The following is a 57671-nucleotide window of genomic DNA, read 5'->3' as shown; positions in this document are numbered from 1 at the left end:
GAGGTAAATAGGGTCTTATTAAAATTTATTAAAACTTTATCTTTTAATGTGAATGATTATATTTTTGTATTTGATTCAAATGGTAAACAATTAATTCATTTTGAAGATAGATATGAAGGTGTAAATAGAATAAACTTACAAGACTCCAATGGAACTTTTATAATTAGAGATCTAATAAAAATTGGAAAATCCTTGGATGGAGGCTTTCTAGAATACACTGCTTCTACAGGAGATAAAGACTTATCTAAAGATAAAATATCTTATGTAAATTATTTTGCAGCTAATGATTGGATAATTGGTTCTGGTGTTTACTTAGATTATTTGACTCAGTCTGTACAAATAGAACAAAATAAGTTAAAAAAAGAGTTAAACAATCAATTATTCATTTATATGAAATATTCAATCCTATTTATACTTTTCTTTTTAATTATAGGTTATTATTTATATAAACATATAGAAGGATTATTGGATTATTACAAAGAAGTAATTGAATCAAAGAATCAGAAATTAAGAGACCTAAACAAACTGATTAAAACAAAAGTTATTGAAGTTAAAGAAGATAATAAAAAGAAAGATCAGCTGCTATTTCAAAGAGAGAAATTAGCCTTTATGGGAGAATTATTAAATAATATTGCTCATCAGTGGAGGCAACCCTTAAATGAAATAATTTCATATGCAAGTATTTCAAACTTTAGTTTGAAAAATAAAAAGATATCTAAACAAGAATTACATAAAAACTTAGATGGTATTGTTTCTACAACAACTTATCTTTCTCAAACAATTGAAGACTTTAGAAGCTTTTTCTCTAATAGTAGTAACAAAGAGTTTAAAAGTACAGAAAAGATAATTGAACAAGCTTTAAATTTATTTCAACCAATTAGTAAAAAAGAAAATATTAAGGTCTTAATTGAAAATAAAATTAAAGATAAATTTATTTTAAATTCTTTTTTACAAGTTTTATTAAATTTATTAAATAATTCTAAAGATGCATTTACTGCCAATCATATAAAAAATAGACTTGTAAAAATTAAGTTGAATTTTGTTGATAATAAGATTTTAATTTCATACATGGATAATGCAGGTGGAATTCCTGAAAAACTCCATGATAGAATATTTGAACCATACTTTACAACAAAAGGTGATTCTCAAGGTATTGGGCTGCATATGACATATCAAATTTTAACATTGCATATGAAAGCCACAATTGAAATATCTAATAAAAGAATTGAAGTAGATGGAATGCAACAAGTTGGAGCTTGTTTTGATATAAAGGTTAAAGAATATTATGAGTAATCAAAATTATGAACTTTCTGAGTTTTCAATTGAGAAAATAAAGACTTTAAATGTTTTATATGCAGAAGATGATTTAAATAATCAAACAATCATTGCAAAAGCACTTGATTTATATTGTAATGATGTACTTGTAGCTAGTAATGGAGAAGAGGCACTTTATTTTTATGAATCCAATAAAGAGATTTTAGATATATTAGTTATTGATATTTCTATGCCTAAAGTCAATGGACTAGAGGTTATAAAAAAGATTAGAACAATAAATAAAAAAATACCGATTATTATTACAACTGCGCATACTGATAATGAGTATTTACTTGAAGCCTTAAAATACAAACTTGAGTCTTATATTGTAAAACCCTTTTCATTTGAAAAATTGATGTCTGTTTTTGAAGAATATATTCAAAGAGAATTTAATATTTCAAGCTATATTCAAATAACTGATAGTATAAAATTAAATTTAACAATGAATGAACTTGAAGTTAGAAGTGTATCTATAAAGCTAGAACCTAAAGAATTTAAATTTCTTTCATTACTAACTAAAAATATAAATAAAATAGTTGCCTATGATGTAATAGAATATTATGTTTATGGTGAGCAAACTATGTCAAAATCAGCAATTAGAACAATTGTCTCTAACTTAAATAAAAAATTAGGTAGTAAGTTTATACTAAACTACTCAAATGAAGGTTATATGTTTTTTAGAAACAATGACTAAAGTTTTAGAATGAGATTGTTGAATATTTTGTGTCAAAGTTTGATAGTCCTAGAATTTTAGCATGCTGAACCTACTTAGTCAAATTGTGCCAAAAAGAACAGATTATTGAACTTATTTTATAACTTATCTTTGTAGCAATTTTTCATCTATAATGTATTTCCTAATATATGTAACATTTTAAATATTGTCATTATTTAAATAAATAATATTTTTACATATGTTTTTATTTATTTTTAGGCTAAATTATATATAATATATATTCAAAAAATAGTTAAGCAAAGGAGAAAAAATGACATACAATGAATTAGACGAAGTTATAAAAGACTCTACAAAAGCAGATTGGCTTTTTAACGATGAACGAGGCATTTATACATTTAAAAATGATTTAAACTTAAGAATCCAAAGAAAAGAGATTGATTTCGACTTCGATAAATTTGGAGGAGAAGATTGGGCAACCCGTCATCCTGATCCAACAGCATATCGTGAAACATATGAAATTTATTATGGTTCATCATTTGTTAAAGAAAAACTTTTGGTATCTGTTGACGGTCATCGTGCAACACTTCCATTACCAAAAATAAATACAAATATTGTCAGTTATGAAGATTATCACTTTGCTGAAATTGTTGATCAGTTAAACACCTTGTCAGAATATATGGAAAGAGCGGGCTTAAAGCTTGATGATGAGTAAAACAGATTACAAAAAGAAAGTTGTCGAATTTGTAAAATCTGCAAAACCAAGAAGTACTGGACATAAATTAAATAGTCAAGATGATTTTCTTGATGGAATTGTTGCACAAGTAGAATATATGGATGGAACATCAAATGTAGTACAGTGGATTATTGTAACTAACAAACATACTAGTTATGCAGATACAGAAAGCCAACTTATTCAACAAATGAATGTTGCATCGAAAAGCTTTTCAAGTAAATTTGATTGGTTCAACCAAATATTTAATATTGGAGGAATAATAGCTTTAGTTCTTGTCGGTACAGCTTCTTATATTTCACTAAATAATCCTAGTTCCGAAATACCAGAATATTTAAAAACTGCCTTGTTAACTGTTGTAGGTTTTTATTTTGGTGGCTATGTAAGCCAGGGGCTAAGAAAGAAAAATAAGGAAAATGACTAACAAATCAATGGAAACTGAATATAAAAAAAAGAAAAAACAAAATGGCAAAAATGATAGAAGTTACTAAAAAAGTTTATCAAGCTGATACTTTAGTTGATGAAAGTTTTTATGTAAATAGTGACAATATTATTAAAATTACGTAAATAAGGTATTATGAAACAATGGCATATATAGAATGTAAAAAATGTGGTTTTAGAGAAAAAGCAAATAAATCATTTTTCTTAAAAGTGTTAGGTGGTGGTTTTGTTGGTAGTGGTTTTTGGGCTTGGGTTACTTACTTTTTTGCGGGTACAGGATTTGCTTTTACAATTTGTGTTGCGATTGTAACAGGTGGTGTTGCATTACTTGCCTTTTCTGATGAAATTACTCAATGGCTTTCAGAAAGATATAGTTGTCCAGATTGTAATGATAGAGACTGGAGACTTGTTAAAGAATAAAAGTAAATAAAGGCAAGAAAAAACTTGTAAGATACTTTGTTTTTTCTACTTTAGTCATTCCTAAATCTCTTACTTTTTGAATAGTTGTTACTACTAGAAAGCTTATTCAAAATAGAGTTGAGATTTGGAGCATATTCAATAAGGTACATTTTTTATAACCTATCTTTGTAACAATTTGTCCATGATTTTATGTCTTATTCCCTGTTGTTTATCAGACTACTAATTCTACTTTTATAGTTCTATTTATCTTAAAATATCTTTTTTACTTAAATGAGATATCTATTAGTTTACCAATAGTATTATTTACAATATATTAGGCATATTGCAAAAAAGATCAAACCATAAAAAGATGAACTTAATAATTTGTTTATGAAAGAAATACTAGAAAATGTAACTATTATGAAAGAAAATAAAAGAGATTATTGGAAAACAGCATCTATGATATTAGAAGAAAAAGATAAATTTTAGGAGAAATAAGATTAATGGCATTTAAAAGGTATCAAATTTATAAATATAACTCCAGTGGTAAGTTTGTAGCAATAGAACGGATAAGCGATAAGAAATTAGTAATTCTTGATTTGAATGATGAATTAACCAAGATAACTAAGATGAGATTTCAAAATCATATTAAGTCCAATAGTAGATATAAAACAGATTACTTACTTGAAGTAGAAGAAGAAACAAAAATAAATGATAATATAATTGAATATAATGCAAAATATCTTAGAGTAATTAAACAAAACGATATTTTATTATATAAATGGAGCAAGACAAAGACCTTAGTAGAACTTCCTATCGGTGCATATTTACATTTTACTAATGAAGAGAAATATTGGGCAGGAGAAGAAAAAGGTAACTTCACAAAGAATATTATAGCATCAATTATTTTAGTTATATTTATTGCTTTATCAATTAATTATGGCTGGGGAATGATATTATTTTGTTTACCTGCTTTATTAATGATTGATTGGAATTATAAGACTTGGAGAAAGGATAAAAAAGCAGATATTAATAAATTAAAAGAATTATTAGAATATAAACAGTCTCTGATTCAAAATAAAACTGATAATTTAAATAAAGTAAAATCATCTTTTGAAAAACAGTTAGAAAACTATAATACTTGGAAAAGTCTAAATCCTAAAAAGTTTGAATATGCAGTAGCCACTTGGTTAAATAAACAAGGGTATGATTTAAAAGTAACACAATACTCTGCTGATGGAGGTATTGATCTAGTAGGCAATGATAAAAATAAGAATCTAACAATTGTACAAGTAAAAAAATATACTAAAAATGTTGGTGTAGCAGTTATTAGAGAAATGATTGGTATTAGACAGAATCACCCAGATCATCCAAACACAATCATTGTATCTTTAATAGGATTCACTCGTGGAGCTAAAAAACTAGCTAATATGGAAGATATTGTATTAATAAATATAAAAGATGAAATTTATGAAAGTTGAGATGGTCATTAGTATTATTTAATAGGCTCATTTTAATCGTTACCCAACCTCTATGTTTTGGAACAGAGAACACTTAAGTAAGTTTTCATGTTCCTCAAAGTGTTCAAAAAATTAAACTACAAAGTTCTATAATCCTTTAGGAAATATGGAACAAAGAATATAAGCATTTATTCATAGAATATTTTAAAAACTTTAATGTTCTGTCTTAACTACAAAATAAGTTCTTCATTTAAATGCTATAACATAATAAAATACAGATTCTTATAATATTTTACTCTAAGAGTTTTATAATTAAGATATTAGCTATATCAATTTCAGAAAGATTTTTTTCCTTAATTCTTTGTTTTCAATTCTGAGTCGTTCGTTTTCTATTATCAAACTACTATTATTTAATCTTTTATTTTCTTCTTCAAGATTATTTAATGCTTTAAATAATATTTCTTGGTCTACAAGATTAGAAAGTGCTTTATTAAGCTTATCCTTTAGAGATTTAATTTCTGAATTCTTTTTCTCTGAAATTTCTTTGTAATATGCTAAAGTTCCTTTTTTGGTTTCATTATATGAAGACTTTTTTTTGTATTTACCTACAATATCTTTAAATTCATCTTTATAAAGATATTGCCTTGAGCAACCTGCCTCCTTAGCAATCATCGTAATAAAAATATCTTTGTCTCCATCAATACCTTTTCTCCTTTTTATCTTTGCAATAGCTTTTTTTACAATATCTCTAGTTATCTTCTTAGGTCTTTGCATGGTTTCCCTTTAAATTATTCAGTATAAGTATAGTTTTATTTAGTCGTTTTTTATTTCTATTATAAGCTTTTTCATAGCCTGCCTCATTTAACTCTTCAACAAATTTCATTTTTATATTGACTAGTTTTTCAAGAGAAGGAATACTATCTTTTGTAGTTACAAACTTATTGCAATGCTCTTCTATACATGAGTTAACATCAGTATAATTGTTTGGACATTGAGAACCCTCTGGGATAAAACAAATCCCATGATCCATTATATTGATACTCATATTGGAATCTTTAGAAATAGTATCTAGTAATTCAGCTTGAGATTCAATTGCTAAACCTTGAAATTCATTGTTATCAATAGCTACAGTAAGTTTATCTCTATACTTTATAGCATTATCTTTTGCATGACCTTCAAATGAGTCAATAGAGACAAAGTTTATATATTTTTTTACAATCTCTTCACTACTATGACCTATATAGTCAGAAGTCATATTCCATTCATAATGGTTTAAGTACTTCTTTATATACTCCAAAGGCACACCTTTGTCGTATAATATTTTTGCGTAAGTATGCCTGAACATATGTAGAGTTGCTTTTTCAATTCCAAATAAACTTGCTACCTTTTGCTGTAAATTTAATCTTAAAGATGCTGTATTTAAAGGTTCTATAATCTTCGTTTCATAATTAGGTCTTATAAATAATTTTCTTTTAATGTTTTTATCTGCTTTTGTTCTATACTCTTCAGTAATCTTAATTGTTTCTATAATGGCATCATAGACATGTTTCCCTATCTGTAATGGTTGTCCTTTTATCCAATGTTTTTGCTTTGATTTTGATGTTTTATAATTGGATAGCCAATATATATTTTGATTATTTACCACTTCTATTTCAATACAATCTATTTCTAAGTTTTGGAGTTCACTTGCTCTTAGTCCTGTATGTGCTAAAACTAATATTGCATGACGATAAAGATCATTAGACATCAAATGTAAATTAGATAGTATTTTTATCAAATCTTTATAGCTATAACACATTTGAATATCATTTTTTCTTTTATAATATTCTTCAAGTTCTGAACCACTAAAATAAAACTCTGGACTTTCCCTAGGAACTCTACTTATTGCATCATATACATACACAAAACTTGCATCCATAATTTCATGTTTTTCTAATGTTTTAAAAAAGCCATCTATAACTGTAACATAATTGTTTGCTGTTGTCATTTCTAACGTATGATTTTTTACAAGATAAACATATCTATGTAAATGTGCTTTGTAATGTATTCCTTTTATTTCTGTAGGGTTAGTAATAAAAAACTCTTCTTCTATATAATTAAGGAAATTTTTTAGTGCCGTATAACCAGAACTGATTGAGGTTGGACTTAACATTCTTTCATATAGCTCATGATAAATCCAAAATTTAACAAACCAAACCGCTTCACTTTTAATTTCAGAAAAATCGATATAAAGTTTTGAAGCTACATTATCATTGTACTTTGATAAGTCAAGATAATCAGGAATATCTTCAACTACCTGTTTAAAATAGCCTTCTCTTTCACTATCCTTTAGCTTTTCAAGAAATTCTAATTTAAGTGCTAAATTTCCTATTACCATTCATCAACCTTGTTCCCTACATTACGAATACGATATAGTGTGTTTTCTATAAGTTCCAACTTGGACCTTGATGATTTCTCAAACGGTGTGCCAATATAGGTTTTATATTCTTCAGAAACTTTTTCTTTTAGATTTGAATAATAATCTTCATGCTTTGTAACAACTGCAAGCTGTGCACAACCCAAACAACCACCTGAACCGAATAATCGATTATAAAATCTACAATTCTTCTTTGCTTCTTCACCTTTTTTACATAAACCACCTGGAACTACTACTGTATACTCAGTATCGCATGTTAATACTTCAGGGATACTGTTCATTTCAGCTAATTTTTTTGCATCTTCAATTACATTTAACATAGGTAGTCCATCTAAAGCTAAAGTCTCTTCTTTAGTTAAATCAGCTTCATAATATCTTGTAACTGTACTTTTTTCATTTCCAAGTAAACGTGCAATTTCCGCCTCATTCATTCCCTTTCGTAAACCTTTTGAAGCTAGGGTATGTCTAAATTCATGTACTACTATTCTGAACTTGATACCATATTTCTCTTTGAAGATATTCAGTAGTCTATTGAAATTGGATTGTCTTAAAGCAGTCACTATAAAACCATTTACGTTCCGTCTTTCACATTCCAAGAGAAACACAAAGTCACATTCATCAGGATGAGATAATCGTGAAATTTTTTGATTTTTCTTTATCCATTTACTTAAAATGTCAAGAATAATTTCTTCAGAGCTTTTTTCAAATAAGCTGGCATTTTTTCGTAAACTATAGAGTGGGAACTTATCTTCCTTATTTGTTTTGAAATTTGTGTATTTAACATATTTGTATTCACCTATCTCTACTATACAATTTGTTTTTATACTCAATATCTCTTCTGTTCTTCTAGCCATAAGCATAGCAAGAATCAGAATATCAGAAACAACACTTCCCTTATCTTTCTTAATTGATTCCAACATAATTTTAATCTCATAATCAGAATATGATTTTCCTTTAGAATTACTTTGTTTAAAAAGTTTTATATCAAGTATTTTATTGGCTGATCGCCCAAGTATTCCTTCATGATAGTCAAGTACATATTTTATAAACTGTTTTGCATATTTCATTCTTGTTAAGCAAGAATTCTCAGAATAACCTTTAACACCATTTTCAGATTTTCTTTTAATCCATGATAACCATTTTTGAATAGTTAGTCTGTTTAATTTTTTTAAAGGTATTTTTTCTTCTTCTAAAAAAGAAATAAGAATCTTTTTTATTCCAGTATAAACAGATTTATGATCTTTATATCTGCTCTCAATTCTCCATTGCATCCATTTTTTGATTAGGTCCTTTAAATCATTATCAAATAAGTAGTCCTCAAATACCAAAGCACTTTTTGTCTTTTTTTCTACAATATACCATAGGTCACTATTTAAGTTTTGTAATTCTAATTTACTTTTTTGTCTTGTTAAGTAGAATAAATCATCATTTATTTCAATATTATTTGAGATAGCGACATCAAGAACATCTTGGAATATACTTGATGCAGACCTAACACTTTTACAAACATTTTTAATATTATTCAAATTATTTTCAGTAAGTTCATTCCATTTTTTTAAATAGATATCTTTAAATAGTTTTTTAAATGCAATTGCACGTGATATTGTTATAGTTACTTTATCTACACACTCAAAAAAACTGTGTGCAATAATATCTTTTTCATAAGACTTATAATAACCTCTATCAATTAATTCTACTACTAAATTAGTCCATTGTCTTGAATAGTGTTTTGTAATTACTTTATAGTTAATAGCTTTTCCAATTATATTTTTACGAAAAGTTGTTTTATATCTATTCATCTTATTTTCATCGTAATCTTTTTTTAATGCTTTATAATCTTCAAACACTTTGATAAGGTCTTCATTATGTAACTCTAGTGACGGTTTATTAGATAGATTTTTTAATATATACAGATAAAAATTTTTTTCTGAATTTGCCATCATTTGTCTATTAAAACATTTTGTAGATATTAAATAGGAAGTAAATTCTCCGATAGTCATTTCCTCAAACAAGTGCTCAACAATACCAAATATTTTGATAGTTTCTTTGCAAAAGTTTTTATAGTTGAGTTTATATAGAGGAATCATAACCCCTCCATTAAATCACTATAAATATCATTGTAAATAACTCCCAACTTATCAATAACTTCTTTATCATTGGGATGTGTATATTTTGCAGTTGTATTGATGTCTCTATGCCCAAGGACATATTGTACAAATTTTAAATCATTTGTACTTCTTAATAAGTCAGTTGCAAGAGTATGTCTTAGATCATGAGGAGAGAAATCAACATTTACTTTTTTACAAGCATTTTTAAAACTAATTCTAAAAGTATCTGGACTTAAAGGGTCTCCTTTTTTACTTTTTCCAGAGTTTTTTTGAGAAGAAAAAAGAAACTTGTGCGCATTTGATTTTCTTCCGTAAGTAATATATTTACGTAAACTATTATATGTTTTAATAGGCATAAATATTGTTCTTGCACCACTTTTTGTCTGACGATTTCTTTTTTTTGAAGAACTAGGATTAAGATTAATATCAACAATCTTAGAAGATGAACTTATTGGTGGAAAACTTTCTATATGAAATGAGAAGAGTTCTCCTATTCTCATTCCTGTATAGTATAATATATCAGCAATAAGCTTATCTCTTTTACCTAAATGTTTTTTTATTTCAAGATATTTTTCTTTAGGTATATATCTCAAATTTTTTCTAAATTTTTTAATTCTAAGAGAATCAATATTTGAGTTGATATTACTATTCTTCTTTTTTGATTTTTTTCTTTTTTCATTAAAAGAGCTTATATCTAGTGCAATTGATTTTCCTTTTATTTGAAGCCATTGAAAATATTGTGTCACTGCAGTAAGAATAGTATCCCAAGTTTCGGGTTCAATTGATGACTTTTGATTTAAATAATAAATGCTTTCACTTCTCAATTCTTCAGGAGTTAATTTCCAAGTTCTAAAATCTGCTAGACTTGCTATTGTAAAGTCTTCAGGTTCAATCCCTTTATATTCCATAAAATCAAAAAAACTTTTTAGTGAATATACATATTGTCTTAGTGTATTACTCTTTATATTCTCTTCTTTTTTGAATAATAGAAATGCATACACTTCTTTTACAAGTTTCATTTGATTATCAAAGAGACACCATTCATCTCTATCTTCGTAATAATATACAGTATAATTCAAGTATCACCTCTTTGTATTTTTCTACTTTTATAAAAGTAGATTCCTACTATTTTTAATATATCAAAGTATAAGTTTACAAAAAGTATACATTTTTTTTTAAATAAAGTACGATTATATTGTATTTTGTAACACTTTTAACATCATATTAAATGTAGTAATATATGAATTATAAGATAACTATTCCCCAAAAAAGAAGGTAGATTGAAATGGCAAACTTAGCAACACTATTATCACCTAGAAAAAAAGATTGAATGTCATTTAGTGCAGGTAAAAAAAGATCAATTCCCATTGGAAGTAGGGTAAATAGTGGTAAAGCTAAAAAAAGAGTCATAAAAATAGATTCACTGCTTTTGTGTCTCAAAACTGTATGTATATGTTTCATAAAAAATCCTTGTAAGAGATATATAAAGTATGGAAGTGGAAAATAAAAAAGTGTACTCAATAAAAAACTAGTAGGAGATATATAATGAGAGTACACTTTTCTTATAGAGAGGGAAAAAATGAATTAAATTGTTAGCACAATCTCTATTGGCAGAACTTTAACAATATCTAACTTAAAAAACCATTACAGTAATAAAGTAAAGTAAGGACATAAAATATATATAGGGTAATATAATATACTAATAAATGTTACATTTAAATAGAAATTCTAAAATTTAAACAAACTTTAATATAAAATATTACATCTGTGACAGGGATGTGACAAAAAAATATTATAATCTTTGCATAAAAATATTGAAAAAAAGTAGGTGTGATTTCCCATGTGGAAGCACTAAAAGAGAGAAATCCATTGCAGATAAAGGTTGAGCCTAAGGGTGATGGGACGAGTAGGATGGATTTATGATAGATAAAAATATTATGACAGAAGAGAATTTAGATCAAGAAGAATTAGCGAATAGATTAAAAGTATTTTTAAAAAGGGCAATAAAGGCAAAAAAACAAGGAACAACTACGGGTATATTAACATCTGATATTGCCAATAAATATACAGAGTATAAGGGATATAAAGTTCATGTTTCTTTTGGACAATATAACGTTTCAAGAATTCCTTGGATGACATTTTTAAATAAAAAATATAATTTTAAGACTAGAAAAGGTGTATATCCTTATGTGGGTGCAGATATAGATAATAATAGAATAATATCACACATAGGGTTTAGTAATACTGAGCAAGTTGAAATAAGTAATGAAAACTTACAAAGTATTAGTGAATTCAATCAAAAATCTTTTGAAAAAAAGATAAATGATCTTGAAAGTATAGATGATCTTGTTATCTATATAGATGAAATGATTAAGTTTTATGATAAATTGATTTTTAGTGAAAAGATGAATAAAAAAACTCAATGGTATGAGGTATATGAATCTTTAACTCATGAGTTATTAAAAGTATCTTCAGGAACACAGCTTTATGAAATTCTAAATAATAATAAAAATAAAGAAAAATTTTTGGCCTTAAATAGCAGCTGGGTGAAAGATAAAGGTTTCGAACAAACTAAATCTTATGATCCTATTCATATATTTACGAGCTTTAATCATAATCAAATAAAAACAGATCAAGAAAGAGTAGACAGAATTAATTTTTATTTAAATGTACTTAATAATACGGATAAATTATATTATGAAAATATTGATTTTTCTGGAATACCTATAGTAAATGTAAATAATATCTTTTATAGACCACTAAATATACAAGAGAAAATATGGAACTTTTTTAAAGAACTAGTAGATAATGGGCTTCAGTCTACAACTATTGATCCTTTTATAGAATCTAAGAACTGGAAAGGTGTTGGTATCCCTGTGTTAACGATGTTTTTATTTTATATTGATTCTAAAAAATATATTTCATTAGATTCAAATACTGAAAAATATTTAAAAAGACGAGGTGTATTAAATAGAGCAGTCAAAAATAAGGAAGATTATTTTTCCTTATTTGATTTAAATAATGAGCAAGTAATAAAAACTGATGCTATAAGAAATATAGTAAAAAAATCATATATTAAGAATAAACATATAGAGTTAGATGAAGACGAATTAGCTCAAATTGAAGAACTTATAAAAGAAAGTTCACAAGAAGAAGATGAGACTATTTTAGAGAATCAGTTTAAATCTGATATAAGTATTTTTTCTACTGAAATAAAAAAGAGTTTATCTAAGAAGTCTCAAATAGAAGATGAAAAAGAAAGTACTAAAAAGAAAAAACTTCCTAATGAACAATTAAAATTAGTATATTTGGAAGTATTTAAAACTGAAAATAGGAAAGATAAAAAGTATACAAAGATTCTAAGTAAAGATAAATTTTATTTTAATAATACCTATTCTGAAAATAAGAATGGTGACATTGTACATGATATAAATAAAGATTTTCCAATTTATTCGTTTAATGATGAAATGTCTAAGGAAAAGCTTGATATCAATATTAGTGCAATAGTTGGCAAAAATGGAAGTGGTAAAAGTACTATTATAGATCTTTTATTAATCGCTATTAATAATATTGCATATCATAGTGGTCTTAATAAGGCAAAGTTAGTTGAAGATATGAATTTTGAAGTATGTATACATTTAGGGGTAATTTATAAGTTTCGTATAGACAATCAAAGATTAGTTATATTTAAATCGACTAAAGAAGATCAAAAGAAGTCGAAAATAAAATATTATAATTTTTTAGAAGTAGAAGATTTTGACCTTTATAACTTTTTTTATACACTTATTGTTAACTATTCTCAGCATTCCTTTAATATTAGAAATTATGGTGATTGGTTAAATGAGTTATTTCATAAAAATGATGGATATCAGTTGCCTGTTGTTATTACTCCATTTAGAGATGATGGCAATATTAAAATTAATATAGAAAATGATTTAGTTATTTCAAGACTAATATCAAATTTATTGGAGAAGAATGCAAATAAAAATTTAACAAAAAATTTTAAGACTAATAAAATTGAATTAGAGTTAAATTTAAATAAACTTGATTATATATATATTGATCCAAAAGATAAAATTGAAATTGATTTAGAGTTTTTTGGAAAGGAATATATTGAAGAAATATTAGATAGTGTAAAAAAGGTATTTTTAGAGGATGAACCTGATTTAAATATAGATATAAAAAAAGTTGATAAGTCATTGAATAATTTTGCATATTTATATCTTTTTAAAAAGTTAATTAAAATTACCATAAATTATAAACAATATCAGGATTATTATTCTTTTGATAATAAAGAAATTCAGAATATAGATGAATTTTTAGAAAAAATAAAAAATGATGATAGTCATGTAACTTTAAAATTCAAGCAAATTATTAATTTTTTCAAATACAAATTAATACAGAGAAAAAATATAACACTAGATATTGATAATCTAGCTTCTAAAATTAATATAGAGAGTTCTAATAATACATCTTTAAAAACAATTGAACTTATTCCACCATCATTTTACAATATAAAAATATATAATGATGATGTTTCTTTTGATACTTTAAGTTCTGGAGAAAAACAAAAAATATATTCTATAAATTCTATTTTATATCATTTGAGAAATATATCATCCGTAAGCCATGATCTTATTAAATATAAACATGTAAATATTATTTTAGATGAGATTGAATTATATTTTCATCCTGAATATCAACGTGAATACATAAATAAATTGCTTAAAAGTATTAAAGAATATAAATCACTTGGGTTATTAGATACTATAGAAAGTTTAAACTTTTTGTTTGTTACTCATTCTCCTTTTATTCTTTCTGATATTCCAAATATATATTTAATGCCTTTGGATATAAAAGAAAATGAAACAACTGGAAAATTTGAAGCACGGCAAGTGGATATTAATTATAATTGCTTTGGAGCTAATATTCATGAACTTTTATCAAGTGCATTTTTTTTGGATAAAGGTACAATTGGTGCATATGCATCAAGAATAATTTCTAGAATAATTAGTTTTCATAAAAGAGCTATAGTTAAAAAAGAAAATAAAGAATCTTATTTACAAAAAAGAGATGAATTTATGTTTATTAAAGAATCAATTGGAGAGAGTTATATACAAGGAATCATTGAAAATCATATAAAAGCTTTAGATGAGTTTTTTGAAATAAACAATGAAAACAATGAAATTGAATCCTTAAAGAAGAGAATAAAAGAACTAGAGAAAGAATTGAAGAAATAAAGATGGTTAAAATAAATTACCCAGAAGATACAATAAGACTTAAATCTTTTGAGGATGAGTATAAGAAAATAATTAATGATTTTCTACAAGAGAAAAAAATAGATGTGGATGCAGACTTAACAAGTTTTTTAGGAAAATGTTATGATGATGGAATTAAATTTGAAGATACTATAACAATGCCTTTTGAAGAATTATTTGCTATTGCAGAAAACTTTAAAAGAAAGTTTTTAGAAAAAGATGATGGTAAAAAAAGATATAAATTTAAATTTAAAGTTTCCGGTGAGCAAAAAGATAATGCGAAAAAGTTAAAGAAATTATTTCCATATGATGATTTACAACCCGAGATTGCATCTTTTTTTAGGAAGTATTATAAAGAGTTAAATATAAGAACTTGTATGTATTGTAATCTTGATAATATAAATCCTTATAGTACATTTTCAGGAAATTATTCAGATTTAATAGATTTTATGAATAATGCTTCTAAAAAAGAATTAAAAGATGTGTTTTCCAGATTTAATAGTTCTAAAATCAATTTAATTCATAATACGATATATCAAGATGAAAATGAAATTATAACTCAAAAAAATAATGGAATGACTCAATGTAAAGTTGATAAGTTGAAAAAAAGTCAAAAATTTAAAGAAGACAATTATGATCACTTTACGTTAGATCATTTTCTAGATAAGGGAACTCTTCCATTATTATCTTTGTGTCTTTATAATTTTGTTCCTTCCTGTTATACATGTAATTCTAAATTAAAAAAACAAAGAAATTTAGTTGTTGATAAGTTTGTAGATGTATCACCAACACATAAAGAGTATGATTTTGATTTAAATGTTAAATTTGAATTATTTTATAATTTATCAGAAGTAAATAAAGAAACTAATTTTAGATTGATTAATATTAATAATGAAGATAATTTTGAATTAGATTTAAATGATACTTCTAAGGATAAAACTTATGAAAAGTTTATACAGGATTTTAAATTAAAAGCAAGATATAAATATCATAAGGATAAAGCATTAAAACTTATAGAAAAGAAAAAAAAATATTCTGATTCAAACTTAAAATCTATTTCAAAATTAATTTATAATAGTGAATCATATTTTGAAAATATTAAAAAAGATATATTTGGTGAAGAAATATTTGATGAAAACATAGGAAAAGTATCTTTATCAAAGTTAAAAAAAGATATAGCTAAAAACATTGGGATTAAATAAGATTGTGTCAATTCTGTGCCAAAAATGACTTTAGAAACTTTTTTTCAAATAAAACTGGGAAAAAGAAGACAGGCACATTTTTTTCAATGGAACTTTTCGGTACAAAAAGACTTTTAAATAAAATTGGAATGATAAATATTGATGATTTTAAAAATATGAAAAATAAATTTAAAGAACTGATAGATTACACCCCCCCTCATGAAGGTGGGTTGTCCCGTAGGAATTTAGAATATAATTATAACTAAATGCAACAACAAACAAAGGTAAAATACAATGAACTTATCTAACTACCTACAAATAAAAGGCATTCAATAGCCCAAAACATTTTGGCTTAAAAGCTATAAATACCTTTTCAAATCTTTCTAAGCAAATAGAGGAAGAAAAGAGAAGGTGAAATCTTCTCTTTTATATAGTCAAACTTTCAACTTTCTCCAAAGAACTTGTATTAATCTTTTCTAAAACCTTATCAATAGATTCTACCTTATCATCTAAAAACTCTATAAAACTTTTGTAGTGCTCTTTTTGTTTATGTTTTTCAAGAGACTCTTCACTGTCCCACTCTTCTATAAAATAAAATTTGTTTTCATCTTCTTTATCTTTGAAAAGGTCATATTGAATAAAACCTTCATCAAAATCATGGGTAAGTTTATGCATCGCTTGCATAAATGGATAAACTATTTGTGTAAACTCTTCTTTAACTTTTATTTTTACTGTAAATACTATATTGCTCATAAATAACCTTTAAAATTAAAATAATTTTAGCATTATACATTTGAAATTTTAAACTTAGGTTTTTAGATTATATTAATACAATCGTCTTTTACTATAGTGCAAATATTAATCACTAGGATTTTAGAAAAACTTTAATATAATCCTAAAAATTAATTACATAGGATGATTATGAATAAAGTAGTTTTAAAACTAAAAAGCCCAAAAAAATTTAGCTTATATTGCCCATTTACAAATGAAAAACTATATAACGAAGATAGTTCATTTGAAATTTATGAAGGTGCAGGAAACTATCTTTTTTCGATATGTGAAGATTGCCTTTTCTTCGATGCAGGAAATAATGAAGAAATCGAAAGATATTGGAATAATTCTGCTCTTGAAGCAATTGAAAAATTTGTAGAAAATCATAAAGAAGAGAATATCTTAGTTATTGAAGTTCAAGATGATGAAGATACTTATTGGTATGGTTTTTTAAATGAAGATAATATCGAATTAACAGCCGAAGAATTAGAAGAGAAATTTATTAAATAGATAAAAGTTGATATAATCCTGCCATGATTATATTAGATTTTGAAACAAATACAATGAACCCTCAAGATGTTATTGAGGCTGCTGCTGTTAAGTTAGAGTTTATAGATGGAGACTTTAAAGTTATTGATAAGTTCCATAGATACTATCTTTCACGATATCCAGTAAATCCTTACTCTTATGAGGTTCATAGACTTACCCCTGAGAAAATTATTGCTCATAGAAATGGTGCTAGTTATAGCTCTTTTTTTAATGAAGATGAAGAGTTTATTGACTTTTGTTCTAGTGCAAATACTTTGATTGCTCACAATATAAACTTTGAGCTTAGACATCTTGATAAGCTTGTAAGTTTTGAAAAACACTTTTGTACTATGAAAGAGAATAAACATATAGTAAAAGCACTAAACAAAAATGGAAATATCAAAAACCCAAAGCTAGATGAGACTTGTGTTTTCTATGGGATAGATTTTGACCCACTTTCATATCATAGTGCTACATATGATGTGAGTAAAACTTACGAGATATTAAAATGTATGGAAAAGACTTTTTAGTAGTTTAAAAAATGGATATTAATTTAAGAGCATAAAAAAAGCTAGAAGTTAAAACTCCTAGCTTTTTAAGTGATTTAATTTTAAACAGTTTGTTTATCATCCACCATACATTAAGTTTGGTAAGAATAAAGAGATTTGAGGGATATACGTAACAAGTATTAATCCTACAAAAATCGTTAATGTCCACGGGAACGCGGCGACAATAACATCTTTGATACTCATACCGGTTAGACCTGAGGTTACAAACAGATTCAGACCAACAGGTGGGGATACCATTCCAAGCTCCATATTTACTGTAATAATGATACCAAAGTGAATTGGGTCAATTCCAAGTGCAACAGCAACTGGAAGTAATAAAGGTACCATAATCATAATAATAGCTGATGGCTCCATGAATGAACCAGCTAAAATTAGAAGTAAGTTAACAGCGATTAAGAACATATATTTATTTACATTTGCTTCAATTAAAGCTTCAGTAATTGCTTGAGGAATATTCTCAATTGTTAAGAAGTGAGCAAATAACATAGCATTTGCAATAATAAACATAATCATTGCAGTAGTTTTTGCAGACTCTAAAGCTGTTCCCCAGATTTCTGTGATTTTAATATCTTTATAGATAAATACAGAAACAATAAATGCCCAAACACAAGCTACAGCTGCAGCTTCAGTTGGAGTAAAGATACCACCATAAATACCACCGATTACTAGAACGATTGTCATAAGTCCCCATGACGCATCTTTCATCTTAGCTAATCTTTCTTTAAATGGTTTAGGCTCAGTTCTTTCGAATCCTAATCTTCTAGCACCAATATATGTAACAGCCATCATCATAACACCAAGCATAATACCTGGAACAACACCTGCCATAAATAGTTTACCAATAGAAACTTCAGCAGTTACCCCATATACGATAAGTACGATTGATGGTGGAATAAGAATACCTAAAGAACCAGCAGTTGCAATTGTACCAACAGCATATCTTTTTGGGTATCCAGCTTGCATAATAGCACCGAACATAATAGAACCAATAGCAACAACTGTTGCAGGAGACGAACCAGAAACTGCCGCAAAAATAATAGATGCAAAAATAGCAGAGATTGGTAAACCACCTGGTAAGTGTCCAACTATCGATTTAGCAAATTCAATAATTCTTTGTGCTGCTGAACCCTTTGATAATAAGTTACCAGCAAAGATAAACATTGGAATTGCCATAAGTGAGTAGTGCTCAACTTTTTCAAACATCATCGCCGAAATTTCTATAGGAGAAATAGGCGTAAACAGTAGTAACGTTACAAATGTTGCTGCACCAAGACAGATTGCAATAGGTGCACCTACAACAACAAGAGAGAAAAATATACCAAATAATACTGCAACACTCATTATAGCATTCCTCCTGTTTTCTTTTCTACTTCTTTAACCATATCATTTAACTCTTTTACATTTTCATTATCAGCGTTTTCTTTAGCACCCATTCCCATTCCTGCTAAAACTTGCTCTGCTTCACTTTCTTGTAAAATGTCTTCATGACTTGTTCTAGCAATAATAATAATTCTTTCTGCAACTCTATAAGAAGCAAGTGCAAAAGAAACAGGGATAACTAAATACACAATCCACATTGGCATTCCCCAAAGGTCGATTGATCTTTCATCTAAATCATTTACTAGTAGTAAATACTCATAACCAAAATAAGAAACTGTAGCTAAGAATACAAGTGTTACTATGTGTGAAATTAGTAACATGATTTTAGCAATTTTTGTTGGCATGATATCTAGGATGATAGTCACTGCAATGTGAGCATCTTTCTTGAAACAATATGCTGCTGCAAAGAATACAGACCAAAGAAATAAGAAAATACTTAATTCTGAAGCCCAAACTAATGAAGCATCAAAAGCATATCTTGCTACAACATTTACAAATGATACAGCTACACCCGCAGTGATACCTATCACTGCGATTGATTGGTTTATCCAACCAATAAATTTACTTAAAATATTAAATACAACCATGTTTTACTCCGTTGCTAAAGCACCCTTGATAAGGTCTTCACCGATACTATTTGCATCGTAGAACTCAGGGTAAATTTTACTAACAGCGTTTCTCCAAGCATCTTTTTGCTCGTCGTTTAAGTTAATAATTTCTAACTTACCAGTTTTTTCAGCATACTCTTTGATTAAACCGAATTGCTCGTTGTTTAATTGTGCAGCGAATTCTCTTTCTTTATCAGTAGCATCTTTCATAGCTTGTTTTACATCTTCTTGTAAATCAGCTGGTAAAGAGTTCCAGAATTTTTGAGACATAACAACTAAATAACCTAAGTAACCGTGGTTAGTAACTGTTAAGTATTTTTGAACTTCGTGGAATTTTTTAGTAAAGATGTTAGAGTTAGTGTTCTCTTGACCATCAATTACACCTTGTTGTAACCCTGAATAAACTTCAGAGAAAGGCATCATTTGTGGGTTAGCACCAACAGCATGGAATTGAGCTTCTAAAACTTTAGAAGACATAATTCTAAATTTTTGACCTTCAGCATCTTCAGGTAAAATTAGAGGCTTAGTAGAAGAAGATAATTGTTTGAAACCATTATCCCAGAAAGATAAAGCAACATAACCTTTATCCGTAACCATATCTTTTAGTTTTTGACCAACTTCACCATCTTGAACTCTGTGTAAGTGATCAACATCTTTGAATAAAAATGGTAAATCAAATAAAGCTAATTGAGGTACAATTTTACCAAACTTAGAAAATGACGGTGCAGCCATTTGAACAGAATCTAATTTTAATGCTTTTAAAACAGCATTGTCTTTATATAACTGAGAAGATGGGTAAACTTGAACATCAATTCTACCTTCAGATAATTCTTCAAGTCTTTTTTCGAAGTAATCAGCCGCTTTTCCCTTAGGCGTGTTAGGACTTACAACGTGTGAGAATTTAAGAACGAACTTTTCAGCAGCAGGCTTAGCCTCAGCAGTTTTAGTTTCCTCTTTGTTGTCCCCACAACCTGTGAATAATAGCATAGATGCAACAGCAACACTTGATACTATTCCTTTCATTGTTTTAGTCATATTTTTCTCCTTTTTTAGTCTATAAAAGGATTATAATGAAAAGATATGTAAGCTTTATGTACATATGTGTAAAATTTGGAAATTTAAGGTAGTTTATAGGTTGAGAGAGTCAGACTACCGGAAAAACCGATAGTCTAGTAGATTTATTTAGTATTTAAAGCACCCTTGATAAGGTCTTCACCGATACTATTTGCATCGTAGAACTCAGGGTAAATTTTACTAACAGCGTTTCTCCAAGCATCTTTTTGCTCGTCGTTTAAGTTAATAATTTCTAACTTACCAGTTTTTTCAGCATACTCTTTGATTAAACCGAATTGCTCGTTGTTTAATTGTGCAGCGAATTCTCTTTCTTTATCAGTAGCATCTTTCATAGCTTGTTTTACATCTTCTTGTAAATCAGCTGGTAAAGAGTTCCAGAATTTTTGAGACATAACAACTAAATAACCTAAGTAACCGTGGTTAGTAACTGTTAAGTATTTTTGAACTTCGTGGAATTTTTTAGTAAAGATGTTAGAGTTAGTGTTCTCTTGACCATCAATTACACCTTGTTGTAACCCTGAATAAACTTCAGAGAAAGGCATCATTTGTGGGTTAGCACCAACAGCATGGAATTGAGCTTCTAAAACTTTAGAAGACATAATTCTAAATTTTTGACCTTCAGCATCTTCAGGTAAAATTAGAGGCTTAGTAGAAGAAGATAATTGTTTGAAACCATTATCCCAGAAAGATAAAGCAACATAACCTTTATCCGTAACCATATCTTTTAGTTTTTGACCAACTTCACCATCTTGAACTCTGTGTAAGTGATCAACATCTTTGAATAAAAATGGTAAATCAAATAAAGCTAATTGAGGTACAATTTTACCAAACTTAGAAAATGACGGTGCAGCCATTTGAACAGAATCTAATTTTAATGCTTTTAAAACAGCATTGTCTTTATATAACTGAGAAGATGGGTAAACTTGAACATCAATTCTACCTTCAGATAATTCTTCAAGTCTTTTTTCGAAGTAATCAGCCGCTTTTCCCTTAGGCGTGTTAGGACTTACAACGTGTGAGAATTTAAGAACGAACTTTTCAGCAGCAGGCTTAGCCTCAGCAGTTTTAGTTTCCTCTTTGTTGTCCCCACAACCTGTGAATAATAGCATAGATGCAACAGCAACACTTGATACTATTCCTTTCATTGTCTTAGTCATTTTTTCTCCTTAAAAATAAATTACGAAAAGTATAATCAAAAGATATGTAAAACTTATGTATAAAAGTAGAAAATATCGAAAAAGTTTATAAAATAATTTTTTTGTAAATATTCAATTGTAACAAGTGTTACAAAAATTAATAATTGGATTAAATCTTAAAAAAGCACTACAAAAAGCATTACTCTTAAGGAGATATTTACCTTAACCATGCTTTAAACAAAAAAAAAGTATAATCCCCCACTTTATGAGGAATATAAAGATATAAATAATAAAGGATAAAGATGGGATGTAATTTAGATTTACTTACTTCTTTTAAAGACAACTGTGGTTTCGGTTTGATGGCAGACTTAAAAAGCAGACCAAGCCACGAGAATTTAGAAGATGCTATTACTTCGCTTGAGCGAATGATGCACAGAGGTGCAGTGGCAGCTGATGGTAAAACTGGAGATGGTTCAGGTTTATTATTATCTATGCCAAATAAATTTATGAGAAAAATAGCTAGTGAAAAAGGTATTGATTTACCAGAAAAATATGCAGTAGCTATGATATTTGCAAAAGATTTAGAAGATATCGAAACTTTCAAAGAACACTGTGAAGAGAATGATTTAAAAGTTCTTTTAACAAGAGAAGTTCCAGTAGACACTGATGCATTAGGGCAGCAAGCATTAGAGAGTTTACCTCACATTATTCAAGTATTTGTTGGGCCAAATGCACTTATGACATCAAAAAGATTTGATGCGATGTTATATTTAACAAGAAAAGAATGTGAACACAAATTAGTAGATAAAGAAGATTTTTATATTCCAACATTTTCATCTAAAGTAATCGCGTACAAAGGGCTTGTAATGCCTACGCACATTAAAAAGTTTTATATTGATTTAAGGGATGAGGATTTTCAAATTTCTTTCTCATTATTTCACCAAAGATTTTCAACAAATACTTTACCTCAATGGAGATTAGCACAACCATTTAGAGCAATCGCTCACAATGGAGAGATTAATTCAGTTGAAGCAAACAGAGTAAATGTTCAAATTAAATCTGAAAACCTAAAATCTGAAGTTTTTACAGATGAAGAATTAGAAAGAATATTACCAATTTTACAAGTGTCTGGTTCAGACTCAGCGTCATTAGACAATATGTTTGAATTCTTAGTTGTAAATGGTGTTGACTTTTTCAAAGCAGCAAGAAGTTTAGTTCCTGCTCCTTGGCAAAATGCTCCACATATGGATTCTGATTTAAGAGCGTTTTATGAATATACTTCAACAGTAATGGAAGCTTGGGATGGACCAGCAGCAGTTTCATTAACTGATGGAAGACACATTGGATGTTTAATTGATAGAAATGGTTTAAGACCTTCTAAATATGTTATTACTAAAAATCATAAAATCTATATTACTTCTGAGTATGGAACAATTGATATTGATGAAGATAATATTAGTGAAAGAGGAAGATTACAATCAGGGCAGATGATTGGACTTGACCTTAAACATGGGAAAGTATTAAAAGAAGAAGATATCAATGATTATTTAAAATCATCACAAAACTATGTTAAATGGTTAAATAATGACATGGAATACTTACAAGAGTATATCGATGAGTCATTTATTGATACTGATGATTATGAAATGGATGAACTAGAGAAAAAACAAAAGTATTTTAATATTACTTATGAAGCACTAGATCAAATGATTGACCCTATGGCAAAAGATGGTAAAGAACCTGTTGGTTCTATGGGTGATGATACTCCTTTAGCATGTTTCTCTACTGTAAACAGAAACTTTACTGATTTCTTTAGACAAAAGTTTGCACAGGTAACTAACCCTCCAATTGACCCATATAGAGAAAAAATCGTAATGTCTTTAGAGACTGGTTTTGGTCATATTCATAATATTTTAGATGAAAAAGCAGAAGATGCAAAAAGATTAAAAGTAGCATCTCCTATTTTAATGAAAGAAAAATTTGATGTATTAAACTCTTTTGGTGATTCAACATCTCCAAGATTTGATGAATACTACAAAAATCAAGTTTTCTCAACAACATTTAAATCTGATTTAAAAGCTTCGTTAAAAGAACTTGCAAACAAAGTTGCAAAAGCAGTTAAAGAAGATAATGTTTCTGTTGTAATTCTTTCTGATAAAGATATCAATGAAAACGTAAAATTAATTCCTATGGCTATGGCAGTAGGTTTTGTAAATGAATCATTAATTAAAGAAGGTATTAGACACAAAGTTTCTATTGTTGCAGTATCTGGTGAAGTTTATGACCCACATATGGCAGCAGTTATGATTGGATATGGTGCAAGTGCAATTTATCCATACATGATGTATGCTTCTGTTGTTGAATTACATAAAACAAAAGTATCTTCTAAATATGAGATGCAAAGATTACTTAAAAATACTCAAAAAGCATTAAATGCTGGACTTCTTAAGATTATGTCTAAAATGGGTATTTGTACTATTGCTTCTTATAGAAACTCAAGACTATTTGATGTTATTGGTTTAAGTGATGAAATCATCAATGACTGTTTTGAAGGTTCACACTCAGATTTAGCAGGTCTTACTTATGTAGATATTGAAAAAAGAATTGAGAAGTTACACTTCAATGCATTCTTTGATGATAAGCATATCTTCCCATTAGATTTAGGTGGATTCTACAAATATATGAATGATGGTGAATACCATGATTATGGTCCAGCTACAACTAGAGCTATGCATAATAAACAAGCTAAAGATAAAGAAGATATTACTGACTTTAAAAAACTTAAAGAGCTTGTAGATACAAGAGATAAAAAGTTTATTAGAGACTTCTTTGAGTTTAACTCTGATAAAGAAGCTATTGATGTATCTGAAGTTGAATCAGCAGATGATATTTTCAAAAGATTTGCAACAGCTGCAATGTCTTGTGGTTCTATTTCTCCAGAAGCTCACGAAGCAATGGCTATGGCTATGAATACTATTGGTGGTATGTCAAACTCTGGTGAGGGTGGAGAAGACAAAGGAAGATTTGGAACACTAAGAAACTCTAAGATTAAGCAAGTTGCTTCAGGTAGATTTGGTGTTACTCCAGGATACTTAAGAAGTGCAGAAGAGATTCAAATTAAAGTTGCACAAGGTGCAAAACCAGGTGAAGGTGGTCAATTACCAGGACATAAAGTAACTCCACTTATTGCTTCACTTAGACATACTGTTGAAGGTGTTACACTTATTTCACCTCCACCACACCATGATATTTACTCTATTGAGGATTTAGCTCAGTTAATTTTTGACTTAAAACAAATTAACCCAGAAGCAAAAATCACTGTTAAGTTAGTATCAACAATTGGTGTTGGAACTATTGCAGCAGGTGTTGCAAAAGCTTATGCAGATAGAATTGTTATCTCTGGTGCTGATGGTGGTACAGGAGCTGCTCCTTTAACATCAATTAAACATACTGGTAACCCTTGGGAATTAGGACTTGCTGAAGCGCATAATGCTTTAAAAGCAAACCACTTAAGAGAATCAGTTCATGTTCAAACAGATGGTGGATTAAAAACTGGTCTTGATGTAGTTAAAGCTGCAATGCTTGGTGCTGAGTCTTATGCATTTGGTACAGCTGCACTTACACTTCTTGGATGTAAAATCTTAAGAATTTGTCATACAAATAAATGTTCTGTTGGTGTTGCAACTCAAGATGAAGATTTAAGAGAGCACTTCACTGGAACAGTAGAAAGATTAATTTCTTACTTTACATTTATTGCTGAAGATGTTAGAGAGATTCTTGCTTCTTTAGGATACAAATCATTAGAAGATGTAGTTGGAAGATCTGACTTATTAAAAGTTATTGATGATGAATTTGCACAAAAATTCGATTTCCAAAATGTTCTTAGAAGAGTAGAGGGTGTTGATACTTGTCAAAAAGAATCAAATGTTCCTTACGATCAAAATAAATTTGAGAAAGAACTACTTAAAAAAGTTCATAGAACAATTGAGCAACCAACTACTCCAATTAAAGTAAAAGAGACTATTTGTAACTTAAATAGATCATTTGGTACTTTAATCTCTGGTGAAATTGCTAAATACTATGGTGATGAAGGTTTACCTGATGGTTCAATCAATATCTTCTTAAAAGGTATTGCTGGTCAATCATTTGGTGCTTTATTATCAAAAGGTATGAACTTATACTTAGATGGTGCTGCAAATGACTATGTTGGTAAGGGAATGAATGGTGGTAAAATCATTGTAAATACTCCTCACCAAGGTCCAGAATTTGCTGGTGCAGGTAATACTTGTCTTTATGGTGCAACAGGTGGTAAACTTTATGTTAGAGCTGCAGCTGGTGAAAGATTTGGTGTTAGAAACTCAGGTTGTACAGCAGTAGTAGAAGGAACTGGAGATAATGCTTGTGAGTATATGACAGGTGGTATTGTAGTTATTCTTGGTAATACTGGTATTAACTTTGGTGCTGGTATGACTGGTGGTTTATCATTTGTTTATGACCCAGAAAAACTATTTGTAGATAAAATGAATCAAGAACTAATTGAAGCAGTTAGAATTGATACAGATGATACAGAAAGAGAAAGACTATTCTTAAAAAGATTATTAATGGATTATTTAAATGAGACTGAGTCTGAAAGAGCTGAAATGATTTTAGAGAATTTCAGAGCTGAAATTAGAAACTTCTGGATGGTTAAACCTAAAAATATGACAGTGTTACCTCTAAATCCTGAGGAGGGAGATTAAGATGTTAAACTTTACTAAATTTGAAAGAATTAGTCCTGAAAAAAGAGACGTATTACAAAGATTAAAAGATTATAATGAAGTTTATCAAGTATTTGGTAAGCATAGAGCTAGAGAGCAAGCAGACAGATGTATGCAGTGTGGTGACCCATACTGTCATACAGGATGTCCATTAGGAAACTATATTCCTGCATGGTTAAAACAAACATCTGAAAAAAATATGCAATTAGCATTTGCTTTATCAAATGAAACTTCTCCTTTCCCAGAAATCTTAGGAAGAATTTGTCCTCAAGATGTGCTTTGTGAAGGTGCTTGTTCATTAAACACTGGACATGGAGCTATTTCAATTGGTGCAATTGAAACTCATGTTAGTGAAAGAGCATTTGAAAATGGAATGAAACCAACTTTTACAGATAAAATAGTTGACAAGAAAGTTGCAATTATTGGTTCAGGACCATCTGGAATCTCTGCTGCTACATTCTTACTTAGAAAAGGTTTCCAAGTAGAAATGTTTGAAAGAGAAGACAGAGCTGGTGGATTATTAATGTATGGTATTCCAGGATTTAAACTTGATAAATCTACAGTTGAAAGAAGAATGAACTGGTTAATTGAAGCTGGTATGAAACTTCACTTAAACTGTGAGATTGGCAAAGATAAGTCTGCAAAAGAGCTTGAAGAAGAGTTTGATGCTGTTTATTTAGCAGTTGGAGCTAAAAAAGGTAGATATGCAGGTGTTGAAGGTGAAAATGCTTCAAATGTACACTTAGCAATGGAGTTCTTAACAGGAATTCAAAAAAGAAACCTTGGAAATACAGATGTAGATTTTATTGATGTACAAGATAAAAACGTAGTTGTAATTGGTGGTGGAGATACTGCTATGGACTGTGTTAGATCATCTGTAAGAGAAAAAGCAAAATCTGTTAAATGTCTTTATAGAAGAGATGAAGCAAATATGCCAGGAAGTAAAAAAGAAGTTGTTAATGCAAAAGAAGAGGGTGTTGAATATCAATTTAATGTAAGTCCTAAGTCTATTGTTGTTGATAATGGAGTTGCTACTGGTGTTGAACTTCTTACTACTTCAATGAGTGAACCAGATGAATCTGGAAGACAAAAAGTTGTTATCAATGATGGAAGTGAATATGTTGAAGAAGCTGATGTTGTAATTATGGCATTAGGATTCTCTCCTGAAATTCCAGAATTCTTCAAAGAGTTAAATATTGAAACAAACTCTTGGGGTGGAGTTGAAACAAACAACTACGTTACTTCAAACAAAAAAGTATATGCAGGTGGAGATTGCCAAAGAGGTGCTCACTTAGCTGTAACTGCTGCTCTTGATGGTAGAGAAGCAGCAAAAGAGATAGTGAAAGCTCTATCTTAATATCATGTTTGATTATAACTCATTCACAAATGCAGTTATTCAAGCAAATAAAGAGTTGTATGGGTATATTAATACCCATATGACTCAATCTGACTTAGAAGAGTCTTCTCAAATTGGATTTGGTGGAGACAAAACTCTTAATATCGATATTATTGCTGAAAATATTTTTATAAAATATCTCTCTTCTTTTGGGGATATTTTTTCTGAAGAAGTAGGTAGTATATCAAATAATTCAAATATCAAAATTATCATTGACCCTTTAGATGGAAGTCATAACTTTGCTTCTAGTTTAGAATACTATGGAACATCTGTTGCTGTTAAAAAAAATGATGAATATATTGCTGGTTATGTATGTAATTTATGTACTGCAGTTTTAGTTTATCGTGAGAATGAAGATGTAAATAGAGTAAATATTTTAACTGAGCAATTTTTAAGTTCTTATGAGAATAGTAATCCAAATATATCAATATTTGAAAGAGCATATGCTTATCCAGAGATAGCTCTAAAACTAAAAGAAAATTCTATTAAATATCGAAGTCCTGGGGCTGCTGCTTTATCACTGGCAAATGCAAGAAATTATCAATTTGTACTTTTTGCAGGTAAATTAAGGGAGTTTGATATAGCTGCTTCTTTGTATATAAATAAGGACTTAGAAATCTTCAAAAATGATGAATTCTTAATTATCACTAAAAACTATAGCAATTTACTACTAATTAAAGAAATAATTAAAGTTTTTTAGGTTATAACTCCAAAACTATATTTTACTTGGGGAAACGGTTTATGTCATTAATTATAACAGATGATTGTATCGCATGTGATGCATGTAGAGAAGAATGTCCAAACTATGCGATTGAAGAGGGTGATCCAATATACGTTATTGATCCAGATAGATGTACTGAGTGTGTAGGTCACTTTGAAGAGCCAGCATGTATTGAAGTATGTCCAGTTGATTGTATCATTGTAGATCCAGATAATCAAGAAACAATGGAAGAGTTACAATTTAAATACGAGCAGATTCAAGAAGAAGAAGCGTAATGGCTAAAGTAACAACTATTATAGACATTGGGTCAAACTCAATGCGTATGGTTGTTTTAGAAAAGAGTAGTAGATTTTCTTTTAACTTAATTAACGAGACAAAAAGTCGTGTTAAAATCTCTGAAGGTTGCTATGAGAACAATGGTAATCTTCAAGAAGCTCCTATGCAAAGAGCATTTAACTCTTTGCAATCTTTTTTAAATATTTCTAAAGCACTAAAATCAAGAAAAATTATTTGCGTTGCTACATCAGCACTAAGAGATGCGCCAAATTCAAAAATTTTTACTAATAGAGTTAAAAATGAATTAGGTTTAAATATCAGAATTATTGATGGGCCAAAAGAGGCTTATTATGGTGGGGTTGCTGCTTTAAATTTAATACATGGTCAAGAGTTTGTAACTGTGGACATAGGTGGAGGTTCTACTGAGTTTGCATTTATAAAAGATGGACAAATTGTTGACTGTATATCACTTGATGTAGGAACAGTAAGATTAAATGAACTGTTCTTTAGTAAAGGTGATTTAGAAGGCGCTAGAAATTATATTTTAGAAAAACTTGAAGAAGTAAAAGGCTGTGGTCATTCTATTCCTAATACTGTAGTTGGTATTGGTGGAAGTATTAGGGCACTTAGTAAAATCATAATGAAAAAAACTGAGTACCCTTTAGATATCTTACATGGTTTTTCATATATTGTTGATTTAAACTCTTATATCTTTGATGATATTTTAAGAGCTAAAAATAATAACTCTTTGAAGCACATAGGTGTAAAAAAAGATAGATATGACACAATAAAAGAGGGTACTTTTATTTTCAAAACTATTTTAGAAGAGTTAAAAACTACAAGAGTAATCACTTCTGGTGTAGGTGTTAGAGAAGGTGTTTATTTAACAGATATTTTAAGAACTAACAATTGTAAATTTCCAGCAAACTATAATGTGAGTGTAAGAAGTTTACTTGATAGGTTTGAAATTTGTCCTAAGCAAAGTGCTTATTTAGGTAATAACGCTAGACAAATTTTTGAAGCCTTAAAGCCACTTCATAATTTAGATGATAAGTACAAAACACTTTTAGTAATAGCTTCTAAGCTTCACTCAATTGGTACAACACTTAACTTCTATAAATCAAATGATAATACTTTTGATTTCATCTTAAATGGTTTAAATTATGATTTCTTACACTCTTCACGGGTAACTGTTGCTCATATGATTAAGTTTTCTAAAAAAAGCTTACCTAAAAAAGGTGATTTAGAAAAGTATTCAAAGCTATTACCTTGTTATGAAACTATGCAGTGGTTATCTTTTATGATAAGTCTTAACTTAACTATTAATCAAGATATGTCAAGTCCAAATGTTACTTATAAACTAAAAAATAGTAAGCTAAAACTATCACTTGAAAGACCTATATATTTAGTAGAAAGTGAAGTTAAAAAGATTCAAACTCCTAAGGGTGTAAAAGTAAAAGTAGTTTCATGAAAATAGCTATTGTTAAACTATCTGCCATGGGTGATATTATTCATGCCATGGTTGCCTTACAATTTATTAAAAAAGCTAATCCTTCAATAGAAATTGATTGGTTTGTTGAAAAAGCATTTATAGGTGTATTAGAAGATAATCCTGATATTGATAATATTTATGCACTTGATTTAAAATCAATAAAAAAGAAAAAGACAAAACTTTTTTCACAAATTTCACTTATAAGAAAATATTCAAAAAATAGCTATGATTTAGTAATTGATGCTCAAGGCTTAATAAAATCAGCAATAGTTTCAAAGCTACTTGGAAAAAATAGAGTAGGGTTTAGTAAAACTTCTACAAGAGAGAGTTTATCATCCTCTTTATATAACAAAAAGATTGATTCTGATTATTCTAAAAATGTTATTGAAAGAAATTTAGATATTTTATTAAAACCTTTAAATATAGAGTTTAATAAAGAATCTATTTTAGATAAAAAGCCTTTTTTATATTTTAAAGATGGCTTTGATTTTAGTGATCTATTAAGTAAAGAAAAAAAGAATATTTTACTTGTAGTTGGTGCTAGTTGGCCTTCAAAAATGTATTCTAAAGAGAAATTCGCTAAAATAGTAAATAGTATAGATGAAAATTTTATTATTGCTTGGGGAAATGAAGAAGAAAAAAGCATAGCTCAAACTATCGCAAAAACTTCAAAGGCTGTAGTTTTACCAAGATTAAGTTTAAATGACTTAAAAGCATTAGTATCAAAAGTAGATTTACTTATAGGAAATGATACTGGGCCTACTCACATGGCATGGGCTTTAAATATTCCATCTATAACAATATTTGGCTGTACTCCAGGGTATAGAAACACTTATGAAACAGATATAAATAAAATTATTGAATCAAAGTCTAAAGTTAATCCTGAAAGATTAAATAAAGATGACTATTCAATAGCAAATATTGATGAAAATAGAATAGTAGAAATAATGAAGGATTTATTGTTTGAAGGCAAGCGTTAAAGAATATTTAGTATATTACATATATGTCTCTTTTAAATTTCTTTTTACTTTTCTTCCTAAAGCCTTTGTAAAACAAATTTTAATTTTATGTGCAAAACTGGCTTTTAGATTTAATAAAGAGCATAAGCATATTGCAAAAGTAAATTTAGATTTGGCTTTTGAAGATAAAAAATCAGATGATGAAAAAAACAAAATAATCTATGAATCATATAAATCACTTCTTTTTAATATGTTTGAATTTGTAGAAAATCAATCAATTTCAAAGGAAAAACTGTTTGCAAAAGCAGTAATAGAGAATGAAGAAGTTATTTTAAATGCTTTAGAAGAGAAAAGAAAAATCATTTTTATCACTGCACACTATGGTGGGTGGGAGTTAGCTATTCCTTATACTGCTTTAAAGTATGGAACTTTAGCAGTTGTAAATAGAAAAATGGATAATCCTTTAATAAACGATATGTATGTAAAAGCAAGAGATAGAAATAATATCGTAATGCTTGAAAAGAAAGTTGCAGCAAAGGGTATGTTAAAAGCTTTTAAACAAGGACATAATGTAGCAGTAGCAATTGATCAACATATGAAAAATGGAATGGAAATAGAATTTTTTGGGAAAAAAGTTTATGCTACTGATTCAACAGCAAGATTAGCTGTAAAGTTCGATGCAGTGATTATCCCTATATTTGCAGTAATGAATGATTTTAGAGATTATACAATTAAAGTATATGATGCAATTGATCCTTTAAAAGTAGAGTTTAAAATCGAAGATAAAATAAAAGAGCTTACACAATTGCAAGCTAATGTTATTGAAGAACAGATAAAAGAGACTCCTGCTCTATGGTTTTGGCAACATAAACGATGGAAAAAATTTTATAAGAATTTATATAAAAGAAACTAAATGAATAATAAACCTAAATATCACCTTTTTAAAAATACAAAATATGCCCTTGATGGATTTAAACATGCTTTTAAAACAGAAAGCTCTTTCAAACTTGAACTTTTTTGTGCAATCTTTATTATCATAGGAATTTTACTTGTAGATGTTTCTTTAATGTATAAACTTGTTCTTTTAGTAACTGGTATTTTAGTTTTAATTGTAGAGCTTATAAACTCTGCAATTGAAAATGTAGTTGACCTTGTAACAAAGGAGCATGCCCCTTTAGCTAAAACTGCAAAAGATATAGGTTCAACTGCTGTTATGTTTACAATTGGGCTTCATGTAACTTCATGGATAGTAATACTTATATGGGCATAAGTTCAAATATTGATAAAAAGCTTGAAGAGCTTGTAAAAGAGTTATCTCAAAGTAATAATCAAGAAATCTTCTCTTTTGAGTATGAACAGCAAAAATATTGGTTAAAAAGAGCAAGAGCTACTAAATCTAATTTAATACATAAACTTTTTTATAAATTAACTTCTATAGATATATTACTTCCTGTTGAAAGTAAGAGTGATAAAGAGAGTCTAAACTTTGAAACTACAAAAATAGCAAGACTAAAAGAAAAAGGTATTAAAACTCCAAATATAGCTTTTAAAAATGAAGAGTTTTTTGTTTTAGAAGACTCTGGAAAAATGGTTAACTCTTATATTAGAAAAAGAGATATAACAAAAGAAAAGATGTATTACTATATTGATTTGATGCTAAAAGAGTTAGCATTAATTCACAATAATAAAGAGTTTCATGGTGGAGCACAAGCAAGAAACTTTATTTATAAAGAAGGTAAAGTCACAGTAATAGATTTTGAAGATAGCTTTGATGAAAGTATTTCTTTAGAGACATTACAGTTTAGAGATTTAATTTTATTTTTATTGTCTTTAACAAAAACTAGGTCTAGTTTTGAGCTTGATTATGACTTTATTATTAAAGAATATATAAAATTAGTGCCTCAAAATAAAGAGTTTAGAAAAAAACTTAAAAAGTTAGCAAATAAAATCTCTTTTCTTATAACTCTTAGTCAGAATAAATTTATTAAGAAAATCATAGGTAGAGATGGTGAAGGTTTCTTTAAACTTTTTACTATTTTACAAAATCTAAAAGGTTGATTTTATGAATCAAGTTATTATGTCAAAGACATTAAATATTTTTAGAAAACTAATTTTTGCACATATTCTATTTTTGATAGTTATGTCTGTTTTTAGAACAGTTTTTTTCTTTTATTATTCACCTTTAAATAGTTTAGATGGTTTTTATTTAGATATTCTAAATGCTTTTATTTTAGGTTTTAGAATTGATTTAACTGTAATTGGATACATCCAAGCTATTCCAACAATACTATTGATAGTTTTATACTACATAAAAAAAGAAGTTTTATTAAACTATTTTGAAAAGTTTTTAGTTTATTATCTATTTATTTTCTTTTTTATAGTGAGTCTTCTTTTATGTGCTGATTTTGGTTTTTATTCATATTTTAAAGAACATATAAACATTTTGTTTTTTGGTCTTTTAGATGATGATACAAAAGCTTTAATGATAACATTTTGGCAAAATTATAATGTAGTATTGATTTTAGCTATTTTCTTTGCATATCTAGCATTTTTATTCTTATCAATTAAAAAAATATTTTCAATAAAGAATAAAAACTATAACTCTTTTTTAGGTCTTAAGATATCTGCACTTATTTTTATAATTCTATTTATATTAAACTTTTTAGCTGTTAGGGGAACGTTAGGAATGTATCCTTTAGGAAAAATGATTCCAAATGTATCAACTAATGAGTTTATAAATAAAATATCACATAATGGATTTAGAGCTTACACAAATGCTTTAAGTGCAAGGAAAAAATATCTAGCAAGAAAATATGATTTGCTTAAAGCAACAGGATACAAAGGAAATATCGAAAAAGCTTTTGAAGTTTATAAAGGGACAAGTGATATAAATAAAGAAGATTTATTAAAAAATATTACTTATCAAACTAAAAAAAATGATGATAAAGAGTACAATGTTGTAGTAATCATGGTAGAGAGTTTTGGTCTGCCAATATTAAAATATCAAAGTGAAAAGTTTAATATCTTAGGTGAGTTAAAAAAACATTTTGATAAAGATATTCTTCTTACAAATATGATTTCTGCAGGTGATGGTACAATTTCAAGTTTACAGGCATTATTGCTAAATATTCCACATAGACCAACATCTTTTGCCTTTTCTCAATCTATTTATAAGCAAACAAGTTTTGCATATAGCCCAGCTTTCCTTTATAAAGGTCAAGGATATGAAACAAGTTTTATTTATGGTGGTGATTTAACATGGAGAAGTTTAGGACAGTTTGTTAAACATCAAGGTTATGATAATGTAGAAGGTAAAATAAATATTTTCAATCACCTTGAAAATATTAATAAAGAAAAAGATGAATATTTTCATCCATGGGGGATATTCGATGAGTATTTATATTCACATATTCTAAAAAAATTAGAAATTAGTGATAAAAAACAGTTTATAGTAGCCCTTAGTACAAATAATCATCCTCCCTACAATATTCCAAATGATTGCAAATCAAAGAGTTTAATCTATAATGATGAAATAAAAAATCATATTACAGGAGACTTTGATTTAGCTCAACAAAGATTTAAGTCATATGCTTATGCAGTAGATCAAGTTGGAGTTTTTCTTGATAAGTTTAAAAAGAGTAAATTTAAAGATAATACAATAGTTGTAGTAACAGCTGATAATAATACAATTGATGGAATAATGAAGTATGATGATAATCAATTACTAAACTCTAAAAACATACCTTTATATTTTTATTTACAAGAAGAATTAAAAGAAAAAATAGATGTTGATACAAAAGTTACCGGTTCTCATAAAGATATTTTTCCAACACTTTATAACTTGACTTTAAAAGACCAAGAATATATATCAATTGGAGCTAATCTTTTTGATTCCTCACTTGCGCATTATGGATTTAATGGTTCAATGATAGTTACAAACAAAGAGAAAGTTGAGAAATTGAAAAGTATAGAAGAACAAACAAATAGTAAGGTTTTAAATTATTATAAAGCAAATTTAGCTATAACTCAATACTTGATTAATTATTATCATAAAAAAGGAAAAGAATGACAAATATTTTAAGAGCACCTTCTCAAAATACTAAAGATAAAATTACTCTTTGGCTTAATCACCTTTTAGTTTTATATGCTTTTTTAATTCCTATACATAATGGAGCGAAGAGTTCTTTATTTTTTACAATGTTAGCACTTTTTATATATAGAAGAGACTACTGGTTTTATTTAAAAGAGGCTTTTTCAAATAGAATAGTTCAAGCTTTTTTAATATTTTATGCTTTACATGCAATAGGAATGATATATACGGATAATATTGATTATGGTAAAGATCAAATGGATAGGTTAAAGTATCTTCTTTTCCCTTTAGTTTTTTTATCTTTTTTAGATATAAGATTTGTTCTTCGAATTTTCCTAGCATTTATAATTGGAATGTTTGTTTCTATTCTTTTTTCATATTTAGTTCATCTTCAAATTTTACCTTATGTGTTCACAATTGGGAAATATGAGATTTGGGAAACTTTTGCTTATAGCCCAGCACCATTTTTAGCTCATGGAGAACATGGTGTTGGAATTTCTTTTGTTGTAGGCTTTTTGCTTTATTATATTTTAAATTTTAAAAATGAAGAAAAATTTAAAAAAATTATTGCTTTTGTAGGATTAGTTTTTGCTTTAGTAAATATGTCATTTATAGCAAGTAGAACAGGATATATGACTTTAGTTGTAGTAATTTTTATTACGATAGTAATCACTTATAGAGAGAATATAAAACTTCTATTATCTTCAGTTTTTTTAGTTTTTATTGTTTGTTTATCTATTTATAGTTTTTCTGAAACAGTAAATCAAAGAATAGATAGAGCTTTTATTAATTTTCAAAAAGGTATTGAAAATAAAGAGTATTATAAAAATGGTTCAACAGCACAAAGAATAGGTTTAACAATATATTCAATTGAAGTAATAAAAGAAAACTTTTTATTTGGTGTTGGAACAGGGGATCATATGGATTTGCTTAGAGCAAAAATTCCAGATGAAGAAAAAAGATTACGAGAAATTGCAAAACCTCACAATGTATATGTACAAATTCCAATGCAAATAGGAATTATTGGCTTAGCTTCTTTTTTCTTTTTAATATACTCTTTGTTAAGTTATAAAAATATATCAAGAGAAAAAAAAGATATAATTGTTATTTTAGTGGCTTCTACTTTAGTCTTTATGGCAGGAGGAATGTTTTACGGAACTTTTGAATTACCATTAATAGTAGTTTTAATTTCAGCAATGATTGCAAATAAAGAGCAAAATATTACTTTTAAAAATTTTGATAAAAAAGTATTTCTAAAATATAGTACTTTTGTTATTTTATTTTTAATTATAGGTATAACAAGATAGGAAAAAAATGAAAATAGTATATATCTCAAGATCAATAATCCCTTCAAGAACAGCAAATAGTATTCATGTAATGAAGATGTGTAATGCCTTTGCATCTTTAGGACATGAGGTTACTCTTTTAGCTCCTTGGACAAAAAAACTTGAAGAAAAAAATATAGAGGATTTATTTGAATATTATGGAGTTGAAAAAAACTTTGAGTTAAAAAAGCTTTTTTCTCCTAATATTAAATATCTTAAAAAAAGAATTTATTCATATAAATGTTTAAAAGAGGTTCAAAAAATTAATCCTGATATTGTTTATGGAAGAGATGATATGTTTGCTTTTTATTTAACTCAAAAAAGTGGATATTTTTCTCTTTTTGAAAAACATGAACCTTATGATGGAAAAGATTTTAATGACTTTTTCTTTGATAAGTTTATTAAAAATAATCAAAACAAAGCAAAGCTAGTTGTGAACTCTAATGAACTTAAAAAGATGTACAATAAAAGTTGTAATATTAGTTTAGATTCAGTTTTAGCAGCAAGTAATGGTACAAATATTATTCCTGATGATAAAATACCTTCAAGTATAACTTTAGATAAAAATAGAGTTCAAATTGGATATGTAGGAAGCCTTTTTAAAGGAAGAGGAATTGATATTATTATTGAGTTAGCAAAAAAGATTCCAGATGCAACTTTTCATATTATTGGTGGAAAAGATAAAGATATTGAATTTTGGAAATCAAAAGAAAATTTAGAGAATCTTATTTTCCATGGTTTTGTAGAACCTAAAGAGACTTATAAATATAGAAATATGTGTGATATTCTTTTAGCTCCTTATCAAAGTGATAATGAAGGAAATAGGTCAAGTAAATATATGTCTCCTATTAAACTTTTTGAATATATGTCTTCAAAAAAAGCAATTATTTGTTCAAATTTTAAAGTTGTATATGAAGCTTTAAATGATGAATGTGCTTTATTAGTTAATAGTTCAGATATAAATGCTTGGGAAAATGCAGTTAATGAATTGGTTGAAGATAAAGAAAAAAGAGAAAAACTAGCAAATAATGCCTATGAAAAGTTTTTAAATTATCATACTTGGAGTGCAAGAGCACAAAAGATTTTAGATTATATTCAAAGTTCTAAATGATTGATTTAAACAGTATTGAACCAATTGGAAAAGGAACAAATCGAAGTTGTTTTGTTCACCCAATGGATTTAAATAAATGTATAAAAATAACTCATTCAAATGATTATTCTGAGACTATAAAAGAGATTAAATATTATAAATTCTTACAAAAAAGAGAAATCTCTTGGGATTTTTTAGCAAAATATTATGGTAGCATAGATACCTCTCTTGGAAAGGGTGAAGTCTTTGATTTAGTTAGAGATTATGATGGAAATGTTTCTAAAACTTTATCTTTTTATTTACAAAAAGATGAAAAAACAAAAACTTTAATAACTCCAATAAAACTTCTTGAAGATTTAAAACAATATACCCTAAAAGAGAATATCGTAGTAAAAGATTTAAATACAAAAAATATGCTTTATCAAAAAATAAATGAAAATGAAGCTAGACTTATTTTAATTGATGGGGTAGTAAATAATGACTTTTTACCTTTTTCAAAATATATCCCTTTATTTACTCAAAAAAAGATAAAAAGATTGTGGAAAAGATTTGAAGAGTCTTTGCCTCATAAATACTCTTTTAATAAATATTTTTTAAGTTTATTAAATAAGAAGCTCTAAATACTCCCTTTGTTCTCTTTGTAATGCAAAAACCTCTAAAGCTTTTGGATGATTTTGCATTGCTTTTATTTTTTCTTCTTTTAAATTCTTAGCTACATTTAATACAATACTTTCAAGTTCTTCAACACTGTTATTTGAAGTTAAATGAATATGAAAACCTAAATCTTTAAATTCAGGAGAAGAGGTATCATTGTAGATAATTGGAATAAGTCCAAATCCAAGTGATTCAATAATAGCGTTACTCATACCTTCTCCTAAACTTGGGAAGATAAAAACATCACTTTCTTGAAGATATTTTTTTACTTCACTTGTATATCCTACAAACTCTATTTTTGATTTATATTCAAGAGTTTCAAGATAGTTATTTATCTTTTCAAAATAGTTTTTATCTTGGATATCTCCTAAGAGTTTTAAGTTAAAATCAAAACCATTTTTAAATAAAATATCACAAGCTTTTATAGCTTCAAATTGACCTTTTCCTGGATGAACCCTTCCCACGTGAACTAAGTCAATTTTATTATTAAATTCTTTAAATGATATATTTTTTTCAAGTCTTAAAGAAGAGTAAATTCTCTTTACTTGTGCATTTTTAGCAATTGGTAAAATATCAATTATATTTTGCTTCATATACTCGCAATTTCCAACAAAATAGTTAACCTTACTATAAAATAGTTTATGAAAAATATCTTTTTTTGAAGTAGTTTTTTTAGAACCTTGTCTAATAATAAAATTTATATCTAAGCCAAGGGCTGCAAAATAAAGAGATTTCATCTCTGAAGCACCTAAGAAGATAACATTTTTAATTTGGCTATTGATTAATATCTCTCTAACACTTTTTATTAATTTAAAACTAAAATTACTAGAAAATGTTACTTCATGTACTTTTATATTAAAGCCTTTAAAGTGTTCTTCTTTATTTAGAATATAACTATTATCCCTCGCTATAAACTCAACTTCAACTTCACTACTTAATAATCTTGCTAATTTAACAGAGGCTAATTCCATTCCTCCATTTACTCTTGATAGACATATAACTGCAGTTTTTTGTTTCATTAATTACCTTTAAAAAGGCGATTATATCGAATTTAAATTAAACTTGTTATATAATATATACTATTTTAAGATAAGGTCGCAAGATTTGAAAATCACTGCAAATATAATTACATTAAATGAAGAAAAAAATATAGAGGCTGTAATAAAATCCGTACAAGAAGTTTGTGATGAGGTTTTAGTAGTTGACTCATTAAGTACTGATAGAACTTGTGAAATTGCTGAAAGTTTAGGTGCAAAAGTTATAAAACAAGAGTATTTAGGAGATGGCCCTCAAAAAGCCTTTGGTGAGCCACTTGCAAAATATGATTGGGTACTAAGTATTGATGCTGATGAGAGATTAGATTTAAATGCAATTGAAGAGATTAAAAAACTTGATTTAGATAATACAGAATATGATGGTTTTTCTTTTGCTAGAAAGACTTATGTAGGAGACAACTTTATCAAACTTTGGTATCCAGATAGAGTAACAAGACTTTATAATAGAAACAAGTGTGGATATTCAAAATTAAAAGGTCATGCAAAAGTTGAAGCTAAAAATATTTGTGATTTAAAAGCTGATATGCTTCATTACTCTTATGAAGATTATGTGCAGATGATAAGAACAACTGAAAAATTTATCAAAAGAGGGGCTCAAATTTCATATGATGCAGGAAAAAGAGCAAACTCTTTAGACCCTTTTGTTCACGGAGTAGGGGCTTTATTTAAAGCTTTAGTTCTAAAAGGTGGAGCTTTTCATGGGATTCATGGTTGGAATGTTGCTGTAATTTCTGCATATAGCTCTTATATGAAATATGCTTTAATGCTTGAGATGCAAAAGAATGAAAAATAAAAAGATTTTAGAAGTTTGTTTATCTCCTGATTTAGGTGGTTTAGAACTTTATATGAGTAGATGTACAAATGAACTATCAAAGAGTTTTGATGTTTCGTGTGTAGTCGCTTCAAAATCAAAACTAAAAGATTTCATTCAAGATGTTCAAAAGTTTGAAATAAATAGAAAAAGTAGTTTTTCTATAAGTGCATCTTTAAAATTAGCAAAAATCATTGATAAACAAAATATTGATACTATTCATCTTCATTGGACAAAGGATCTTCCTATTGTTGTTCTTTCTAAAATTTTTTCAAAAAGAAAACCAAAGATTGTACAAACAAGACATATGACAATGACAAGATTTAAAAGTGATTTTTATCATAAATTTTTATATAAAAATATTGATACAATTATTTGTGTTACAAAAGCTTTAGAAGAGCAAATAAAAAAGTTTATTCCTCAAAATATTAGACCTAAAACTTTAACTTTATATCTTGGGGCAAATGAAAGCAAAGCTTTAAATGCTGAAGAAATAAAGGAGTTTAAAAAAGAGTTACAAGTAGCAGACTCTTTTATGTTAGGACTTATTGGAAGAATCAATGAGTTTAAAGGACAACATCTACTTATAGAAGCTATGAAACTTTTAAAAGAGAAAAATTTAAATATCAAAGCATATATTGTGGGTCATGCCATGAGTGATGAGTATTTACAGCAATTAAAACAAAGAGTTATAGATTTTAATTTAGAAGAACAAGTTTTATTTGTAGGTTTTACAAAAGAGCCACATAAGTTTATGCAAGCTTGTGATGTAGTTTTAATGACTTCAAAAAATGAAACTTTTGGTTTAGTTACCATTGAAGCTATGAGAAATGGTAGCTGTGTTATTGGTTCAAACTCTGGTGGAGTTTTAGAAATAATAGATGATGAGAAAACTGGCTTACTATTTGAAAGTGGAAACTATGAAAATTTAGCTTTAAAAATAGAGAAGTTATATAAAGATGAAACTTTAAGAAAAGAGCTTGCAAAAGCAGGTCAGAAAAAAGCAGAAGAGCTTTTTGATAATAAAAAACAGTTTGATAAACTAAGTGAATTTTTTAGCCAACTTTAGGAGAATAAGTGTTATTTTTAAAAGATGAAGATTTTATAGCAAAGGGTAATGAAAGAGCAATATATGTGCACCCTGAAGATGATAACAAAACAGTAAAAGTGACTTATGAAGGTAACCAAAGACAAGAGAGTAAGCAGTCACAAAAAGAAATCTCTTATTATAAAGAGTTAGAAAAAAGAGGAATGAAAAACTTTAAACATCTACCTAAGTTTTATGGTGAAGTTGAAACTAATAAGGGACCTGGGTTTGTTATTGAACTGATTCGTGATTATGATGGTGAAGTTTCTAAAAGTTTTGCTTTTTATCTGAAAGAGAATGGTGTAGAAGCTTATCAAAAAGAGTTAGAAGAGTATAGACAATATTTTTTGGATAACTGTATTATTTTTAATTATGGAATGATGCCTAAAAATATATTGCTTAGAAAAAATAGCGAAACAGATTTTGATTTAGTTTTAATTGATGGCTTAGGAGATGTATCTCATTTTACTTTGCCAAATAAAATTCCATATTTTGCAAGAGGACGAATTAGTAGAAGATGGGAAAAATTTGTAAATAAATATTTATTAAAATAGTAGAAAGGTAAAAAATGAAAGTATTATTATTAGCTGGTGGATTAGGAACAAGATTAGCAGAAGAGACAGATTTAAGACCAAAACCTATGGTTGAAGTTGGAGGAAAACCTATTCTATGGCATATTATGAAAATTTACTCAAAATATGGATTTAATGAATTTGTAATCTTACTTGGATACAAAGGTTACTATATTAAGGAATATTTTGCAAACTATTTTTTACATCAAAGTGATGTAACACTTGATATTTCAACAGGAAAAATGGAAGTATTAAATAATTCTAGTGAACCTTGGAAAATCACACTTCTTGATACAGGAATTGATAGTATGACAGGGGGAAGAGTAAAAAGAGCACAAGATTTTGTAGGAAATGAACCTTTTATGTTAACTTATGGAGATGGAGTAAGTGATATTAATATAGAAGAATTAGTAGAGTTTCATAAATCTCATGGAAAAGCAATGACAATGACATCTGCCCAACCAGATGCAAGATTTGGAGCATTAGAAATCTCTTCTGATAATCAAGTAATTGAATTTAAAGAAAAACCAAAAGGTGAGGGTGGTTGGATAAATGCTGGTTTCTTTGTATGTGAACCAAAAGTTTTTGATTATATCACACAAGGAGATAGTACAATTTTTGAACAAGAACCTTTAATGAATTTAGCAAAAGATGGAGAAATTTATACTTATAAACATGATGGTTTTTGGAAACCAATGGATACTTTAAGAGATAAACAACAATTAGAAAAACTTTGGGAAACAAAAAAAGCACCGTGGAAAGTTTGGTAATGCAAAACTTATTTAGTGGAATATATAAAGATAAAACAGTTTTAGTTACAGGACATACTGGCTTTAAAGGTTCATGGCTTTGTTATTGGTTAGAACAGATGGGTGCAAATGTAATTGGTTATTCTTTAGAAGCTCCAACAACTCCTAATCATATCTCTTTATTAAATCTAAATATCACTTCAATTATCGCTGATATTAGAAATTTAGATAAATTAAATGAAGTTTTTGAAGAGTATAAACCTAATATTGTATTTCATTTAGCTGCTCAGCCTTTAGTAAGATTATCATATGAAAATCCTATTGAAACATATGAAACAAATGTTATTGGTACATTAAAGGTTTTTGAAGCTTGTAGAAAGGCTAATGTTAAAGCCATTGTAAATATTACAAGTGATAAAGCTTATGAAAATAAAGAGTGGGTTTGGGGATATAGAGAAAATGATCCAATGGGAGGATATGACCCTTATAGTTCATCAAAAGGTTGTGCTGATATCTTGGCAAACTCATATAGAGACTCTTATTTTAATATAAAAGATTATAAGAAAAAACATAATACTCTTCTTGCTTCTTGTAGAGCTGGAAATGTAATTGGTGGTGGCGATTGGGCTAAAGATAGATTAATTACTGATATTATGCTTTCTGTTTCTCAAAATAAAAAAGTAAGTATTCGAAGCCCATATGCTACAAGACCTTGGCAACATGTACTTGAACCATTAAGTGGGTATTTAAATATTGGCCAAAAACTTCTTGAAGAAAAAGTAGAGTTTGCTAGTGCTTGGAACTTTGGACCAAGTGATGAGGGAAGTATAACTGTAGAACAAGTAGTAAAAAATGTAAAAAAATATTGGGATAAAATTGATTATGAAATAAATCAAGACCCAAATGCCTTACATGAAGCAAATCTTTTAAAACTAGATTGTTCTAAAGCTCATATATTATTAAAATGGAATGATGTTTGGGATAGTGATACTACTTTTGAAAAAACTGTAAAATGGTATAAATCTTTTTATGAAGAAGAAAAAAATCTTACTAAAGAGGATTTAGAAGCTTATATTGTAGCTGCAAAAACAAAAAAACTAAAGTGGGCAATTTAATGCAAATAGTAGAAACCAAAATACCTGGATTAAAAATATTTGAACCAATGATATTTGAAGATGTAAGAGGAAAATTTATTAAAACTTTTAATAATGATTTTTTTCAAGAACATAATTTAAATATTTCAATAAAAGAGACTTACTATTCAATTTCACATAAAGATGTAATTCGAGGAATGCATTTTCAAACACCTCCATATGATCATATAAAAATTGTTTATGTACCCTTTGGAAAAATATTAGATGTAGTTTTAGATTTAAGAAAAGGTTCTCCTACTTTTGGTAAGAGTTTTAGTATTGAACTATCAAGTGAAAATGGAAAAATCTTAATTATTCCAAAAGGTTTAGCTCATGGATTTAAATCACTTGAAGATAATACTAATGTGACTTATATGCAAACAACAACTTATGCTCCTAATAATGATGAGGGAATAAGATATGACTCTTTTGGTTTTGATTGGCAATGTGGTTCTCCTAAAATATCAGATAGAGATATGTCTTTTAATTCCTTAGAAGAATATGAGAGTAACTTTTTTTATAAGGAAGAAAAGTGAAAATATTAGTAACTGGAGCAACAGGTTTTATAGGACAAAACTTAGTAACACTTTTATTAAAAAAAGATATAGAGATATTTTGTTTAGTTAGAGAAAATAGTGATTGTTCTACAATACATAAAAAAGCAAAAATAATTACATATGATAAAGAAATAGATAGACTACTAGAAGTTTTTGAAAAAGAGAAGTTTGATGGGGTAATACATTTAGCTTCACTTTTTTTATCAGAACACAAAACAAATGATATAGCAAATTTAATTAGTTCAAATATTGAGTTTGGAACAATGGTTTTGGAAGCTTGCAAAAAAAGTGAAGTAAAGTGGTTTATTAACACTGGTACTTTTTGGCAAAACTATGAAAATAAAGATTATAATCCTGTTAATCTTTATGCAGCAACAAAAGAAGCTTTTGAAAATATTGCAAAATATTATACTCAAACTTCAAATCTAATTTTCACTACAATAAAACTAAATGATACTTTTGGCCCAAATGATACAAGAAATAAAGTTTTTAATTTATGGGCAAAAATAGCAATGTCAGGGGAAACACTGGAAATGTCAGCAGGTGAACAAATAATTGATATTTCATATATTGAAGATGTAGTTTTGGCATATGAGATTTTAATTTCTCATTTAAGCTCAAAAGAGGCATTAAGCTTTAAAGATAAAGTTTTTGCTGTTAAGTCTCAAACAAGAGCTAGTTTAAAAGAGTTATCAAAAATATTTGAAAAAGCTACAAATAGTAAACTTAATATTATTTGGGGTGGTAGAGAATATAGACAAAGAGAAGTTATGCAACCTTGGGAAAATGGAGAACTTATTCCATCTTGGAGTCCTAAATATACCTTAGAAGAAGCAATTAAAAAAACTATTGGAGAATTATAAAATGACAAGAGAAGAAGAATTAAAACAAGAGATATTAAATAAAACAAAAGAGTACTATGAGTTAGTACATAAACCAAGTTTAAATCAAGAATTTGTTGAGGGTAAAAGTAGAGTAAATTATGCAGGTAGAGTTTTTGATGAAACAGAGTTACAATATTTAGTAGATAGTTCTTTGGACTTTTGGTTAACTTATGGAGATTATTCTAAAAAGTTTGAAAAACAACTTGCAAAATATCTTAATGTAAGATGGACTTTTTTAGTAAACTCAGGAAGTAGTGCAAATCTTTTAGCTTTTTATGCTTTAACATCTCCACTATTGAAAGAGAGACAAGTAAGAAGAGGTGATGAGGTTATTACTGTTGCAGCTGGTTTCCCGACAACAATTGCTCCAATAGTACAATATGGAGCAGTTCCTGTATTTGTAGATATGGAATTAACTCATGCAAATATTGATGTTACTGAATTAGAAAAAGCTTTAAGTCCCAAAACAAAAGCAATTATGATTGCACATACTTTAGGAAATCCATTTAATTTAAAAGCAGTAAAAGAGTTTGCCACTAAACATAATTTATGGTTAATTGAAGATAACTGTGATGCTTTAGGTTCTTTATATGAAGGTAGACCTACTGGAACTTGGGGAGATATTGGAACTTCAAGTTTTTATCCTCCTCATCATATGACAATGGGAGAAGGAGGTGCAACATATACAGATAATCCTCTTCTTAAAAAAATCATGCTTTCTCTTAGAGATTGGGGTAGAGATTGTTGGTGTGAAAGTGGAGTAGACAATACATGTAATAGAAGATTTACTCAACAGTTTGGTTCTTTACCTGTTGGATATGACCATAAGTATGTATATTCTCACTTTGGTTTTAATTTAAAAGTATCTGATATGCAAGCAGCTGTAGGATGTGCACAATTAGAAAAATTCCCTTCATTTGTTGAAAAAAGAAAAGAAAATTATAAAAAACTTTATGATGGATTAAAAGATGTTAAAGAGATTCAATTAGTAGAAGCTCAGCCAAATAGTGATCCTAGTTGGTTTGGTTTTATGATGACTTTAACAGAAGAAGCAAACTTTACTAGAAATAATATAGTAGAGTATTTAGAAAATAGTAATATTCAAACAAGAAATTTATTTGCAGGTAATATTTTAAGACATCCTATTTTTGATCATTTAGAAGAAGATGTAGATTATAGAGTTATTGGTGATTTACCTAATACAGAAAAGATAATGAATGATAGTTTTTGGATAGGAGTATATCCAGGAATGAGTGATGAAAAATTAGAATATATGATTAAAAAGATAAAAGAGGCTACTATTAAATGTTAGAAAAAAAACGTGTTTATATCATAGGAAACTTAAGAGGTTCTACAAGAGCAAGATTATTACTTGATTTTGTTTCGGGTTCTAACAAATATAGCTTTTCCTATGATGATACACATTTTTTTAAGGTAAATAGTAAAAATTTATTAAAAAAAGCATTTTTACTTTTACCTAATTTTTTAAACTCATTAAGTAGTTTTTCTAAATTTCTTATCTCTGATATTATTTTTATATTACCAATGGGAAAAATCAGTTTTTTAAAATTAAAACTTGCAAAATTAATGAATAAAAAAGTTGTTACTGAGTTTTACATTTCTAAATATGATACTTATGTTAATGATAAAAAAAGAGTTGATAAGAATAGTAAAAATGCATTAGCTCTTAAAAAGTTTGACCAAAATATTATTGATTTAAGTAGTGATTTAATTTTTTTAAATAACTCAGAAAAAGAGTATTATTTAGATGTAGTACAACGAAGTAATACAACAACTAAAATACATTTAATTCCTCTTGCTACAGAATCAAAAATGATAGCACAATTAAATTATGCAAATTTAAAAACAAAAAAATTAATTTTATGTTGGTGGGGAAGTTATATCCCTCTTCATGGTTTAGATAAAATTATTGAATCTGCAAAGTATTTAAAACAAAGTGATATTTCTTTTGAGTATCATCTTTTTGGAACAGCTGATAAGAAAGCAGTTTCTTATCAAAAAATGATTGATGAGTTAGAATTAAATGATGTTGTAAAAATTGATAATACAAAAACTTTTGCAGATAAATCTTTAGATAAGTTTTTGATTGAAAATTGTGATATTGCCTTTGGTAATTTTGGAGATAGTGAAAAAGCAAAAGTAGTAATGGTAAATAAAGCTGTTGAAGCAGTTTCTATGAAAATACCTGTTCTTTCACAAAAAACAAAAGCCTTAGGCGAATATTTTGAAAATGAAGAAACTATGTTTTTTTGTGAGCCTAGTCCAGAAGAAATGGCAAAAACTATTTTTAAAATTTCTAATAATCTAGAGTTAATTAAAAGTGTTTCAAAAAAAGGGTTTAGTTTATATCAGAAAAGATTTTCGAAAGAGGCTTATATTGAGGATATTCAAAAGATTTTAGAATCTTAATACTAATAGAGTATTTACTCTATTAGTGTTTTTGTTTGATTGTTATTTTCATCAAAAGATATTTTTAAAATTCCTGATAATCCTGAGATATCTGAATCACATACAAAGTAATCTTCTCTTACATTAAAATAATCATACTTTTCTTCATATCCTAAAAGATTACTAACTACATTCCCCATTTGATAATGTGAAATAAATTCAAAATCAGAGAATTTATCTTTTAATACTTTTGCATTATTAATTCCATAAACAAAGAATGGTACTTGATATACAGCATCATAATTTAATCTTCCATGCCCTTGTCTATTTGGATCTCCAACATTTGAAGCATGGTCAGAAGTAAAAATAAAATAAGTTGGTCTATTCGTTTTTTCTTTTACTTTTTTTACTAATTGAGAGATAATATAATCTGTATAGTGAATTGAGTTTGCATAATCAATTGTATTTTGAATAATTGTTTTATCTTCTATGTTTTCTTTTGTAAAGATTTCAAACTCTTTTGGAAAAGTATCTATAAAAGGAGTATGAGAAGCTCTTTGTTGTAGAGCAACAAAACTAGGTTTTGAAAAATCAACTTGCTCAATTTTATCAAGTAAAAATGTATCTAAAGCTGGCTTGTCAATATCTTTTGTAACACTTGTTCCATCAACATAATCGTCAATCCATTTTGTACAAATATAGCTTTTTAGTTGAGCTAATTGATCTTGTGCTTGTGAACTATAAAAGTGTGTTTGAAAACCATTGTTTTTCGCCATTTTAAATAGGCAAGTATTTGTTGAAATAATTTGAGGAACACCATCTGGTCTTTTAATAATATTGAAAAAAGATGGTACAGCAACATCTGTTACAACACCTGATGCAATACCTTTTTTATATACAAAATTTCCATCATTTTTTATTGAATCTAAAAATGGAGTAGTTTTTATTTTATAATCATATAAAGACATAAAATTTCTATTTAAAGACTCACCCATAATCATAATAATATTAACATCTGGATTTTTAGTAAGTAGATTTGGAGTAGGGATTACAGGTTGTTCTAGACCACTATTACCCATAGCCTTTTTAGGTAGAATATTTCCAAATAAATAACCTAAGTTTACAACTGTGTTTTTAAGAGGGTAGTATTCAACATTTGGTCTATGACCTTTTTTTGAATCTTTTACATAAACTCTTACTGGAACAAAAATTATAAAAGCAATTATAACAAAAGATAAAAATGGAATTTTAAGTCTTTTTTCTTCAGAATTTCTTAGTAAATAATATATACTAATTAATAAAATTAAAATCATTATTGTAGGAATTATTCCTATTTCAGCAACTGTTCTAAAAGTATCATATGTTTCTTGGAATTTAGTAAAGAATAGTAAATACTCTAGTGGGAAAATCCATGTTCCAAAATATGCAAAGTGTAAAATCTGGAACCAAACAAAAGCAGCAATTATAATATATGTAATAAGAATAGCTCTAGTTTTTACTATTGAAACAATAAGAAGATTTATTGCAAACTGTTCTACAATACTTTTGGGTGTAAGATTAAAAGATAAAATATCATTGTATATTCTGTAAATTTGTTCAACCGCTATAAATAAGGCTGTAATTATAAGTGCTATAAAAACATTATATAGTAGTTTTGATATAAAGTTATTCATTAAAGTCCTTCTAAAAATATGGGCTTGAATAATACTTAAAAAAATATTAAATTATAATAAGTAATTATTTAATAAAATCAAATGAGTTTTTTGATAAAATATTATTACTTATAACACTTAAGGAAAAAGTTGAACTTCAAATTTGAACTAAATGAACAATATAAAAATACAAAAGATTTTTTGCTAAATATAAAAAAATATTTCCAAGAAAACTCAAATACTATTCATAAAGCAAGAAATGAATTAAAAGTAATTAATTATAAAGATGTGCAAACAGTTGTAAAAGCTTTTAGAATACCAAATAAAGTAAATCAAATTGTTTACGCATATTTTAGAGATTCAAAGGCAAAAAAATCATATAAAAATGCAGTGAAATTAAGAAGCTTAGGTTTAAATACACCAGAACCAATAGGATATATAGAATTTTATAGAAACTTTTTATTTAAAGAGAGTTTTTTCATAGCAAAAAAATATGAGTATGATTTTACAATTAGAGAACCTCTTAGAAATAAGAGTCTAGCAAATAGAGAAGAGATTATAAAGAGGTTTGTAGAGTTTACTTTTAATCTACATAAAAACAATGTTTATCACAAAGATTTTTCAGCAGGTAATACTTTAGTTTCAATCAAAGATGAAACTTACGAGTTTTCTGTAGTAGACATAAATAGAATGGAATTTAAAACTATTGATTTAGAGACTGGACTTGATAATTTTGCAAAGCTTTGGTTAGATGAAGATGATATTATCTTAATTGCAACTACTTATTCACAGCTTGCGAATGTTGAAAAAGATACTGCAATAGATATTTTAAAAAAGTGTGATAAAAAACTTAAAGACTTTGTAGAGTTTAAAAGAAAAATAAGAGGTAAGAAATAGTGAATCTTCTTATTACTAGACATGATAAAATCGGTGATTTTGTAGTAACACTGCCTCTTTTTAAAGCAATAAAAGAACAGTATCCAAATACAAAGTTAACAGCACTTGTAAGTAAAATAAACTTTGACCTTGCAAAAGAGATTGACTTTATTGATGATGTGATTTTATTTGATAAAAATAATTTAAATAAAACCTTAGTAGAAATCAAAGAGAAGAAATTTGATGTAAGTATTAGTGCTTATATAGATACGGTATTGGGAAAACTTCTTTTTAAAAGTGGCATAAAAATAAGAGTTGCACCAGCTACAAAGATTGCTCAAATCTTCTTTACTAAAAGAATAAAACAAAGAAGAAGTCAAGTTGAAAAAACAGAATGGCAATATAATTTAGATTTGGCAAAAGCCATTTTCCCTAATATTGACTTATCATTTTCAAGACCATTAATTAGAACTCATTCTTCATTTCAAGCCACAAAAAAAAGAGTGATTCTTCATCCTGGTTTTGGTGGTAGTAGTGATGGAAATTTATCTTTAGATGATTATATTAAACTTGCAAGAAAAGCCCTTCAAACTTCATACAAAGTTGTTTTTACTTTTGGACCAGATGATAAATCTTCTAAAGAGTATATTTCTTCAAGGTTAAGTCCTCAAGAAAAACAAAAAATAGAACTTTTTGATTCAAGGATACCTTTGTATGAGTTTACTAAATATATAGCCTCATCCTATCTTTTTATTAGTACTTCAACGGGACCTATGCATTTAGCAGGGGCAACAAATACAAAAACAATCTCTTTTTTTGGAGACTCTTTATTTGCTAGTTCAAAAAGATGGGCAACGATAAGTGAAGAACAAAATCAAAATAACTTTATGCTTTCAAGTGACTATTCAAAAGAAAAGTATAAAGAAATAGAAAATTGTTTAATGGAATTATTAAGTGAATAAAGAGAATATATTTTTAGATGATAGTCTATTTTTAAAATTGACTAGAAAAGCTGAGAAGAAAAATTTAGAGTTTAGTTCAGAAAATAATAGAATTAATATTAAAAGTAAAGATTTAGATAGCTTCTTTAAAATTTTATTTAGATTTTGTTCTAGAAATAAATTTTGCTTTTCTATATTTAAAAATGAATTTGATTTTTTTACTATTGAAATATACAATACAAAAGAGATAGAGTCTTTTTTTATTAAGGTTCAATACTCTTACGATATTTCAAAAGAGAAAATAAAATTTAAAAAAGAGTTTAATAAGTATAAAAAAAGAAGAATTTATCCAATTGTTGGTCCTGATGGTGTAGGTAAAACAACTTTATTAACTTCTGCTATTGATATAAAGCAAAAAAACATTTTATATAAAAGATTTAAGAAAATCGTAAGACGTTCTATAATTTATAATTTAATGTATCCCATCAATAGATTTTTTTTAAAGAGAAAACTGGGTAAAAAACCTGAAAAAGACCAGCATGATGATGTACACTATTTCTTGATTTTATTAGCAGGTATATTTTATTACCCTTATTTAGTGTTTAACTCAAAGTTTAAAAACAAGATAGTTTTTGTAGATAGGTTTTTCAATGACTATTTACTAGAAAACATCTCTTTTTTAGATAAAAAAACAATTTTACGAAAAAACTGGAATAAACTTTTATCTATGATTCCTACTGTTTTTTGGACAATTCATTTAGATGCAAAACCCAAAACTATATTAAGCAGAAAAGATGAGTTGAAAAAAAGAGATGTTAAAAAATATAAAAAGTACAACTTTAAAATATATCTTGCAAAACCATCTTTTGTTTATACATATATTAATACAGATTTAGAATTAGATGATTGTAAATTTTTTTTAGAACATACATATAATAAAGTATTGGAGAAGTAGGTGATTACTCTAAATAAAAATTTACTTATTGCGAAAGGTGGAGAAAGAGATTGTTATCTTCATCCAGATGACAGTACTAAAGTTATTAAAACTCTTCACAAAAAAGATGAGCACAATAATCAAAATGAATTAGAATATTCATATATGAAATATATAAAAAAAAGAAAAAATATAGACTTATCACAGGTGACAGATTGTTATGGTTATGTAAATACGAACTTAGGCAAGGGACTTGTTTTTGATAGAGTTTTAGATTTTGATGGAACACCTAGTAAAAGTTTTAGATACTACTTAGCAAATAAAATAATCCCTTTAGATGAGCAAGAAAAGCTGATTAATGAATTAAAAAACTATTTAGAAAAAAACCTAATCTTATTTGTAGATACAAGTCTAACTAATATATTTTGTCCTAAAGTTTCAGACAATAGTTACAAACTAATAATAGTAGATGGCTTAGGTGCTAAAAGAACAGGTATAAAATTTACACTTTATAAGGCTTCAAAGACATATACTAAGTATAAGATAAAAAGACAGTGGGATAAGTTTATGAAAATGTATGAAAAGGACGTGAAAAGAGCGAAATTAGGCAAACGTCCTTTTACAAGGCTTTAATATGAATAAAGCACCTTTTTTCTGGGATAAATATTCCGACCAACCAAGTGTAATAAAAGATAAGACTTACAAAAAAAACATGAGAAAAAAGTATATATTGGATTATATCAAAATGCTTTTTTCTTCACTTTTGATTTTGCCTCTTGCAATTTTAGTAATGAAGCTATTTCGAGGTATAGAACAACTTTCAAATAAAGACTTTATAGGTCTTGGAGTAAATTTAGATAAAGATGATGGAAATAATATACAACAAGAACTTATAGAAGAACTTGGTGTTAAAAATCTTATCATTAGAATACCTCTTTGGGATATGCAAAATATTGATTCTTATGTAGAGTTTGCAAAAAGCTTTAATCAAAACTCACCTAAAAATATTTTACTAAATATTATGCAAGATAGAGCACATATTGAAGATAAAGAACTTCTAAAAAAAGATTTAGAACTTATATTTTCAAAGTTTAATTCTTTTGTAAATGAGTGTCAAATAGGTACTACTATAAACAGAGCAAAATGGGGATTCTTTGCTGTAAAAGAGTATTTAGAAGTTTTTAAAGTAGCCCAAAAGATAAGAAATGAAAAATTTAAAGACTTAAAGTTAATAGGACCTAGTACTATAGATTTTGAGTACTATTACAATGTTAGGGCTATGTTTAACTTATATAATATAAAGTATGATAAAGTAAGTTCTCTTTTATATGTAGATAGACGTGGAGCTCCTTCAAATACACAGTATGGTTTTTTTGATACAAAAAATAAGATTGACTTACTATATTCTTTGTGTAAACTTTCACCTAAAACAAATGATGAGGTATATATTACAGAAGTAAATTGGCCTCTTTCAAATACTGCTCCTTATGCCCCAACAAGTGAACATGAGTGTGTTTCTAATGAAGATTATTCCAAATATATGGTTGAGTATTTAGAAACAGTAAAAAGAAGTAAAAAAATACAAAAGGTTTACTGGCATCAACTTATCGCACCTGGATATGGTTTAGTTGATAATAGAGATGGTAAAATAGTTAAATTACCACAATTTTATGTGTTGAAAGAGTTTTTAAATGAAAAATAAAATGAAGATTGAAAAAATATTTATAGAGATACCAACTTGGCTTGGAGATGCAATTATGACAACTCCTGCTATACAAAACTTGATAAAAACATATCCAGATGCAAAGATAGTTCTTCTTGGTTCTTTTGTGTCAACTCAAGCATTAGGAAACTTTAAAAATATAGAAAAAGTAATAGTTGATAATACCAAAAAAGAAGGAAATAGATATCTAAATCTTTATAAGTTAGCTAAACAAATAGGAAAAGTTGATTTAGCTCTTTCTTTTAGAAGAAGCTTTTCTTCTAAGTTTATGATGTTTTTTATAAATGCAAAAAAGAAGTTTAATTATAAAAGATTAGAGAAAGAGCAGATTCATCAAGTATTAAGATACAATGATTTTGTAAATCATGTTTCAAACTTAGATAATAAAGCAGGAGATTTAAAACTATATTTTTCTGCTTATAAATATCCTAACCTAACTCTTGGAATAAATCCTGGAGCTACATATGGGAGTGCAAAGAGATGGTATCCAGAAGAGTTTGCAAAAGTAGCAATAGATATGTCAAAAACTCATGATATAATTATTTTTGGAGGACCTTCTGAGACTGATATTGCAAAAGATATTGAAAAAGAGCTTTTATCAAAAGGAATTAAAAACTATCAAAACCTTGCAGGAAAAACTACAATACCAGAACTTATAGAAAAAATAGCAGGTTTAGATGTTTTTATTACAAATGATTCTGGACCTATGCATGTAGCAGCTGCGTATAAAGTTAAAACAGCAGCTATCTTTGGGCCAACAAGATTTAAAGAAACAAACCAATGGAATAATCCAAATGAAAATATAATAACAAAAAACTTAGAGTGTGCACCTTGTATGAAAAGGGCCTGTCCTCTTAAACATCAGAACTGTATGAAGCTAATAACTGCACAAGATGTTTTAAAAGTTTTGTAGTAATTTAAAAGTAATATTATTTTAATAGGGTATAATAGAGTTTATTATTACATTTTAGGAGATTTATGCAGCAAAATAGAGAATATATTTCAGAAGATGAAATTGATTTAAGAAAATTATTTAAAACATTGTGGTCATATAAAAAGATTATTATTCTTTTTACAAGTTTAGTTGTAATGCTTTCAGTTGCTTATGTAATGACTTTAAATCCTAAACCTATATATAAAGGTTCCCTTTTAGTTGAAATAGGGGAATATAAAACTACTGAAAATACATTTATAAATGTAGATAATACAAATAATTTAAAGGTTATATTAGAAGATAAATTTAATGTAAATATCTCTACTCCTAAAAGAACAAACTCTTTACTTGAAATAATAGTAAGTAACACAAATAAGAGTAAAATAGAAGAAGTTATAAATCAAACTTACAACTTTGTAATAGAAAGACATACAGAAAAGTTAAAAACATATGAAAAATACATTCCTACTAAAAAAGTAAGTGAAATTAATATATCTGATGAACCTATAAATAAATCAAAGAAAAAACTTATAGTTACAGTTGCTTTTGTGACAGGGTTTATTCTTTCTATTTTCTTAGTTTTTTTTATAGAGTTTATAAAAAGTATAAAAAAGGAAGACAACGTTTGATTTACGATTTTTGGAAAAACTATCAAGATATTTTATCTTATGATCAAGCATTAGCATTTGATTATAGGCTTGATAATATTGTATTAAAGCTTAATGAATTTTTTCAAAGACTTTTGGTGGAGCCAATTGTGAAAGAAGAGATTACTTTGTATTTAGCTGGGTCATGTATAAAATCAGATATCTTTAGAGATTTAGATATGTTTTTCCCTATATCAGAAGATAGAGAGCTTATGAATAATGCTTTAAATAAAGACTATTTTGAGTATGAAAATAACTCGTATACATATAGATATAAAAATGACATTTATCAACTGGTTTTTAGAGAAAAATTTAAAAATTCTACCTTACAAGAACTTGTTGAAGGTTTTGATTTTGATTCAACAAAAGTTGCTTTTGAGTGTACTTATAATACAAGAAAAAGACTTCTTACTGTAGTCTCTTGTGAAATGAGACAAGAGTTTATAACCTATATAAATACGAGAGTAAATAATCTTTCTAAAGTTAGTGTGAATCCTTTTGTATCTTTACAACGATCTATTCATTTTTTAAAGCGTGGGGATGATGTACCATATGCAACTTTTTTAGATATCTGTGAAAAGATAGCAGAGCTAAAAATAAAAGAAAATGAAAATATAGAAAAACATTTTGATAGACTTCAAGGAAATCCAAATAAGTTAGAAAATATTAAAGATGCTATATCAAACTTTATTGAACACAAGATAGAAGAGATTGAGGAAAAGAAGTGAAGTATCAAAAAAGCTTTTATCAAATAAAATCAAATGAAGAAATTTTTGAAAAGATTAAAAAAGAGAAAGAGACAATAGGTTATTACAATCTTCCTTTCCAAGATACAAAAGAAATTAAAAGTTTTGCAAAAAATGTAAAACAAAAACATATTGTAGTAGTTGGTATTGGAGGAAGTTCTTTAGGTACTTTTGCTATTCATCATTTTTTAATAGATAAAGAAAATGATAAAAAACTTCACTTTTTAGAGTCAACTGACCCAATTGATTTACAAAGAAGAATAAAAAAGATTGATTTAGAAGATGCATTATTTATAGTTATTTCAAAATCTGGAACAACAATTGAAACAATATCTATTTTAAAATACTTATCTTCTAAGGTAGAGTTAAATAATATTAACACAGTATGTATAACTGAAACAGATAGTAAGCTAAGTACTTTTGCAAAATCAAAAGATATAAAAATATTTGATATCCCCAAGAATGTAGGTGGAAGATTTTCTGTTTTTTCAAATGTTGGCTTACTTCCACTTGCTATTATGGGTTTAGATATAGATAAGTTACTAAAAGGTTGTCAAGATATTTATAATAGTTTTTTTGAAAAAGAAGATTACTATTCAATTATTATGGAAAAAGCAAGATTTATAGTTGAAAATAAAAATAGATTTAATATAAATGTAGTTTTCTCTTATTCATCTTTACTAGATGGTTTTAATGAATGGTATGTACAACTTTGGGGTGAAAGTCTAGGAAAAATAAATATAAATGGTACAAAACAAGCTCTAACTCCAGTAGGCCTTTTGGGACCCGTTGATCAACACTCTTTTTTACAACTAATTATGGAAGGTAAAAGAGATAAAACAGTAACTTTTATTAAGATTGAAGATTTCAATGATGATTTAACTATTCCAAATGTTTCCTTAGAAGGATTGGAAGAACTTGATTATTTAAATGAGGTAAAGTTTAAAGACTTAATAAACAAACAAGCAGATTCAACTATTCAAGCAATTGAAGATTTAAAAGATGTACCATATGATGTAATTACAATTCAATCACAAGATGAATACAATATAGGAAAACTTATGTTTACTTATGAATTATTAACTTCTATAGTAGGAAGTTTTGTTCAAATAAACACTTATGATCAACCAGGTGTAGAAGCTGGAAAAATTATAT

General features: G+C 27.5%; 53 protein-coding genes (2 of these 53 only partly in view). 41 read left to right on the top strand and 12 right to left on the bottom strand.

Going from position 1 to position 57671, the window contains the following annotated elements; translation table 11 throughout:
* The 6 genes from CRV03_RS03580 to CRV03_RS03555 form a co-directional block, all read left to right on the top strand.
* A protein-coding gene (locus tag CRV03_RS03580; protein WP_164968610.1) for a cache domain-containing protein crosses the window boundary here: on the top strand, positions 1-1293 show its 3' portion. It extends 105 nt beyond the left edge of the window; only the last 1293 of its 1398 coding nucleotides appear in the window; its start codon lies beyond the left edge, outside the window; it ends in the stop codon at positions 1291-1293.
* Entirely contained in the window at positions 1286-2008 is a 723-nt protein-coding gene (locus CRV03_RS03575) for a response regulator transcription factor (RefSeq protein ID WP_129083774.1), read from the top strand. The genes CRV03_RS03580 and CRV03_RS03575 overlap by 8 nt, the downstream gene beginning before the upstream one ends.
* Before the next feature lie 289 nt (positions 2009-2297).
* A complete protein-coding gene (locus CRV03_RS03570; protein WP_129083773.1) occupies positions 2298-2699 on the top strand; it encodes a hypothetical protein in 402 nt (133 codons plus the stop codon).
* Positions 2692-3141 (top strand): hypothetical protein, encoded by a 450-nt coding sequence (locus tag CRV03_RS03565; RefSeq protein WP_129083772.1) that lies wholly within the window; start codon positions 2692-2694, stop codon positions 3139-3141. The genes CRV03_RS03570 and CRV03_RS03565 overlap by 8 nt, the downstream gene beginning before the upstream one ends.
* A gap of 161 nt (positions 3142-3302) precedes the next feature.
* The gene (locus CRV03_RS03560) at positions 3303-3578 is read left to right on the top strand and encodes a hypothetical protein (protein WP_129083771.1); all 276 of its coding nucleotides are present in this window, start codon (positions 3303-3305) and stop codon (positions 3576-3578) included.
* Between the two features lie 482 nt (positions 3579-4060).
* Positions 4061-5038 carry a restriction endonuclease gene (locus tag CRV03_RS03555; RefSeq protein WP_129083770.1) on the top strand — a complete coding sequence of 326 codons (978 nt, stop codon included), beginning with the start codon at positions 4061-4063 and terminating at the stop codon, positions 5036-5038.
* Positions 5039-5341: 303 nt separating this feature from the next.
* Here CRV03_RS03555 and CRV03_RS03550 read toward each other — a convergent pair whose 3' ends face one another.
* From CRV03_RS03550 to CRV03_RS03530, 5 genes are all read right to left on the bottom strand, one after another.
* Positions 5342-5791, bottom strand: a complete 450-nt coding sequence (locus CRV03_RS03550; RefSeq protein ID WP_129083769.1) for a hypothetical protein — start codon at positions 5789-5791, stop codon at positions 5342-5344.
* Positions 5778-7394: a site-specific integrase gene (locus CRV03_RS03545; RefSeq protein ID WP_129083768.1), complete on the bottom strand. Its 1617-nt coding sequence runs from the start codon at positions 7392-7394 to the stop codon at positions 5778-5780. The genes CRV03_RS03550 and CRV03_RS03545 overlap by 14 nt, the downstream gene beginning before the upstream one ends.
* Entirely contained in the window at positions 7388-9520 is a 2133-nt protein-coding gene (locus CRV03_RS03540) for a site-specific integrase (RefSeq protein ID WP_129083767.1), read from the bottom strand. Before CRV03_RS03540 ends, CRV03_RS03545 begins: the two co-directional genes overlap by 7 nt.
* Complete coding sequence (locus tag CRV03_RS03535) at positions 9517-10620, bottom strand: tyrosine-type recombinase/integrase (protein ID WP_129083766.1); 1104 nt, start codon at positions 10618-10620, stop codon at positions 9517-9519. The genes CRV03_RS03540 and CRV03_RS03535 overlap by 4 nt, the downstream gene beginning before the upstream one ends.
* 166 nt (positions 10621-10786) lie before the next feature.
* Entirely contained in the window at positions 10787-11002 is a 216-nt protein-coding gene (locus CRV03_RS03530) for a hypothetical protein (RefSeq protein ID WP_129083765.1), read from the bottom strand.
* Positions 11003-11460: 458 nt separating this feature from the next.
* Between CRV03_RS03530 and CRV03_RS03525 the strand changes: the two genes are divergently transcribed.
* Both CRV03_RS03525 and CRV03_RS03520 read left to right on the top strand, forming a co-directional pair.
* A complete protein-coding gene (locus CRV03_RS03525; protein ID WP_129083764.1) occupies positions 11461-14781 on the top strand; it encodes a hypothetical protein in 3321 nt (1106 codons plus the stop codon).
* A 2-nt stretch (positions 14782-14783) separates the two neighbouring features.
* Positions 14784-16001 (top strand): hypothetical protein, encoded by a 1218-nt coding sequence (locus CRV03_RS03520; protein WP_129083763.1) that lies wholly within the window; start codon positions 14784-14786, stop codon positions 15999-16001.
* A gap of 405 nt (positions 16002-16406) precedes the next feature.
* On the opposite strand, the gene CRV03_RS03515 is transcribed toward CRV03_RS03520, so the two are convergent.
* Entirely contained in the window at positions 16407-16733 is a 327-nt protein-coding gene (locus CRV03_RS03515; protein ID WP_129083762.1) for a putative quinol monooxygenase, read from the bottom strand.
* A 168-nt stretch (positions 16734-16901) separates the two neighbouring features.
* Between CRV03_RS03515 and CRV03_RS03510 the strand changes: the two genes are divergently transcribed.
* Positions 16902-17261: a hypothetical protein gene (locus CRV03_RS03510; protein WP_129083761.1), complete on the top strand. Its 360-nt coding sequence runs from the start codon at positions 16902-16904 to the stop codon at positions 17259-17261.
* A gap of 23 nt (positions 17262-17284) precedes the next feature.
* Positions 17285-17809 carry a 3'-5' exonuclease gene (locus CRV03_RS03505; RefSeq protein WP_129083760.1) on the top strand — a complete coding sequence of 175 codons (525 nt, stop codon included), beginning with the start codon at positions 17285-17287 and terminating at the stop codon, positions 17807-17809.
* A gap of 96 nt (positions 17810-17905) precedes the next feature.
* Here CRV03_RS03505 and CRV03_RS03500 read toward each other — a convergent pair whose 3' ends face one another.
* From CRV03_RS03500 to CRV03_RS03485, 4 genes are all read right to left on the bottom strand, one after another.
* Complete coding sequence (locus CRV03_RS03500; protein WP_129083759.1) at positions 17906-19189, bottom strand: TRAP transporter large permease; 1284 nt, start codon at positions 19187-19189, stop codon at positions 17906-17908.
* Positions 19189-19815 (bottom strand): TRAP transporter small permease, encoded by a 627-nt coding sequence (locus CRV03_RS03495; RefSeq protein ID WP_129083758.1) that lies wholly within the window; start codon positions 19813-19815, stop codon positions 19189-19191. Before CRV03_RS03495 ends, CRV03_RS03500 begins: the two co-directional genes overlap by 1 nt.
* A 3-nt stretch (positions 19816-19818) precedes the next feature.
* Positions 19819-20871, bottom strand: a complete 1053-nt coding sequence (locus CRV03_RS03490) for a TRAP transporter substrate-binding protein (protein ID WP_258238996.1) — start codon at positions 20869-20871, stop codon at positions 19819-19821.
* A gap of 143 nt (positions 20872-21014) precedes the next feature.
* Positions 21015-22067 carry a TRAP transporter substrate-binding protein gene (locus CRV03_RS03485; protein ID WP_258238995.1) on the bottom strand — a complete coding sequence of 351 codons (1053 nt, stop codon included), beginning with the start codon at positions 22065-22067 and terminating at the stop codon, positions 21015-21017.
* Positions 22068-22348: 281 nt separating this feature from the next.
* Between CRV03_RS03485 and gltB the strand changes: the two genes are divergently transcribed.
* The 13 genes from gltB to CRV03_RS03420 are packed head-to-tail and all read left to right on the top strand — an operon-like array spanning position 22349 to position 38772.
* Entirely contained in the window at positions 22349-26785 is a 4437-nt protein-coding gene (gltB, locus tag CRV03_RS03480) for a glutamate synthase large subunit (protein WP_129083757.1), read from the top strand.
* Position 26786: 1 nt separating this feature from the next.
* Complete coding sequence (locus tag CRV03_RS03475) at positions 26787-28160, top strand: glutamate synthase subunit beta (protein WP_129083756.1); 1374 nt, start codon at positions 26787-26789, stop codon at positions 28158-28160.
* A 4-nt stretch (positions 28161-28164) separates the two neighbouring features.
* Entirely contained in the window at positions 28165-28899 is a 735-nt protein-coding gene (locus CRV03_RS03470; RefSeq protein ID WP_129083755.1) for an inositol monophosphatase family protein, read from the top strand.
* 41 nt (positions 28900-28940) lie between these two features.
* Positions 28941-29195, top strand: coding sequence for a YfhL family 4Fe-4S dicluster ferredoxin (locus CRV03_RS03465; RefSeq protein ID WP_129083754.1), 255 nt, complete (start codon positions 28941-28943; stop codon positions 29193-29195).
* Entirely contained in the window at positions 29195-30667 is a 1473-nt protein-coding gene (locus CRV03_RS03460; protein WP_129083753.1) for a Ppx/GppA phosphatase family protein, read from the top strand. The genes CRV03_RS03465 and CRV03_RS03460 overlap by 1 nt, the downstream gene beginning before the upstream one ends.
* Positions 30664-31668, top strand: coding sequence for a lipopolysaccharide heptosyltransferase I (gene waaC / locus CRV03_RS03455; RefSeq protein WP_129083752.1), 1005 nt, complete (start codon positions 30664-30666; stop codon positions 31666-31668). Before CRV03_RS03460 ends, waaC begins: the two co-directional genes overlap by 4 nt.
* The gene (locus CRV03_RS03450) at positions 31652-32560 is read left to right on the top strand and encodes a lipid A biosynthesis lauroyl acyltransferase (RefSeq protein ID WP_129083751.1); all 909 of its coding nucleotides are present in this window, start codon (positions 31652-31654) and stop codon (positions 32558-32560) included. Before waaC ends, CRV03_RS03450 begins: the two co-directional genes overlap by 17 nt.
* Positions 32561-32917, top strand: coding sequence for a diacylglycerol kinase (locus CRV03_RS03445; protein WP_129083750.1), 357 nt, complete (start codon positions 32561-32563; stop codon positions 32915-32917).
* A complete protein-coding gene (locus CRV03_RS03440) occupies positions 32890-33705 on the top strand; it encodes a hypothetical protein (protein ID WP_258238994.1) in 816 nt (271 codons plus the stop codon). Before CRV03_RS03445 ends, CRV03_RS03440 begins: the two co-directional genes overlap by 28 nt.
* Positions 33706-33709: 4 nt before the next feature.
* Positions 33710-35716, top strand: a complete 2007-nt coding sequence (locus CRV03_RS03435) for an LTA synthase family protein (protein WP_129083749.1) — start codon at positions 33710-33712, stop codon at positions 35714-35716.
* Positions 35713-37044 (top strand): O-antigen ligase, encoded by a 1332-nt coding sequence (locus CRV03_RS03430; RefSeq protein WP_129083748.1) that lies wholly within the window; start codon positions 35713-35715, stop codon positions 37042-37044. Before CRV03_RS03435 ends, CRV03_RS03430 begins: the two co-directional genes overlap by 4 nt.
* A gap of 7 nt (positions 37045-37051) precedes the next feature.
* Complete coding sequence (locus CRV03_RS03425; protein ID WP_129083747.1) at positions 37052-38173, top strand: glycosyltransferase family 4 protein; 1122 nt, start codon at positions 37052-37054, stop codon at positions 38171-38173.
* Complete coding sequence (locus tag CRV03_RS03420) at positions 38170-38772, top strand: YrbL family protein (RefSeq protein WP_129083746.1); 603 nt, start codon at positions 38170-38172, stop codon at positions 38770-38772. Before CRV03_RS03425 ends, CRV03_RS03420 begins: the two co-directional genes overlap by 4 nt.
* Here the strand turns inward: CRV03_RS03420 and CRV03_RS03415 are convergent.
* Positions 38755-39825: a glycosyltransferase gene (locus tag CRV03_RS03415; protein ID WP_129083745.1), complete on the bottom strand. Its 1071-nt coding sequence runs from the start codon at positions 39823-39825 to the stop codon at positions 38755-38757. The genes CRV03_RS03420 and CRV03_RS03415 overlap by 18 nt on opposite strands.
* An 85-nt stretch (positions 39826-39910) precedes the next feature.
* Between CRV03_RS03415 and CRV03_RS03410 the strand changes: the two genes are divergently transcribed.
* The 9 genes from CRV03_RS03410 to CRV03_RS03370 are packed head-to-tail and all read left to right on the top strand — an operon-like array spanning position 39911 to position 48084.
* Positions 39911-40654, top strand: coding sequence for a glycosyltransferase family 2 protein (locus tag CRV03_RS03410; RefSeq protein WP_129083744.1), 744 nt, complete (start codon positions 39911-39913; stop codon positions 40652-40654).
* Positions 40644-41741: a glycosyltransferase family 4 protein gene (locus CRV03_RS03405; RefSeq protein ID WP_129083743.1), complete on the top strand. Its 1098-nt coding sequence runs from the start codon at positions 40644-40646 to the stop codon at positions 41739-41741. The genes CRV03_RS03410 and CRV03_RS03405 overlap by 11 nt, the downstream gene beginning before the upstream one ends.
* Before the next feature lie 8 nt (positions 41742-41749).
* Positions 41750-42313 carry a YrbL family protein gene (locus tag CRV03_RS03400; protein WP_129083742.1) on the top strand — a complete coding sequence of 188 codons (564 nt, stop codon included), beginning with the start codon at positions 41750-41752 and terminating at the stop codon, positions 42311-42313.
* Between the two features lie 14 nt (positions 42314-42327).
* Positions 42328-43101 (top strand): glucose-1-phosphate cytidylyltransferase, encoded by a 774-nt coding sequence (rfbF, locus tag CRV03_RS03395; protein ID WP_129083741.1) that lies wholly within the window; start codon positions 42328-42330, stop codon positions 43099-43101.
* Positions 43101-44195 (top strand): CDP-glucose 4,6-dehydratase, encoded by a 1095-nt coding sequence (gene rfbG, locus CRV03_RS03390; RefSeq protein WP_129083740.1) that lies wholly within the window; start codon positions 43101-43103, stop codon positions 44193-44195. Before rfbF ends, rfbG begins: the two co-directional genes overlap by 1 nt.
* Positions 44195-44749, top strand: a complete 555-nt coding sequence (locus CRV03_RS03385; protein WP_129083739.1) for a dTDP-4-dehydrorhamnose 3,5-epimerase family protein — start codon at positions 44195-44197, stop codon at positions 44747-44749. Before rfbG ends, CRV03_RS03385 begins: the two co-directional genes overlap by 1 nt.
* The gene (locus CRV03_RS03380) at positions 44746-45633 is read left to right on the top strand and encodes an NAD(P)-dependent oxidoreductase (protein WP_129083738.1); all 888 of its coding nucleotides are present in this window, start codon (positions 44746-44748) and stop codon (positions 45631-45633) included. The genes CRV03_RS03385 and CRV03_RS03380 overlap by 4 nt, the downstream gene beginning before the upstream one ends.
* A 1-nt stretch (position 45634) precedes the next feature.
* On the top strand, positions 45635-46966 hold the full coding sequence (gene rfbH, locus CRV03_RS03375) for a lipopolysaccharide biosynthesis protein RfbH (protein WP_129083737.1): 1332 nt from the start codon (positions 45635-45637) through the stop codon (positions 46964-46966).
* On the top strand, positions 46960-48084 hold the full coding sequence (locus CRV03_RS03370) for a glycosyltransferase (protein WP_129083736.1): 1125 nt from the start codon (positions 46960-46962) through the stop codon (positions 48082-48084). The genes rfbH and CRV03_RS03370 overlap by 7 nt, the downstream gene beginning before the upstream one ends.
* 14 nt (positions 48085-48098) lie before the next feature.
* Here CRV03_RS03370 and CRV03_RS03365 read toward each other — a convergent pair whose 3' ends face one another.
* Positions 48099-49736, bottom strand: a complete 1638-nt coding sequence (locus CRV03_RS03365; RefSeq protein ID WP_129083735.1) for a phosphoethanolamine transferase — start codon at positions 49734-49736, stop codon at positions 48099-48101.
* Between the two features lie 129 nt (positions 49737-49865).
* On the opposite strand from CRV03_RS03365, the gene CRV03_RS03360 reads away from it, so the two are divergent.
* From CRV03_RS03360 to CRV03_RS03320, 9 genes are all read left to right on the top strand, one after another.
* Positions 49866-50612 carry a lipopolysaccharide kinase InaA family protein gene (locus tag CRV03_RS03360; protein WP_129083734.1) on the top strand — a complete coding sequence of 249 codons (747 nt, stop codon included), beginning with the start codon at positions 49866-49868 and terminating at the stop codon, positions 50610-50612.
* Positions 50612-51553, top strand: coding sequence for a glycosyltransferase family 9 protein (locus tag CRV03_RS03355; protein ID WP_129083733.1), 942 nt, complete (start codon positions 50612-50614; stop codon positions 51551-51553). The genes CRV03_RS03360 and CRV03_RS03355 overlap by 1 nt, the downstream gene beginning before the upstream one ends.
* Positions 51546-52487, top strand: a complete 942-nt coding sequence (locus CRV03_RS03350) for a hypothetical protein (protein ID WP_129083732.1) — start codon at positions 51546-51548, stop codon at positions 52485-52487. The genes CRV03_RS03355 and CRV03_RS03350 overlap by 8 nt, the downstream gene beginning before the upstream one ends.
* Positions 52488-53099 (top strand): YrbL family protein, encoded by a 612-nt coding sequence (locus tag CRV03_RS03345; RefSeq protein ID WP_129083731.1) that lies wholly within the window; start codon positions 52488-52490, stop codon positions 53097-53099. It abuts the gene before it with no gap.
* Position 53100: 1 nt separating this feature from the next.
* Complete coding sequence (locus CRV03_RS03340) at positions 53101-54168, top strand: hypothetical protein (RefSeq protein WP_129083730.1); 1068 nt, start codon at positions 53101-53103, stop codon at positions 54166-54168.
* Positions 54158-55102 (top strand): glycosyltransferase family 9 protein, encoded by a 945-nt coding sequence (locus CRV03_RS03335; protein ID WP_258238993.1) that lies wholly within the window; start codon positions 54158-54160, stop codon positions 55100-55102. Before CRV03_RS03340 ends, CRV03_RS03335 begins: the two co-directional genes overlap by 11 nt.
* 65 nt (positions 55103-55167) lie before the next feature.
* Entirely contained in the window at positions 55168-55752 is a 585-nt protein-coding gene (locus CRV03_RS03330) for a Wzz/FepE/Etk N-terminal domain-containing protein (protein ID WP_129083729.1), read from the top strand.
* Positions 55749-56498, top strand: coding sequence for a hypothetical protein (locus tag CRV03_RS03325; RefSeq protein ID WP_129083728.1), 750 nt, complete (start codon positions 55749-55751; stop codon positions 56496-56498). The genes CRV03_RS03330 and CRV03_RS03325 overlap by 4 nt, the downstream gene beginning before the upstream one ends.
* Positions 56495-57671, top strand: the 5' portion of a protein-coding gene (locus CRV03_RS03320; RefSeq protein WP_129083727.1) for a glucose-6-phosphate isomerase. The gene runs 26 nt beyond the window's last position; 1177 of the gene's 1203 nt are visible here — the first part of the coding sequence; its start codon is at positions 56495-56497; its stop codon lies beyond the right edge, outside the window. Before CRV03_RS03325 ends, CRV03_RS03320 begins: the two co-directional genes overlap by 4 nt.

The organism is Arcobacter sp. F155 (genome assembly GCF_004116455.1).
GTDB lineage: Bacteria > Campylobacterota > Campylobacteria > Campylobacterales > Arcobacteraceae > Halarcobacter.
This window is presented reverse-complemented; position numbering and strand designations above follow the sequence as displayed.

What these genes read in the sequence shown, in the direction of transcription:
- CRV03_RS03575 (WP_129083774.1), top strand. Translation starts at nt 1,286, where the DNA reads ATGAGTAATCAAAATTATGAACTTTCTGAGTTTTCAATTGAGAAAATA.
- CRV03_RS03570 (WP_129083773.1), top strand. Translation starts at nt 2,298, where the DNA reads ATGACATACAATGAATTAGACGAAGTTATAAAAGACTCTACAAAAGCA.
- CRV03_RS03565 (WP_129083772.1), top strand. Translation starts at nt 2,692, where the DNA reads ATGAGTAAAACAGATTACAAAAAGAAAGTTGTCGAATTTGTAAAATCT.
- CRV03_RS03560 (WP_129083771.1), top strand. Translation starts at nt 3,303, where the DNA reads ATGGCATATATAGAATGTAAAAAATGTGGTTTTAGAGAAAAAGCAAAT.
- CRV03_RS03555 (WP_129083770.1), top strand. Translation starts at nt 4,061, where the DNA reads ATGGCATTTAAAAGGTATCAAATTTATAAATATAACTCCAGTGGTAAG.
- CRV03_RS03550 (WP_129083769.1), bottom strand. Translation starts at nt 5,791, where the DNA reads ATGCAAAGACCTAAGAAGATAACTAGAGATATTGTAAAAAAAGCTATT.
- CRV03_RS03545 (WP_129083768.1), bottom strand. Translation starts at nt 7,394, where the DNA reads ATGGTAATAGGAAATTTAGCACTTAAATTAGAATTTCTTGAAAAGCTA.
- CRV03_RS03540 (WP_129083767.1), bottom strand. Translation starts at nt 9,520, where the DNA reads ATGATTCCTCTATATAAACTCAACTATAAAAACTTTTGCAAAGAAACT.
- CRV03_RS03530 (WP_129083765.1), bottom strand. Translation starts at nt 11,002, where the DNA reads ATGAAACATATACATACAGTTTTGAGACACAAAAGCAGTGAATCTATT.
- CRV03_RS03525 (WP_129083764.1), top strand. Translation starts at nt 11,461, where the DNA reads ATGATAGATAAAAATATTATGACAGAAGAGAATTTAGATCAAGAAGAA.
- CRV03_RS03520 (WP_129083763.1), top strand. Translation starts at nt 14,784, where the DNA reads ATGGTTAAAATAAATTACCCAGAAGATACAATAAGACTTAAATCTTTT.
- CRV03_RS03515 (WP_129083762.1), bottom strand. Translation starts at nt 16,733, where the DNA reads ATGAGCAATATAGTATTTACAGTAAAAATAAAAGTTAAAGAAGAGTTT.
- CRV03_RS03510 (WP_129083761.1), top strand. Translation starts at nt 16,902, where the DNA reads ATGAATAAAGTAGTTTTAAAACTAAAAAGCCCAAAAAAATTTAGCTTA.
- CRV03_RS03505 (WP_129083760.1), top strand. Translation starts at nt 17,285, where the DNA reads ATGATTATATTAGATTTTGAAACAAATACAATGAACCCTCAAGATGTT.
- CRV03_RS03500 (WP_129083759.1), bottom strand. Translation starts at nt 19,189, where the DNA reads ATGAGTGTTGCAGTATTATTTGGTATATTTTTCTCTCTTGTTGTTGTA.
- CRV03_RS03495 (WP_129083758.1), bottom strand. Translation starts at nt 19,815, where the DNA reads ATGGTTGTATTTAATATTTTAAGTAAATTTATTGGTTGGATAAACCAA.
- CRV03_RS03490 (WP_258238996.1), bottom strand. Translation starts at nt 20,871, where the DNA reads ATGACTAAAACAATGAAAGGAATAGTATCAAGTGTTGCTGTTGCATCT.
- CRV03_RS03485 (WP_258238995.1), bottom strand. Translation starts at nt 22,067, where the DNA reads ATGACTAAGACAATGAAAGGAATAGTATCAAGTGTTGCTGTTGCATCT.
- gltB (WP_129083757.1), top strand. Translation starts at nt 22,349, where the DNA reads ATGGGATGTAATTTAGATTTACTTACTTCTTTTAAAGACAACTGTGGT.
- CRV03_RS03475 (WP_129083756.1), top strand. Translation starts at nt 26,787, where the DNA reads ATGTTAAACTTTACTAAATTTGAAAGAATTAGTCCTGAAAAAAGAGAC.
- CRV03_RS03470 (WP_129083755.1), top strand. Translation starts at nt 28,165, where the DNA reads ATGTTTGATTATAACTCATTCACAAATGCAGTTATTCAAGCAAATAAA.
- CRV03_RS03465 (WP_129083754.1), top strand. Translation starts at nt 28,941, where the DNA reads ATGTCATTAATTATAACAGATGATTGTATCGCATGTGATGCATGTAGA.
- CRV03_RS03460 (WP_129083753.1), top strand. Translation starts at nt 29,195, where the DNA reads ATGGCTAAAGTAACAACTATTATAGACATTGGGTCAAACTCAATGCGT.
- waaC (WP_129083752.1), top strand. Translation starts at nt 30,664, where the DNA reads ATGAAAATAGCTATTGTTAAACTATCTGCCATGGGTGATATTATTCAT.
- CRV03_RS03445 (WP_129083750.1), top strand. Translation starts at nt 32,561, where the DNA reads ATGAATAATAAACCTAAATATCACCTTTTTAAAAATACAAAATATGCC.
- CRV03_RS03440 (WP_258238994.1), top strand. Translation starts at nt 32,890, where the DNA reads ATGGATAGTAATACTTATATGGGCATAAGTTCAAATATTGATAAAAAG.
- CRV03_RS03435 (WP_129083749.1), top strand. Translation starts at nt 33,710, where the DNA reads ATGAATCAAGTTATTATGTCAAAGACATTAAATATTTTTAGAAAACTA.
- CRV03_RS03430 (WP_129083748.1), top strand. Translation starts at nt 35,713, where the DNA reads ATGACAAATATTTTAAGAGCACCTTCTCAAAATACTAAAGATAAAATT.
- CRV03_RS03425 (WP_129083747.1), top strand. Translation starts at nt 37,052, where the DNA reads ATGAAAATAGTATATATCTCAAGATCAATAATCCCTTCAAGAACAGCA.
- CRV03_RS03420 (WP_129083746.1), top strand. Translation starts at nt 38,170, where the DNA reads ATGATTGATTTAAACAGTATTGAACCAATTGGAAAAGGAACAAATCGA.
- CRV03_RS03415 (WP_129083745.1), bottom strand. Translation starts at nt 39,825, where the DNA reads ATGAAACAAAAAACTGCAGTTATATGTCTATCAAGAGTAAATGGAGGA.
- CRV03_RS03405 (WP_129083743.1), top strand. Translation starts at nt 40,644, where the DNA reads ATGAAAAATAAAAAGATTTTAGAAGTTTGTTTATCTCCTGATTTAGGT.
- rfbF (WP_129083741.1), top strand. Translation starts at nt 42,328, where the DNA reads ATGAAAGTATTATTATTAGCTGGTGGATTAGGAACAAGATTAGCAGAA.
- rfbG (WP_129083740.1), top strand. Translation starts at nt 43,101, where the DNA reads ATGCAAAACTTATTTAGTGGAATATATAAAGATAAAACAGTTTTAGTT.
- CRV03_RS03385 (WP_129083739.1), top strand. Translation starts at nt 44,195, where the DNA reads ATGCAAATAGTAGAAACCAAAATACCTGGATTAAAAATATTTGAACCA.
- rfbH (WP_129083737.1), top strand. Translation starts at nt 45,635, where the DNA reads ATGACAAGAGAAGAAGAATTAAAACAAGAGATATTAAATAAAACAAAA.
- CRV03_RS03370 (WP_129083736.1), top strand. Translation starts at nt 46,960, where the DNA reads ATGTTAGAAAAAAAACGTGTTTATATCATAGGAAACTTAAGAGGTTCT.
- CRV03_RS03365 (WP_129083735.1), bottom strand. Translation starts at nt 49,736, where the DNA reads ATGAATAACTTTATATCAAAACTACTATATAATGTTTTTATAGCACTT.
- CRV03_RS03340 (WP_129083730.1), top strand. Translation starts at nt 53,101, where the DNA reads ATGAATAAAGCACCTTTTTTCTGGGATAAATATTCCGACCAACCAAGT.
- CRV03_RS03335 (WP_258238993.1), top strand. Translation starts at nt 54,158, where the DNA reads ATGAAAAATAAAATGAAGATTGAAAAAATATTTATAGAGATACCAACT.
- CRV03_RS03330 (WP_129083729.1), top strand. Translation starts at nt 55,168, where the DNA reads ATGCAGCAAAATAGAGAATATATTTCAGAAGATGAAATTGATTTAAGA.